This window comes from Clostridium sp. AWRP, from assembly GCF_004006395.2.
Lineage (GTDB): Bacteria > Bacillota > Clostridia > Clostridiales > Clostridiaceae > Clostridium_B.
The window spans coordinates 3,806,317-3,863,987 of record NZ_CP029758.2 but is presented as its reverse complement, the minus strand read 5'-3'; the positions used below and the strand labels follow the sequence as shown (position 1 = coordinate 3,863,987).

Sequence of the window (57,671 nt, the reverse complement as noted above, 5' to 3'; positions counted from 1 at the left end):
TAATCCGAGAAAACCTACGATAGAGCAGTTAGTAGAAATATATGAAAAGATATATTAAGGAGGAGTTCAAATGGCAGTTTTAGAAGACACTGAGTTAGATTTAGAGGTTGATCAAATTAGAGAATATGATAAAAAGTACAACCTGCATTCCTGGAGTGCACAGAAAAATCTAAAGCCCATTGTAATTACCAAAGCTGAAGGAATTTATTTTTGGGACAGTGATGGAAAAAAGTATTTTGATATGTCTTCTCAATTAGTTAATGTAAATGTAGGACATGGAAATAAGAAGATAATAGAAGCTATAAAAAGACAGGCAGAAAAAATGCCATTTATGGGACCTTCCTATGCTGTAGATGTAAGGGCAAAATTGGCTGCTAGGGTAATAGAAAAGGCACCAGATAATATGTCCAAAGTATTCTTTACATTAGGAGGATCAGATTCTAATGAAAATGCTATAAAAATAGCCAAGATGGTTACTGGAAGATTTAAGATATTTTCGAGATATCGTTCCTACCATGGAGCAAGTTTTGGAGCTGCAAATTTAAGTGGAGAGCCTAGAAGATATACTTGTGAACCTGGAATACCTGGATTTGTAAAGTTTTTTGATCCTTATATTTATAGAGAAAAAATAAGATTTGAAAGTGAAAAAGAAGCTGCAAAATTTTATTTAAGCAAACTTAGAGAGCAGCTTATATACGAGGGTACGGATAAAGTAGCAGCTGTTGTTGTTGAAAGTGTAACTGGCAGCAATGGTGTAATCATACCACCTGAAGGTTATCTCCAAGGCATAAGAAAGCTATGTGATGAATTTGGAATAATTATGGTTTGTGATGAAGTTATGGCCGGATGGGGAAGAACTGGAGAATGGTTTGCCTGCAATAACTGGAATGTAAAACCAGATATTATCACATTTGCAAAAGGAATTACTTGTGGATATGTGCCTCTTGGAGGAGTAATTGTAAGTGAGAAAATAGCAAAATTTTTTGATGATAATGTACTTATGTGTGGACTAACATACAATGCACACCCGCTAGCCTGTGCCGCAGGATGCGCAACATTAGATGTGTATGATGAAGAAAATCTAATAGAAAATTCTAAGAAGATGGGGGTTATTTTAGGACAAAAATTAGAGCAAATAAAGAAAAAACATTCAAGTGTAGGAGACGTTAGATATATAGGATTGTTTTCTGCAGTAGAACTGGTAAAAGATAGAGAAACTAGAGAGGCTCTAGTACCTTATGGAAAAGATCCAGATGGAATAATGTCAAAGATAGTTGGAATGTTGAAAGAGAAAGGATTTTCAACTTATTCTCATGAGAGCTGCTTAATGATAGCACCTCCACTTATTATAAATAAAGAAGAGATGGAAGAAGCTATGAATATTTTTGATAAGGTTATGTATTCTATAGATGAATTTGTAAAAACATTAAAAAAATAAGCGTCCCTTTTGTGGAAGAATAGGACACTTAAAATTAATTAACCAATTATATTATAAACCAATTTAAAAAAATGTAAAGGAGATATTTATTATGGAAGTAAAAGATATGAAAAAAGTTAGTTGTGATAAAGAAAGAATGGAAGATAAAATCACTACTTTTAGTAAATTTGGTGCTACAGGACACGGTGGAATAACAAGGTTATCTTTATCAGAAGCAGCTCTTCAGGCAAGAGCGGAGTTTACGAAGAGAATGAAATCACTAGGTGCAGATATTGTAACAGATGATATGGGAAATATGTATGCTACTTTCAAGGGATTGGAAAACCTGCCTCATATTGCAATGGGATCTCATTGTGATTCAGTAGTACAAGGCGGAAATTATGATGGAATTTTAGGAGTAATGACTGCAATGGAAGCAGCTGAAACTATAGCTAGGGAAAATATTCCTCATCGCCATCCGATTACAGTTATGATATGGACTAACGAAGAAGGAGCACGTTTTGATCCTGCTATGATGTCATCTGGTGTTGTTACTGGCAAATTTGATAAATCAAAGATGCTGGCATCAAAGGACCCAGAAGGCGTAACTTTTGGTGAAGCTTTGGACGCAAGTGGATATAAGGGTGATGAAAAAAATAGAATAAACCCTAAAGACTATATGGCTCTTTTAGAATTGCATATTGAACAGGGACCAGTACTTGAAGCTGCCCAAAAGGATATTGGAGTTGTAGAGGGTGTTGTTGGAATGGTTAACTATGAATTCGAATTTATAGGTCAAGCTGGACATGCAGGAACTGTTCCACAAAAATTAAGAAAAGATGCTCTTTTGGCAGCATCTGAAGCCATTTTATATCTTCACAAGGAACTGGATAAACTTGATGGCAAGTTAGTTTATACTACTGGAAGAATTAACTGCTCACCAAATGTTCATACAATTATACCAGATGACGTTAAATTTACTTTGGATGCAAGACATCAAGATCCAAAAGTAATACAACAGGTAGTTGATATAATTAAGAACATTCCATCCGAACTTGCAGGCTGCAAAGTTAGCTACGAGGAATTGTGGGCACGTAAAACTGTCAGTTTCAATAAAGAATTAGTAAATCTGGTTGAAAAAAATGCAAATCTTTATGGATATTCCAATATGAGAATGTACAGCGGTCCTGGACATGATTCTCAATTTGCAGCTGATATGCTTCCTGTAACTATGATATTTGTTCCAAGCATTGGAGGACACAGCCACTGTGAAATAGAAAAAACTCCTCTTGATAATTGTGTAAAAGGTGCTAATGTACTGCTTCAAACTATACTAGACATCGATAAGATGTAAAAATATCTATTTAGGTATTAATTTATTAAAAGAAAGAGGGGGATCTATATGGAACAGCCAGTAGAAAAAGAAATATATGAATTGGATCAATCCGATACACATGTTACGGAAAGCAAATTATACAATGATGATAACGCACCAGTTCCAGTTAAGGAAAGAACCTGGAATACCTATAATTTCACTGCTCTCTGGATTGGAATGGCTCACTGTATACCTACCTATATGTTAGCAGGAAGCTTGATATCACTGGGAATGAACTGGAAGCAAGCACTATTTACAATTACCCTTGGGAACCTAATAGTTTTAGTACCAATTTTATTGAATGCCCATCCGGGCACTAAATATGGAATTAACTTTCCGGTATTTTCAAGGTTATCCTTTGGGGTATTTGGTGCAAATATACCTGCAATTTTAAGGGCAGTTGTTGCCTGCGGGTGGTTTGGAATAAATACCTATATAGGTGGAAGTGCATTAAATGTATTGTTTTCAGCTGTAATTCCAGGATGGAAAACTCTTGGGGGAAGTTTTCAAATAGCAGGACTTAGTTTGCCGTCTGGTATAACATTTATGATATTCTGGGGCCTTGAGATGTTTGTTATATTCAAAGGCATGGAGCAGCTGAAAAAATTTGAAAACTGGGCAGCTCCACTAGTTATGGTTTTAGCTCTTATTTTGATGGTTTGGGCAGTTAAATTTGCTCACGGCTTTGGACCACTTTTAAGTTCACCAGGCAAATTGCATACCATGAGTGATTTTATGAAAGTATTTCCTGCTTCACTTACCAGTATGGTAGGATTTTGGGCAACACTGTCCCTTAATATACCAGATTTCACAAGATATGCAAAAGGTCAGAAAGAGCAGTTAATAGGACAATCTTTAGGACTTCCTATAACTATGACAGTATTTTCTGCTATGGGTATAATAATAACTTCTGCTACTGCAGTAATATTTGGCAAAAGTATGTGGAGCCCGGTAGATATAATATCGAAATTTTCAAATCCATTTGCGATGTTAGTAGGTTTCTTTGGTATAGTAGTTGCCTCTCTTTCTGTTAATATTGCTGCAAACATTGTTTCACCAGCAAATGATTTTTCAAATGTAGCACCGAAACATATAAGTTTTAAAATGGGAGGGCTTATTACAGGTATTATAGGAATACTCATAATGCCATGGAAGCTTTTAGCAGATCCTAGTGGATATGTGTATACATGGCTTGACACTTATTCTGGAATACTTGGACCTGTAGCTGCAATAATCATATGTGACTACTGGCTTATAAAAAAGACCAAGGTAAATCTTAAAGATCTGTATCTTAAAGAAGGATTGTACACCTATAAGAAAGGGTTTAATCCAAAGGCAATTATTGCACTTGTTTTAGGAATTTTTGCAGCTCTTATAGGCAAAATAGTTCCTAGCTTAAGTGGAATAGTAAATTATGCTTGGTTTGTAGGCTTTGGAGTTTCATTTGCTGTTTATTATTTATTAAGTGCAGGATCTAAAGATTCAGGTAAAATTAATAGCCAGCCTGAAGAATTTGAAGAACAAAGCTTTTAGATTATTTTATGAGGTGATAAATTATGGATTTGATTATAAAAAACGGAATTATAATAACGTCTAAAGACACTTATAAAGCAGACATAGGTATAAAGAATGGAAAAATTGCAGCTATAGGAAAAGAAATTGAGGTCAGTGGAGAAGAGATAATAAATGCGGAAGGAAAATATGTATTACCAGGGGCAATAGATGCACATACACATCTTGAAATGCCCTTTGGGGGCACCATATCTGCAGATAGCTATGAGGCAGGAACGAGAGCTGCTGCCTGTGGAGGTACAACGACAGTTTTTGATTTTGCACTTCAGCAGAAAGGGCACGGCATAATTCAAACAGCTAGGGAACGAGATGAACTCTGTGCACCACAAGCTTGTGTAGATTACGCTTTTCACGTAGTTATATCTGATTTAAGACCAGAAATTTTAGATGAATTTCAAGCCGCAGTAGATTACGGGCTGCCAAGCTTTAAAGTATATATGGTATATAAAAAGGAAGGACTTATGGCAGATGACGGAGTACTTTGCCAGGTACTTGAAAAATCCAAAGAAACAGGAGCACTTATTTCAGTACATGCAGAAAATCCTGATTTAATAGACATAAGAACGGAGAAATATCTGAAAGAAGGTAGAACTTCTGCCTGGTATCACTATATGTCAAGACCTGAATTTGTAGAGGCAGAAGCAGATAAGAGGGCAATACACTGGGCAAAGTCATTAAATGCTCCCCTTTATATAGTACATCTTGCAAACAAGGAAGGTATGGAAGAAGTAAAGAAGGCGAAAGATGAAGGTTATGAAATATATGCAGAAACTTGTCCTCAATATTTATATTTTACAAGTGAAGTTTACAAGAGAGAAGACGGTAGAAATTTTGTATGCTCCCCACCAATGAAAGGAAAAGAAAGTTTAGATGCCCTATGGAAAGGTATAAAAACAGGTGACATTTCTACTATAGCCACAGATCATTGCCCATTTCAAAGCTCTGAAAAAGATTGGGGAAAAGATAATTTTACAAAAATACCCAATGGGTGTATGGGCATAGAAAATATGTATCCATATATGTTGAGCGAAGCAAATAAAGGAAGAATTTCATTTAATAAAGCAGTAGAAGTTTGTAGTGCAAACCCTGCAAAGATATTTGGGTGTGATAATCAAAAGGGTAGTATTGTAATAGGAAAAGATGCTGATATTGTAATCTATGATCCTAAAAAGGAATTTACAATTTCTAAGGATAATATGCATTCTGATGTAGATTATACCATATGGGAAGGAGTTAAATTGAAAGGATATCCAGTTATGACTTTATCAAGAGGAAAGGTTGTATTTAAAGATGGAGAATTTGTAGGAAAACCTGGTTGGGGAAAATTCTTAAAGAGAAAGATAAAGAGATAATTAATAGGAGGACTTAATATGGACAAGAAAAATGATATGAGATTTAGTCAGATAATAGAAGAAGTTTCTAGATGTCTTTTATGTTATGATCCACCTTGCAGCAAAGCATGCCCGGGAGGAAAAAATGCAGCAGACATTATAATGTCTCTAAGATTTAAGAATTATAAAGGAGCCTGTCATAAGTTTATGGATGACTTAGATAAATCTGGTGAATGTGGTCTTGCATGCAATAATAATATGTATTGTCAGAGAAATTGTATAAGGGGAAAAATAGATAGACCCATAAAAATAAGGATGATACACAAATTTCTTCATGAAGAGAGCTTAAAAGTTGAGGAGGTAATTTAAAATGAGAGACCTTTCTATAGAGTTTTGCGGCGTAAAGTGCCAAAATCCATTTTTCTTGTCTTCTTCCGTAATTAGCAATAACTTTGAAATGTGCGCTAAAGCCCTAGATATGGGCTGGGCTGGTGTGGTATTTAAGACTATAGGCTTTTATGTTGCAGATGAGGTATCTCCTAGATTTGATGCAATAGGCAAAGAGAATACTCCTTTTATAGGATTTAAAAATTTGGAGCAGATATCAGAGCATCCTTTAGAATATAATCTAGAATGTATAAGTAAATTGAAGAGAGAATTTAAAGATAAAGTTATTGTTGCATCCATTATGGGAGAAAATGAGAAGCAGTGGACTAAGCTGGCAGAGTTAGTTACAAAAGCAGGTGCAGATATAATTGAATGTAACTTTTCATGCCCTCAGATGGTGGAAGAATCCATGGGCTCAGATGTGGGTCAAAATCCTGAGCTTGTAGAGAAATACTGCAGAGCTGTAAGAAGAGGAACTTCACTTCCTGTACTTGCCAAGATGACTCCTAATATAGGGAATATGGTAATACCTGCAGAAGCTTCAATATATGGCGGCGCAGATGGAATAGCTGCAATAAACACTGTAAAAAGTATAACCAGGGTTGATTTGGATAAGTTCTCACCTTATCCAATAATAAATGGAAAGTCAGCTGTGTCTGGATATTCAGGAAAGGCAATCAAGCCTATAGCTCTTAGATTTATAAGTGACTTGGCTAAGAGTGAAAAGCTAAAGGGAATCCCTATAAGTGGAATAGGTGGAATAGAAACTTGGGAAGATGCAGTAGAATTTTTACTGCTAGGAGCATCTAATATTCAAATTACCACAGCTGTTATGCAATATGGATATAGAATAATAAAAGATTTGATAAGTGGATTATCCTATTATATGGAAGAGAAAAAATTTGAAAAAGTAGAAGACTTAGTGGGATTGGCAGTTAAAAATGTAGTAAATGCAGATAAACTTGAAAGGGAGTATATAATTTATCCTGAATTTAGAGATCACAATTGTGTTGGATGTGGAAGATGTTATATATCTTGTTTTGATGGGGGACATCAAGCTATAAAATGGAACTATGAATCTAGGAAACCACAGCTTATTGAAGATAAATGCGAGGGATGCCATTTATGTGCAAAGGTATGTCCTACTGGAGATATAGTAAGCGGCAGGAAAGTATTTAAAGCTGCAAAAAAAGTTGAGCAGTTAGCTTAGAAATTTAAATAAGTAAGACTATGAGAATTTTAGCTTATAGCCTTATTTTATTTGCAAGAGTTACAGGGCAATTTATATAGTATCATATATTTTTATTATTTTTTCATTCAACATTTTATCAACTAAATCAATGTAATCTCCATCATATTTTATACTATTATTTAATAGCAATACAGAAATACCGTGTACCACACTCCACATGGTTAATATGTCTAAAGATAGATCCTTTTCTTCTGTAGTGTTTTTATATACAGATTTTAGGTAATTAATGGCACTTCTTTTAAATACCTGAAAGGCTCCACCTTCATAGAATGAATTATTATCTTTGCTTATATTTACAGGTTTACTAAAATCACTTAAGAAAATAAATTTAAAATAGTCTGGATTTTCAATCATAAATTTTACATATTGTTTTCCGAGTTCAACAAGTTGTTTTTTTGGATCGGAAGGATATTTATTTACAATTTCACTTAGAGAGTTTTCAAAGCTTTTTGATACTTCCATAATGATTGCAGAAATGAGTTCATCCTTATTTTTAAAATGTTTATAAGGTGCGGTATGGCTCACGCTGCACATTCTAGCTACTTTTCTTAAAGAAAAATCTTCATATCCACTATTGTTTAGAAGCTCAATTCCCTTTTTTATCATTTCTTCTTTTAAGTTGCCATGATGATATTTTCCTTTATCCAATGTTATCTTCCTTTCAAATCAAATTGATATATTTAAGGTAATTATAACCTTTGCCGATCATATAGGCAATGTTGTATTAAACATTGCAGGTGTCAAGTTATTTTTTAACTGATAATTAGAGAATATTTAACTTATGTTTAACTCATATTTAACTTATAAAATGTATACTTTTTTTAAAGTTAAATTAATGGGGTGCTGTAAATGAGTATAGATAATGAACTTAATAAAATATTAGCGGAAGAGAGTATAAGTACAGTTTTTCAACCTATTATTTCTTTAAAAAATGGTTTTGTTATAGGATACGAAGCACTTAGTCGCGGACCTAAAGGTTCACCTTTATATTTTCCAGATAAACTTTTTTCAGCTGCGGAAAAGTATAATAAAACATGGGAACTTGAATTTTTGTGTAGGGTAAAAGCCATTGAAAAGGCAAATTCAATTGATAAAAATAAGCTGCTGTTTATAAACGTAGATCCTAAAATATTTAGAGATGAGAGATTTAAAAGTGGATTTACAAAAGAATTTTTAAAAAAACACAATATGTCTCCGGACTCAATTATCTTTGAAATTACAGAGAAAACTGCTATAGAAGATTATAAAAGTTTCAAAAGTGCTCTTGAAAATTATATTAATCAAGGATATAAAATTGCAATTGATGACACAGGGGCAGGTTATTCAGGGCTTAAAACCCTAATGGAAACAAAACCTAATTATATTAAAATTGATATATCTTTTGTAAAAGATATAGATAAAGATTCATTTAAGCAGGAATTAATGAAAACATTTGTAAACTTAGCTAGAGCTACTCATATGAGACTTATTGCAGAAGGAATCGAAACGAAAGAAGAACTTTTAGCCTTAATTAAAATAGGTGTTTGTGCTGGTCAGGGATATTTCCTTCAAAGACCAGCAGGAACATTTTTAGATATTCCTCAAAATGTAAGAGAAAAAATAATTGATTATAATAAAATACCTGATAACAAAGCTAAATTTGAGAAAAGTTATATTGGAGATATTGCCCGAGAAAACAAAACATTTTCGGTATCAACTAAAAGTGAAAATATAAAAAAATTTTTTGAACAATCAGGTGTTACAGGAGTATGTATAGTAAATGAAAATTTTCCTACAGGTTTAATTATGAAACATAACCTTGATTCTATGCTTGCTACAAAATATGGGATCTCGGTGTTCTTAAAAAGACCTATATCTTTAATTATGGATTGTTCACCACTCATAGTAGATTATTATGATTCAATAAGTGAAGTATCAAAAACTGCAATGGCAAGAGAAAATAGTAAGATTTATGATTATGTAATAGTTACAAAGAATAGCAAATATTGTGGAATTGTAACAGTTAAATGCTTACTTGAATATACAGTGGAATTTGAAAAAAATTATGCAAAAAATCTCAATCCTTTGACTGGACTACCAGGTAATGCTATTATAAATAAAACTCTTAAAGATATGATTGGATATAAAAATAATTTTTTACTTCTTTATGCTGATTTAAATAATTTTAAAGTATATAATGATACCTATGGTTTTGAAAATGGAGATAAGGTATTAAAATTTACTTCAATTTTTTTAGAAAATAAAATCAAGAAGTCTTTCCCATATAATAGCTTTATAGGACACTTAGGAGGAGATGATTTTGTGTGCATAATAGAAGATACTGCTGCTAAATGTTATAAATTATGTGAAGAGATGATCCGGGAATTTGATTTGAAAATACTTAATTTTTTCAATGAAAAAGATAAAGAAAATAATTACATAGAATCTTTTGATCGAAAAGGTAATAAAGATATTTTTCCACTTACATCAATTGCATTTGGAGGAATGTATGGAAATATCAATAGATTTAAAGATGTAGATGAAATTGGTGAATATATGAGCACTTTAAAAAAACAGGCCAAAGGAAATAGGGATAGGAGCAGCTATATAATTGATGAAGTTTATTAAAATGAGGTCAATTATATTGCAAATTAAATACTAGTATGATACACTGAATAAGTATTAGTAATAACTAATGCTTAGATTTGATTAGATGAACAACATATCTCTTTTAGAAATATATTTGTGAATCGTTTTAGATCTTGATTTTTGGAAAAGGAGGTATGTTTAAATGGCAGATAAAACTATAGTTTGCAAAGATTGTGGAGAAGAATTCGTATTCACTGAAGGCGAACAAGAATTTTATAAAGAAAAAGGTTTTGAAAATGAACCTCAGAGATGTCCTGATTGTAGAAGAAAAAGAAAACAACAGAACAACAGAGGATTTAGAAGATAATACGGTGTTTACTAAAGCCCTATAGTTTTATGCTATAGGGCTTTTAAGAGTTATAATAGTTTTTTCCTATTATAAGATGTGATTGTTGATAAAAAGGGGATTTGGCAGTGGTCCAGAGCAATTTTTTTAGTAGAAAAAATACTACATATTATTATATAAAGCAGTATTTTGAAATGATGTTAGGATGTATAATAACAGCTCTTGGGTTTAATTTGTTCTTAAAACCTAATCAAATAGCTTCAGGTGGATAGGAAAACAGTATACATTAATGACCATATATGGTTCTTTAGCTCTGCCTTTATTTATACTTTTTACAACCAATCCTCATGCAGTTACATTAAATCCACTATTAGGCTGTATATATGGAGGGTTACTATCTGGCATAGGACTTGGCTTGGTAAATAGATGTGATATAAATTTATAGTGAATTATTGTTAAAGTTTATAATATAAAACTGTAGAAAATATGTGAACTGTAGTATATAATAATTAATAATTGACAACGGTTTTTTGTAGATTAATATGGTAAAATAGAAATAGGTATGGATAAATTTTAAGATAGAGGCGAGAAATTTGATAGATATAAAAACTGAAAAAGAAATAGGATATATGGCTGCAGCAGGGAAAATACTAGCATCGTGTCACAAAGAAATTAGAAAAATGATTAAGCCAGGTATAACTACTATGGAAATAGATGCTTTTACGGAGAAATATTTAAAAGAAAATGGGGCAACCCCTGAGCAAAAAGGTTATATGGGTTTTCCGTATGCTACCTGTGCTTCAGTAAATGATGAGATCTGTCATGGATTTCCAAGCAATAAACCTTTAAAAGAAGGAGATATTGTAACTATAGACATGGTTGTAAATTTAAATGGATGGTTGGCTGATTCTGCATGGTCCTATGCAGTAGGAAATATATCTAAGGAAGCTGAGGACCTTATGAAGGTTACAAAAGAATGTCTTTACAGAGGTATAAAAAAAGCTGTTGTTGGAAATAGAATAGGCGACATAGGGCACGAAATACAAAGCTATGCAGAGCCACTAGGATATTCAGTAGTAAGAGATTATACAGGACATGGCATAGGGAAAGTAATGCATGATGATGTATGTGTACCTCATTATGGTAAGCCGGGAAGAGGACTTAAACTTAGAGAGGGTATGGTAATTACTATAGAACCTATGATAGATATAGGTACTTATTCAACTGTAGTAGATAGTAATAATTGGACAGCGCGTACTGCGGATGGAAGTCTTTCAGCACAGTATGAGCATACCCTTGCTATAACTAAAAATGGACCTATCATTTTAACTGATCAAGACAGCATTTAAAAAGTAGAAATTAAGCAGCCGTGGATGAGTATCAGCAGTACATGACATTATTCACGGCTGTATATTTTTAATGATTGGAAAATAGTGAAATCTGAATTAATTCACAAATTATAATTGATTATTTCATATTATAAATTATGTTATGATTTGCTATATATGATAAATGACATATATAGATTGACATAATAGCCCGTAGGGCTTATTTTTATACGCTAATATATAAATCTGAAAGGAAGGTATTTATGGTAAAAAGTGATATGTCAAAATTATCTCAAAATGATGAAGTAAAACAAAAATATCTAGGAAATAAAGGTCTTATAATTCTTATCTCTTTATTAAGTGCTTTTGTGCCTTTATCTACGGATCTTTATCTTCCAGCTCTACCTATGATGTCTGAATATTTCCACGTATCACAGGCTGTTACTAATCTTACGCTTATAATGTTTTTTGTATTTTTTAGCATAGGCATGCTTGTTTTTGGCCCTTTAAGTGATAAATACGGGCGTAAACCAGTACTTATTATGGGCCTTATATTTTATTTAATAGGAAGTATAATGTGTGTATTTTCTGCCAATATGACCCTTTTAATATTTTCTAGAATTATTCAAGCTGTTGGAGGAAGTGCAGCTAGTGCAGTGGCTACAGCTATTGTTAAAGATGTTTACAGCGGCAAAAAACGAGAATCAGTTTTATCTATTGTTCAATCTATGACAGTAATTTCTCCAGCTGTAGCACCAGTTTTAGGTTCATGGACTTTAAAAGTAACTTCATGGAGAGGAATATTTGTAGGTCTTGCCCTTATAGGAGTAGCATCTCTAGTAGGATCTATATTGCTAAATGAAACCTTAACAAGTTACAATAAAGGTACAGTAATGCAGACATTGGGAAGGTTAGGCGTAGTACTTAAGAATCCAGGATTTTTTTCTATGTTACTTATATTTTCCGTAGTAAATATAGCATGTATGGCCTTTATATCTGCCTCATCTTATATATATCAAGATGGTTTTAAGCTTACAAGTGAAGTATACAGTTACTATTTTACTTTAAATGCAGTGGGAATGTTATTTGGTCCATTCCTCTATCTTAAGCTTGCAGGCCATCTTAAACGTGAATTTATTATTGATGCTTGTTTTATTGTAATGATAGCCAGCGGTATATTAGTTTGTATATTTGATAACAGCAAACCTTGGGTATTTGCGTTAGCTCTCTTGCCTTCTACTATAGCATCATGCTGTATGCGTCCGCCAAGTACTAATTTGATGCTTGAGCAGCAGCAGAACGATACAGGTTCAGCATCCTCGCTTATAGGTGGATTTGCAATGATTATGGGAAGCGTAGGCATGGTTATTGTTTCATTTAATTGGACCAATCAAGTTTTTGTAATAGGAGCTCTAAATGTAGTAATAGGACTAATTTGTGGAGTTGGATGGAAATTGGCTTATAAAAAACCATATGTAAGACATTTTTCTGAAATAGATATGGAACAGTATGATGTAGCAAAATAGGGAGAGTTTCTAAATAAAAATGAGCATATACTCCGAATATTTTTTGCAACCTTCAGCTTGGTTAAATATTTTGATAAGTCTAAGCAACTAATTTACAATTCACGATGCACAATTCACAATTAATGATGATTTTCTGTTGTTGCAGAAAATCTAAAGATTTAAAGTTGGTAGTATTTAATTTTTAGATTTTTAATAACACTTGCGGAAAAAAATGTACTGAAATTGTGAACTGTGAATTGTGAACTGTGAATTGTGAACTGACAATTAAGACTTATATACAAAATATTTAAAAGAGCTTCATTATTGTAAACATGTTTATTTTTCAAAGTAACACCTTAGAGATTTCAATTAAAACTTGTTATTATGTGATTTGGTATAAGACAACTTTCAATCTAGGAAGAATGTATAAAAATATATTATAGTTGCTGCTATAACTATTTGTAAATCAAATCAACGGATAGAGTTAAATGTGATATTATAAAATTAAATGTTATAATATCTAGAGTTAAGGGGGAATATGTAGTGGCAGATTATAGAGAATTGTGGAGTAAATTAGGAATAGATTTAGAAAAGCATGATAAATTATGCGCGGTACTTCCAGAATTATATAGTGGTGTTTATTTAAACCAAAAAAATAGGCCAGAGGGAATGAATTATTTTAATCTTGTAGTAGCTGAAGTCCATGGATTAAGGATACAGGAACTGGACGACTATAAAGCACAAGGTGGAAAGGTAGTAGGAACATTTTGTGTGTTTGTTCCTGATGAAGTTATACTTGCAGCAAAAGCAATAGGGGTAGGTCTTTGCTCAGGCTCCCAATTTTGGGTTGAAGATGGTGAAAAGGTTTTACCAAGGAACCTATGTCCTTTAATTAAGGCACTTATGGGTGCAAAAGTTGGAGGGACGTGTCCATATTTTCAATCGTGTGATATGCTAATTGGAGAAACAACCTGTGATGGAAAGAAAAAAGCCTGGGAAATATTAAATGACTATGTTCCAGTTCATGTTATGGAATTACCACAGATGAAAAGAGAAAAAAATTGTAAGGCTTGGGAAGAAGAAATAAAGGAATTTATAAGCAAGATGGAAGAACTTACTGGCAATAAGATAACAGTAGAAAGTTTAAGACAGGGCATAAAGACTGCAAATGCGAAGAGAAGGGCACTTAAAAGATTATATAATTTGAGAAAATATAAGCCGTCTCCAATAAGTGGATTAGATGTTTTATTGATATCACAAATTGCTTTCTATGATGATCCAGATAGATTTGTAGAAAAATTAAATGAACTATGCGACGAATTGGATAAAAGAGTTAAAAAAGGTGTAGACGAGGGCAAAAAAAGAATCATGATAACAGGGACCCCAATGGCACTGCCTAACTGGAAACTTCATTCGATTATAGAAGGGTTAAATGCACAGGTAGTAGTTGAAGAAACATGTACAGGAACTAGATATTTTGAAAATGAAGTTTGTGAAGAGGGAAAAACTATAGACGATTTAGTAAAAAATTTGGCTGACAGATATATGAAGATAAACTGTGCCTGCTTTACTCCAAATACAGGAAGAATTGATGATATAATAAAATATGTAGATGAATATCATGTAGATGGAGTAATTGATTTTAATCTTTCATTTTGCCATACTTATGCAGTAGAACATAAGGATGTAGAAAAAGTGTTAAAAGAAAAAGGTATACCTTTAATCCAGATAGAAACGGATTATTCTACAGAGGATTCAGGACAGATAAAAACAAGAGTAGAGGCATTTTTAGAGATGATATAATGTAGGAGATTTATAGTATGGGCAATAAAAGATACTATATACTTTTTCCATCTCATACTGAAGGGATGAAGATGGAAAAAGTATTAAAAGGGAGTAAATTAGAATATACAATTGTGCCTACACCTAGGGAAATTTCATCCTGCTGCGGCATATCTATAATGTATAACAAGAAGGATGAAGAAGAAATAAAGCTTATGGCACAACAGCATAATGTGAAAACTTTAGGTTTTCACTGTGTAGATAAAAAAATTGTAAATCCCTATTTATAGTTAACTCAACTTTTTTAGTTAATAGTTAAGAATGAAGAATTAATAGTTATTGTGGATTTTTTTCCTTACACTACAAAAAATCTTTAATTAAATCTTTGGTGGCTCGTTTCGCTAAAGCGAAACATGGCTGGTTTATGACTGGTTCTTATAAATTAAAAGATTTTTTGTGATAGCTAAAAATCATCATTCACTATAAACTTTTAATTATTAATTATTAATTTATCTTAATATAAAAGGTGGAATTTTGTGATTTACGTAGGTATAGACATAGGTTCTACTGCTTCAAAAGTTTGTATATATGACAGTGGAATTAAGGAAACATTTGCACTTCCAACAGGTTGGAGCAGTGTAAAAACTGCTGGTGTTATAAAAGATAGACTAAAAAAAATGGGAATAGGGAAAGATAATTGCAAAATAGTAGCTACGGGGTATGGAAGAGTATCTGTTCCCTATGCTAATAAAACTATAACTGAGATTACTTGCCATGGAAAAGGTGCTTATTACCTTTTAAAAGATGACTGTACGATAATCGATATAGGTGGTCAAGACACCAAGATAATTACTATAAAAGGTGGTAAGGTTACTAATTTCACTATGAATGACAAATGTGCAGCAGGTACAGGAAGATTCCTAGAGCTAATGGCTGGTACTTTAGGGTTTACCATAGATGAATTGTGTGAAAAAGCTAAAAGTGGAAATGGAGTTACTATAAGTTCTATGTGTACTGTATTTGCTGAATCTGAAATAACAAGTTTAATTGGAAATGGTACTAGGAGAGAAGATATAGCTTTTGGAGTAGTTGATTCTATTACAAGTAAAGTAAAATCTTTATGTCAAAAGCATGGAGAAGGATTTAATTATTTTTTAACTGGTGGTTTAAGTCAAAATGAGTATATAATAAACATTCTTTCTGAAAAGTTAAGATCACCTGTTAAAAGCAATAAATTTGGAAGATATGCAGGTGCTATTGGAGCAGCTATTTCAGCTTCAAAATTAAAATAGTATGTTGACTTTGATTTGAAACTGTGATATTCTAAATACAGTAAAAATTAAACAGTGAAAGACCTTTAAAACTAGTCCTGTGAGACTAGGAAGGCATATGTAGAATATAAAAATTATTATATTATGGTATAATAATGCCTTCCTTAAAGGAAGGCATTTTTTTACACCTTTAAATTTAGCACGGAGAGGCTGAGAAGGAGGAATTATTAATGTTAAAAGGAAGACATCTAATAGATATAATGGATTTTTCAATAGAAGAATTAGATGAGATATTCAAGCTTGCAAATGAAATAATTTTAAAGGAGAAGGATTTTTCAAAGGTATGTGATGGAAAGCTTCTAGCAACCTTGTTTTATGAACCAAGTACTAGAACTAGGCTTAGTTTTGAATCTGCTATGATTAGGTTAGGTGGAAAGGTAGTAGGTTTTTCAGAACCTAATTCAAGCTCTGTTTCAAAAGGTGAAAGTATAGCAGATACAATAAGGGTAATTGGATGTTATGCAGATATTATAGCTATGAGGCATCCTAAAGAAGGTGCACCTAAGATTGCATCTATGTATTCTACAGTACCTGTTATAAATGCAGGAGACGGTGGTCACCAACACCCAACACAAACACTTACAGATCTTTTAACCATTAAATCTATAAAAGGAACGTTATCCAATCTAAAAATAGGCTGCTGCGGTGATTTGAAGTTTGGAAGAACAGTACACTCACTCATAAACGCCATGTCTAGATATGAAAACAATAGTTTTACTCTTATATCCCCAGAAGAATTGAAAGTACCTGATTATGTTAAGAAGGAATTAAATAGAAAAGGTGTTAACTACAGCGAAACTAAAAATTTGGAAGATGCTATAGGTTCTCTTGACATACTTTATATGACCAGAGTACAGAAAGAAAGATTTTTTAATGAAGAAGATTATATAAGACTTAAAGATATATATATATTAAGCAAAGATAAAATGTCTAAAGCGGGTAAAGATATGATAGTACTTCACCCACTTCCAAGAGTAAATGAAATTCCATATGAAATAGATAGTGATCCGAGAGCTTGTTACTTTAAACAAGTTAAATATGGTATGTATGTGAGAATGGCATTAATGCTGAAATTACTTGGAATTAGGTAGGGGAGGAAGATAAATATGCTTACAATAAATAGTGTAAAGAATGGTATCGTAATTGACCATATAAGAGCAGGATACGGAATGAAAATATTTAATTACCTGGAACTAAACAAGGCAAAGTATTCTGTGGCACTTATAATGAATGCGGTAAGTGAAAAATTAGGAAGAAAAGATATAATCAAAATAGAAAATAATTTGGAACTGGATTTTACAGTACTTGGATTTATAGATCCTAATATTACAATTGATATAATAAAAGATGAAAAAATATATAAAAAGATAAAATTAAAACTTCCAGATAAAATTGAAAATATAATAGAATGCAAAAACCCAAGATGTGTTACTTCTGTAGAAAAAAATATACCTCATATATTTAATCTGGTGGACGAAAAAACAGGGTCCTATAGATGTGAATACTGTGACCAGATATATGAGAATTTATCGAAATATCTTTAAAACAAAGAAAAGTTATATATTTAAAGAGGGGGCTCTTTATGATTATAGATAAATTGTACGAGGATGTTTTAAAAAAGGGAAATGTATGTGTGGGACTAGATACTGCCTTAGAATATATACCAAAACATGTGCTAAATTCAAATAAAAATATAGAAGATGCTGTATTTGAATTTAATAAAACTATAATAGACAGTACTTGCGATGTAGCAGCCTGTTATAAAGTACAAATTGCATACTATGAAGCCTTGGGTATGGAAGGACTCAGGGCCTATAGTAAAACCTTGAAGTATATAAGAAATAAGAAGGTTTTAACGATTGCAGATATCAAAAGAGGAGATATAGCAAAAACAGCAGAAATGTATGCAAAGGCACATTTTAAAGGTGAATTTGAAAGTGATTTCATAACTTTAAATCCTTATATGGGATTTGATACATTAGAACCCTATTTACCTTATATTGAAAATGACAATAAGGGAATGTTTGTGCTTATACGTACGTCAAATAGAGGAGCAGAAGATATTCAATATATAGATACTAAAGAAGATAAAAAACTTTACAATATAGTAGGAGAAAAAGTAAATTTTCTTGGAAAGAAATATTTAGGAGACTGTGGCTATAGTTCCATAGGTGGGGTAATAGGGTGTACTCATCAAGAAGAGGGAGTACAGCTTAGGAGGAATTTAGACAGTGTATTTTTCTTAATACCTGGATATGGAGCCCAAGGGGGAACAGCACAAGACATTGCTGCTTATCTTAAAGAGGGCAACGGCGGTGTAGTGAATTCTTCAAGAGGAATACTTCTAGCATATAGAAAAAGGGAAAATGGTGAAAAGAATTATGGAGAATGTGCTAGAGAAGAGTGTATTAGGATTAGAGATGATATATTTAAGGTATTTTCAAAGAAATAACCAGTCAGTATGCTAGTGTATTTTTGACTTGCTGTTTTCTTTCAAATGCCTTAAGGTATCAAAAAATATTTAGAAATGGAGAAGAAATGCATTGAAAAATGAGTTAAGCTATACCACTGAAAAAGTATATAAAAATGAAAAAACAGCTGAAGGTATTTATAAACTTGAAATTCACGGAAAACTTAAGGGCAAACCAGGTCAGTTTTATATGCTGAGATGTTGGGAACTAGAACCGCTGCTTTCAAGGCCTATAAGCATACATTATTTAGATACAAATAAAATAGTTTTCTTATATCAAGTAGTAGGGGAAGGTACTGAAAAGTTAAGCAAATTGAAAGCTGGCGATGAAATAAAACTTCTAGGGCCTTTGGGAAATGGATTTGATATAGAGGATTTGAAGACAAAAACTGCTATTATTGCAGGAGGTATAGGAATTGCCCCAATGTTTTATCTTGCTCAAAGTATAAGAAAACAACATGAGAATTGTAAATTAGATCTTTATGCTGGTTTTAGAGATAGTGTGTATTCTATAGATAAATTTAAACCTTTTGTAGATGACATACACATTTCTACAGAAACGGGAAGTCAGGGTACAAAGGGCTATGTAACTGATGAATTTAGGCCTGAACTCTATGATACTGTATTATGCTGTGGACCGGAAGTCATGATGAAAAAAGTAATAAGTATGTGTAGAAAAAAGCAGGTAACCGTATATGTTTCAATGGAAAATCGTATGGCCTGTGGAGTGGGAGCATGTCTTGTATGTACTTGCAGTACTATTAAAGGTAATAAACGAGCATGCAAAGATGGACCAGTTTTCTTAGGAAGCGATATAGTATTGTAATGCTTTAAGGCATTTTTAAAGGAATAAGTAGTCAGTATACTGGACTATTTTCTTTCAAGTGCCTAAATATATAAGGGGAAAGGAAGTTTAACCAATTGATAGATATATGCGGTGTGAATTTAAAAAATCCTGTAATCGGAGCATCTGGAACCTTTGGATTTGGTGAAGAATATAATCAAATTTATAATGTATCAAAATTGGGAGGAATATGTTCTAAGGGTCTTACATTAAAAAGAAAAGAAGGAAATGACGGCATAAGAAGCTATGAAACTAAAGCAGGTATATTAAATAGTGTGGGACTTCAAAATCCAGGAGTAGAACATTTTATAAATTTTGAACTTCCTAAAATGAAAAAATTTAATACAGTTGTTATAGCTAACATAGGCGGAAGTACTATAAATGATTATGTTGAATCCGTGGAGAAGCTAAGTAGCTCGGATGTAGACATTATAGAATTGAACATATCTTGCCCTAATGTAAAAAGTGGGGGTATGGCTTTTGGAATAAAATCGAAGGTAGCTTATGAAATAGTAAGTGCTGTAAGGAAAGTCTGCAAAAAACCACTTATGGTGAAGTTATCTCCTAATGCTGAAGATATAGTAGATATGGCTTATAAGTGCTGCGATGCAGGAGCGGATAGCTTATCCCTTGTAAATACATTTAAGGCTATGGCTGTAGATATTAAAAATAGGAAGGCAGTATTTAATAATATAACTGCCGGATTGTCAGGTCCGGCAATAAAACCTATTGCATTAAGAATGGTATATGAAGTTTCAAAAGCTGTAAAAGTTCCTGTAGTTGGAATAGGTGGAATAGTAAGCTTTCAAGATGCGATAGAATTTATAATGGCAGGAGCTTCTGCCATTCAGGTAGGTACTGCAAACTTTATAAAACCAGATATATGTTTAGATATAATAGATGGTATAGATAAATACATGAAAGATGAAAATATAAAAGATTTAAGTGAAATCAGAGGAATAATTTAGGAGGATAGCTATGGATAATTTAGTTGTAAATACATTGAAAGAAGTGGGAGCACTTTTGGAAGGACATTTTTTACTTTCTTCAGGAAAACACAGTAATAGGTATTGTCAGTGTGCAAAACTTTTACAGTATCCTGACAAGGCAAAAGATGTAATAGCAGTTATTGCAGACAAATTAGAGAATGTTGACTATGATAAAATAGTTGGACCTGCAATGGGAGGAATATTAGTTTCCTATGAACTTGCAAGGCAAACGGGTAAGCCAGGAATATTTGCTGAAAGGCAAAATGGAAATATGACTATAAGAAGAGGCTTTGAAATAAAAGAGGGAGAAAAAATTATAATTTCCGAAGATGTAGTAACTACAGGAAAATCCTCTGTAGAGGTTGCTAAAGTAATCCAGAAGTTAGGTGGAGAGGTTGTAGGTATATGCTGCATAGTAGACAGAAGAGCGGAAGGTGTTAAAATAGAATACCCAATTTATAGTGCAGTAAAACTTAATATAAATACTTATGATAAGGAAAATTGTCCTATGTGTAAGCAAGGACAAGAATATGTAAAGCCTGGAAGTAGAGTATTCAAATAAATATGAAATAATCAATTTACAATGCGCGATGCACAATTCACAATTAAGGATAGATTTTTTGTTGCACAGAAAATCTAAGAATTTAATATTTATATTACTTAGTTTTTAGATTTTTCATAACACTCACGGAGAAAAATCCACAGAAATTGTGAACTGTGAATTGATTACTTAAAAATAAGCCTATTTCTATAGCACATTAACTGTGTTTTTAGGAATAGGCTTATTTAAGTAAATGGCTTAAATTTGCCTTTCACAATTTTATGGAGTTTTACAAAAAATTATTACTATTTATAAGATTTTTGAGGTATAATAAGTAATGAATTCCTACAATATTATTTATTATATACATGAAGGATTATAATGATTTTTCACTGCGTATAATTTTATATAATGGATAATCCTTTGGGAATATTAATCAGGGAATCACCGCTTTTTATAATGGGTGATTTAACTTCCCATAGTTATTAATACTAAGTATAGGAGGAGTTTTTTAGTGGGTAAACCAAGTATTTTTAGCAAAGAATATGAAAAGAAAATGCAGCGGCATAAGAGAAATAAAGTTATACTTGTTGTAGCATGTCTGATGGTAGCAGTGTTAGTTGTAGTTTACATAAGGGGAGCATTTAGAGATGTAGTAAAGGAAACAAGTAAAGTAAAGAACAATATTGTTTCTGAAAACAAACAGACAAAGAATAATGCGGATAGCCAAAAATCATCTCAACCAAATACTCAAACTAAGTCTAAGGATTTAGCAAGTCAGAATTCATATAAAATAAAATTGAGTAGTGGAAAAGATGTAAGTTTAATATATCAAGGTAAGGGTAATGATAAAGTATTTAAGGCAGATAGCAGCGGTACATATGATGTAAGTCCATCAGGTAAGAATGCACTTTTGTTTGATGATAAATCTCAGAGTATATTGTTAGTGGATGCAAGTGGAAATAAGCAGGATATAACAAATCCTCAATATGTATCTACTACAGGAACTGTAATAGCAAAAGATTCTCAATTAACTAATAATCCAGGATATGTATGGTGTTCTTCACCTAAATTTATAGATGACAATAATATTGCATATGTAAGCCAACTTCCATGGATTGGGAAAACTACGAAATACGTGTGGATAGAAAGCTTGCAGAATAAAAATCATGTTATGGTTCAGAATATAGAAGGTGAAGATATAAAATTTCAGGGAATAAATGAAAAGGGACTTACGGCTATTGTAGATGGTAAAACTGTTTACTTAACGGCATCAGGTTCCGTTACCCAGTAGAAGGTGCAGCCTTCTACTGGTTATTTTTGCAATGGAAGTATATGATAATTTTGGAGGGATTATGGATATAGGATTGTCATCAGCTAGCTTTTACCCAAATGTAAATACGGAAAATAGTATAGCTTTGATGAAAAATTTAGGATTTAATTTAGGAGAAATATTTTTAAACAGTATTAGTGAATATAGTGAAAATTTCGGAGACATACTTTTGGAACAGAAATTAAAGAACAATTTTAATATAAATTCTGTTCATGCTTTTTCTTCTTCTTTTGAACCTAATTTATTTGATGAATATAAGAGAAGAAGAAATGACGCATTTTTGCAGTTTAAACAAGTATGTAAACTAGCCAGAAAAGTTGGAGCTAAGTGCTACACGTTTCACGGAATGAAGCATAAAAAACTCTATAATGTAATTAACTATGATCTGGTTTTTGATGTTTATGATAAATTATTATATACAGCAGGAGAAGAAGGTATAAAACTGTGTCAGGAAAATGTATTTTGGTGTATGTCAGGAAATATTGATTTTCTATATACACTTAGAGAAAAATATGAGGATTCTCTATACTTTACACTGGATATAAAGCAAGCCTATAGAGCAGGAAGATTACCTGAAGAATATATAGATATTATGTCAGGAGCTATAGAAAATTTGCATATAAACGATAGAAATTCAATAAGTTCATGTTTGCTTCCAGGTAAAGGTGAGACAAATTATAAGAAGTTATTTTGTAAGCTGCGGGAAGCGAATTATAATAAGGTTGGTATAATTGAAGTGTATAGTGACAATTATAAAGACTATGATGAATTAAAAGTCTCTAAGGATTATATTGAAAAGTGTTTGTAAAAATTAAAAAAAACTATAAACTTTGAGATTTTTGGTATATAATTATAATACCAATTTTAATTCCCAATAATAAGAAATATATATTGTAAAACTATGAATTTAACTTTTACAATATAATTGTTGTATATATACTAAAATATTAGTTGAATTTTATGATGCAATTATATAAAATATCACTATTGAGTTTTATAATTTAAGCAGTAAAGAAAGGCAATACTCACATCATATAGGAATGTTTATAAATATATGGTATAATAGCATAGTTGATATAAGCATGTATAGTAATTAGTAGGAGGAATTTTATAAATGAATGTTAAGAAGGAAAAGATAGAAGAAAATGTTGTAAAATTAGAAATAACTGTAGAAGCAGAGAAATTTAATGAATCCATGAAAAAAGCATTTGCTAAAAATGCGAAAAAGTTTAATATACCTGGATTTAGAAAAGGTAAAGCCCCTATGAATATAATAAAGAAGTATTATGGTGAAGGCGTATTTTATGAAGATGCAATAAATTTTTGCTGTGATGATACATATCCACAAGCCATTAAGGAAAATGATATAAAACCAGTAGATTATCCTGAAATTGATATAGTACAAATAGGAGAAGGAAAGGAATTCATATATACTGCAAAAATAGTTGTACTTCCTGAAGTTAAACTTGGAGAGTATAAGGGATTAGAAGTTAAAAAGAATACATATGACGTAAAAGATGAAGAAGTAGAAGCAGAATTAAAGACAATGCAGCAAAAGAATGCTAGAATAGAAACCAAAGAAAGTGGAAGTATAGAAAAGGGAAATATAGCAGTAATAGATTTTAATGGATTTGTAGATGACAAAGAGTTTGAAGGTGGAGCAGGAAAGGATTATCAGTTAGAAATCGGATCTGGTACTTTCATAGATAACTTTGAAGATCAGCTAATTGGACTTAAGGCTGGTGATTCAAAAGATGTTCATGTTACATTCCCTAAGGAATATGGAAGAGAAGAGCTAAATGGTAAAGAAGCTGTATTTAAAGTTACTGTTAAAGAAATAAAAATTAAAGAACTACCTGAATTAGATGATGAATTTGCTAAAGATATATCAGAATTTGATACTTTAGATAAAGTTAAAGAAGATATAAAGAATAAGAAAAAAGAAGCAAATGAACTTAGAACTAAAAGAGAATTTGAAGAAGCTGTTTTAGATAAAGTTTGCTCAAATGCAGAAATCAACATACCAGAAGTTATGATAAAAAAAGAAGTAGACACTATGCTTAAAGATTTAGAGTTGAGATTAAAATATCAGGGATTAGATCTTAAGACATATTATCAATATACAAATAATACTGAAGAAAAAGTAAGAGAATATATGAAAGAATCAGCAGAAAAAAGAGTAAGAACAGATTTAGTAATTGGTGAAATAGCAAAAGTAGAAAAGATAGAAGCAACTGATGATGAACTTATGGAAAGAGCAAAAGAAATGGCTGCACAATATGGCAATAAAGAAGCAGAAAAAACTGCAAAAATAATTTTTAATAATCAAAAATCATATTTAGAAACAGATGTAGTTAATGAAAAAGTTGTAAAAATGTTAGTAGATAGTAGTAAAGCAACAGCATAAATTGTCTTTAAATTAATTGCCAGGAGCTTTTCTGGCAATTAATTTAAAATAAAAAAGTTCAAAGGGTTCATCCTTATAAATTGATATAAATTAATTTTAATATATATTAATTGCCTTAAATGGTTATATAAGAGGAGGAGAGTTTATGAGTTTAGTACCAGTAGTTGTAGAACAAACAAGTAGAGGGGAAAGGTCTTATGATATTTATTCTAGGCTTTTAAAAGATAGAATAGTAATGCTGAGTGAAGAGGTTAATGATGTTTCAGCTAGTCTGGTAGTAGCACAGCTGTTATTTCTAGAAGCTGAAGACCCTGACAAAGATATATATCTTTATATAAACAGTCCAGGTGGATCAATAACCTCAGGAATGGCAATTTATGATACAATGCAGTATATAAAGTCAGATGTGTCCACTATATGCATAGGTATGGGAGCTTCCATGGGTGCATTTTTGCTTACAGCTGGTGCAAAGGGAAAAAGATTTGCACTTCCAAATGCGGAGATAATGATACACCAACCACTTGGAGGATTCCAGGGTCAGGCAACTGATATTGGAATTCATGCAAAAAGAATATTAGACATAAAGAAAAAGTTAAATACTATAATAAGTGAAAGAACAGGGCAGCCCCTTGAAAAAGTTGAAAAAGACACTGAGAGAGATAACTTTATGACAGCAGAAGAAGCAAAAGAATACGGATTGATAGATGAAGTTATTACCAAAAAGAAATAACCTTTAGTGAGGTGTGGAAATGGCCAAAAATGATGATAAAAAACAACTTAAATGCTCATTCTGCGGTAAAACACAAGATCAAGTTAGAAGATTAATTGCAGGACCAGGTGTATATATCTGTGATGAATGTATAGAATTATGTTCTGAGATAATAAGTGATGAATTTGAAGAAGATGTTCAAATAGATATGACTTCTATACCTAAACCTGTAGAAATAAAAAATTACCTTGATCAATATGTAATAGGTCAGGAAGATGCAAAAAAATCACTGTCTGTAGCAGTGTATAATCATTATAAGAGAATAAATTCAAATAATCAAAATGATGATGTGGAACTTCAAAAAAGTAATATATTATTACTTGGTCCTACAGGATCAGGAAAAACATTGTTAGCTCAAACTTTAGCAAAATTCTTAAATGTACCTTTTGCTATAGCAGATGCTACTACTTTAACAGAAGCTGGCTACGTAGGTGAAGATGTAGAAAATATATTGTTAAAGCTTATACAAAATGCAGACTACGATATAGAAAGAGCTGAACATGGAATAGTATATATAGATGAGATAGATAAAATAGCAAGAAAATCAGAAAATCCATCTATAACAAGGGATGTCTCAGGAGAAGGAGTACAACAGGCACTGTTAAAGATATTAGAAGGTACAGTAGCTTCAGTACCACCTCAGGGTGGTAGAAAGCATCCGCATCAAGAATTTATTCAAATAAATACTACAAATATATTATTTATATGCGGTGGAGCTTTTGATGGTATAGACAATATAATAGAACGTAGAACTAGAGTAAGCACTTTAGGATTTGGTGCAGAAATACAATCTAAAAAGGAAAAAGACATAGGAAAACTTTTAAAAGATATAATGCCTGGAGATCTTCTAAAGTTTGGACTTATACCAGAATTTGTAGGTAGAATTCCTATTATAGTAACACTAGAGGCACTAGACAGGAGTGCTCTTGTAAGAATATTGAAGGAACCTAAAAATGCACTAGTTAAACAGTATAAAAAGCTCTTTGAATTTGATGATGTAGAACTTGAATTTAAGGAAGATGCACTGGAAGCTATATCAGATGAAGCATTAAAGAGAAATACAGGAGCTAGAGGTCTTAGAGCTATTATAGAGGAAACTATGAAGGATGTAATGTTTGATATACCTTCAAAAGAGGAAATAGCTAAAGTAATAATTGATAAGAATGCAGTGGAGACAAAGAATCCAGAACTTATAGAGGCAGAGGATGGAAAGAGGACGCCTATTAAATTAAAAAAGTCAAGAACACGAAAGGGTCCTGAAACTGCATAGGTTATTAAAAAGAGAGTACTGGTTTCGGTACTCTCTTTTAAGCAATAGTTAAGTATATAAAACGCTGATATATGAATTTAAACTATTTAAAGTGAGGAGAGAAAGATGGATAAAAACTTAAAAGTTCTTCCTCTAATTCCATTGAGGGGTATTACTGTATTTCCATACATGGTTTTACATTTTGATGTAGGTAGGAAAAAGTCTGTACTTGCACTAGAAGAAGCTATGCTTGCAGATCAAAAAATATTTTTAACCGCTCAAAAAGAAGCTAAAATTGAAGAACCAGAAGAAGAAGATATATTTGAAACAGGTACTATTTGTAATATAAAACAAATATTGAAACTACCAGGAGATACAGTTAGAGTACTTGTAGAAGGTGAAACAAGGGCAATATTAAAAGAGTTTATGAGTAAAGATCCTTTTTTTAAAGTAGAAGTGGAGATTTTGGAAGATGAAGAAGAAGATGACGACAATAAAAATTGTGAAGCCTTAGCACGTACTATTAAAGATAAATTTGATGAATACATAAAATTATCTGGAAATATACCAGTAGAAACTATAATAACCCTAGATGAATTAAATAATTGGGGAAGATTAGCTGATACTGTAAGTTCATATTTAATGCTAAAACAAGAAAAGAGACAGGAAATTCTGGAATGCTATGATATAGAAGAAAGGCTTAAAAAACTTTTAGGTGTACTTGTAAATGAAATAGAAATTTTAAAATTAGAAAGAAAAATAGGAGTAAAAGTAAAAAATAAGATAGATAAAGTTCAAAAGGAATATTATTTAAAGGAACAACTAAAGGCAATACAAGAAGAACTTGGGGAAGATGACGAAGATAAAAAAGAAATGAAAAGGTATAAAAATAAAATAAGTAAGGCAAAACTTCCTAAAGATGTTAAAGATAAGGCATTGTATGAATTAGATAGATTGAAAAATACAGGAACCTATTCTGCAGAAGGAGGAGTAATAAGGACTTATTTGGATTGGATACTTGATTTACCTTGGAATGTCCAAACTAAAGATAATTTAGAGATAAAGTCTGTTAGAGAAATACTTGAAAAAGAGCATTATGGATTAAAAGATGTTAAAGATAGAATAATTGAATATCTAGCAGCCAAAAAAATGAGTAAATCACTTAAAGGTCCAATACTATGTCTTGTAGGACCTCCTGGAGTTGGAAAAACTTCTATTGCAAAGTCTATAGCTCATGCCTTAAATAGAAATTTTGTAAGGATGTCCCTTGGAGGAGTAAGGGATGAAGCTGAGATAAGAGGACATAGGAAGACCTATGTAGGGGCTATTCCAGGAAGAATAATATATGGAATGAAACAGGCTAAATCTAAAAATCCACTATTTTTATTGGATGAAATAGATAAGATGAGTGGAGACTTTAGAGGAGATCCTGCAGATGCTCTTCTGGAAGTGTTGGATAGTGAGCAAAACAGTACATTTAGAGATCATTACCTTGAGTTAGATTTTGATTTGTCAAATGTAATGTTCATAACTACTGCAAATACACTTGAAACTGTTCCAAGACCACTTTTTGATAGAATGGAAGTAATCGAGGTATCTGGGTATACTAGTGAAGAAAAACTCCATATATGTAAAGAACATCTTATACCTAAAGAGCTGGAACAAAATGGAGTAGTGGATAATAAAATTATTTTTTCAGATTCAGCTATATACAAGTTAATAGACAATTATACTAGAGAATCAGGAGTTAGGAGTCTTGAGAGGAGAGTTGCATCCATTATAAGAAAGGCAATAGCAGAAATTATGGAAAAGGGCAAAAAAAATATAAATGTTACTGTAACTAAAGTAAAATCTTACCTTGGACCTGAAATATTTACTTATGATAAGGTAGATAAGGAAGATAAAGTGGGAGTAGTTACAGGAATGGCATGGACAGGATACGGAGGAGATACCCTTCCTATAGAAGTAAGCGTAATGCCTGGAAATGGTAAGCTGCAATTAACAGGCCAGCTTGGTGATGTGATGAAAGAATCAGCTAAAACCGGGTACAGTTATATAAGGGCCAATTCCCATAAGTACGGAATAGAAAGTGGCTTTTATAAAAACTATGATTTGCATATACACGTTCCAGAAGGTGCAGTACCAAAAGATGGACCTTCTGCGGGAGTTACTATGGTTACTGCAATGATATCTGCACTTAACAAAAATAAGGTAAAACACAATGTAGCTATGACTGGTGAGATAACATTAACGGGAAGGGTTCTTCCTATAGGTGGATTAAAGGAAAAGAGTCTTGCAGCGTATAGGGCAGGTATAGATACGGTTATAATACCTATGGAAAATGAAAAAGACCTTTTGAAAATTCCTAGGACAGTTAAAAGCAAATTGAAATATGTACTTGCAGATAATATAGATACTGTACTTGAAAATGCAATCTTAAGAGATAATTAAGAGGGGTATCATTTATGGAAATAAAACAGTCAGAATTTATAATTTCAGCAGTAAACCCTAGGCAATATCCTGTGGATAACAGAGTAGAAGTAGCTTTTGTGGGTAGATCTAATGTAGGAAAGTCTTCACTTATAAATACGTTAACAAATAGAAAAAAGCTAGTTAAGGTTAGTGCTACACCTGGGAAGACCAGGCAAATAAATTTTTTCTTAATAAATAATGACTTTTATCTTGTAGATTTGCCTGGATATGGTTATGCAAAAGTTTCAAAGAAAGAAAAGGAAAGTTGGGGAAACATAATAGAAAAGTATTTAAATGCTAGACAGCAATTAAAAAAGATAGTGCTTATTTTAGATTGCAGGCATAAACCAACAGCTGATGACATAACTATGTATAAGTGGATTAAGCACTATAATTATGATATTGCTATTGTAGCTACTAAAATTGATAAAGTGTCTAAGAACCAACTGTCTAAGAATTTAAAAATTATAAGAGATACTTTAGAAATGAGTGGGGAAGATGCAATCTTAACTTTCTCTGCATTAAATAAACAAGGAAAAGAGAAAATTTTAGAGGTTTTGGAGTCTACAGTAAATTCCTATTAAAGGGTAAAACATTAGTGCAGGATTCATAGGATGAATTTTAAGTTAAGGCAAGCAAATAATAGCAAGGAGAAATTAGTCATGTTTAAATTGGATATTATAAAGGATGTCCTTGTATTTTCAATTGTATATGTACCACCATTTTTAGTGTTTTCAAAGTTTTGGAGGGATAAAAAGAAGAGTAATTTACTATTAGTGTTAATTGGAATAGCTTATATGGTTACTTGTATATTTACGGAAAATTTTATACCTTTTATATTTGTACTTTTAAATATAAGATATTTAAGACATAGGGATGGACCATATGAATTTGATATAAGAAAATTTAGATTTTTTAAAGCTTTAGCAGCAGTGGTGGTATTTTATGTGATAACTATAGGTATATCTATAACTGAAACTATTATACTTTCTAATTTTAGAGTTGAATTAAAACAGCAAGATATAGTTACACATATGGCTAATATGTCCTTAAATAAGTTTTTGATAATGATACCTGTAGTCATAATATTTGCACCTATACTTGAGGAATTTGTATTTAGATGGCTTTTATTTAAAAAAATATTTACTAAGAGAATGGGAGTATATCTGGCTGCAATTTTAAGTAGCTTAATATTTGCAGTAATTCATTTTAGTTTAAATGCATTCCCTATAATATTATGGATTGGAATTTATAATTGCTATTTAATAAATAAAAAGGGATATTGGTATGCAGTGTTTAATCATTGTGCATTTAATTCAGTAACAGTGGCAGCACTTTTACTGCAAAAACTTAATATGATGTAATAATTAAAAAGGGAGTGTTCAAAGCAATTTAAAAAATTGCTATTGTAACACTTCCTTTTTGAAGGCGATAATTAAAAAAATGTAATTTAATTATTTTTTGTTATTATTGGAATTCATAAAACTATTTAATATTTTAGCTGCATCTGGAGAATTTTGAAGTTGTCTTACTGCATCTAATATCTCGTTTTTTCCACTGCTATTGTCTTCAGTTTGTGATAATCTCTTTTCTAATTCTGCAAGTTGAGAGTTTATATTGGATTGATTAAACTCAGGCACATTATTTTTCTTGGAAATATCCCCTAAATTTAGATTGCTCAACATTGCTCCCAATTGGTCATTGGAAGAGTTTCTGGAGTTACCACCTAGAGCAGATATTATTGAGACAAGTTGAGTTATATCTATATTATTTAGAATATCACCTAAATTGAAACCAGTATTGTAATTTTTGCGATGGTGTTTTGACATCATATTCACCCCTTATTTTTAAGTAAATAGATTTGTATTTATTTAAATTAAACATAATTAATTTATAATATATATTATTCAAAGGCAAAAAATTTGATACTAAAATTAAAGTTTATACCTAAAATTCTAGATTAAACTAGAACAAGTTTAATTTAGAATAAAGTTTTACTAAAAAGTTTATAAAAAGTAACGATATAAATTATTATAAATACTAAATATATTGGGGGTAAGGACTATGTCTAAAATTTCTAATTTATTAGAAATTATAATAATGCTGCAATATAAAGGGTTAACTACTGCATCAGAATTGTCTGAAATTTTGGAAGTGGATAAGAAAACTATATATAGATATATAAGAAATTTAAATGAAGCAAGTGTACCTATATATACAAGAAAAGGAAGAAATGGTGGATTTTATATAGACCAAAATTTTTATATAAAACCTTCCAACTTAAGTGAAAATGAACTGGAAGCTCTTCTTATGGCGGAGGAAATACTTACATCAAAAAATGGTTTTGTGTATGAGAAGGATTTAAAAAATGCCATTTTTAAAATAAAAAGCGTAAATGTAAATAAAAATGAGGATTTAAGTAAAATAAATAGTAATAAGAATTTTTCGATAAATTATGTGGGAAATATGGAAAATCTAGAAGATAAGATATCTAAGATAAATTATTCTATGAGTAGGGGGAGAAGTTTAAGCATAAATTATTTTTCAGTAAATAAAAATAATTTAACTATGAGAAAAATAGATCCATACGATTTGATATTTAAAGAAGGGGATTGGTATATAATAGGCTATTGCCACATGAAAGGTGATATACGCAGCTTTAAACTAAATAGAGTAAAAAATTTGAAAATTAGTAAAGATATATATATGAAACCTCATACATTTTCACTAAAAGAATATTTGGACAAGAACTGGGGTATATTTAGGGGAGATAAAATAAAGGTAGTAATAAAATTTAGCGAGCAGGAAGCTGCTTTTATAAAAGATACTACATGGCATATACATCAGCATATAGACCAGTTTGAAGATGGAAGTATACTTTTTACTATATACTTGAATGAATTGGAGGATGTTAAAAAATGGGTACTGAGTTTTGGAAAAGATGCGGAGGTAATTGAACCTGTAGAACTTAGAAAGGATATAAAGAGAGAATTAGAAGAATTGTATAAAAGATATTAGAAATTTCAATTTTTATGAATAATTTGTTTAGAATGGGACATTATAATAAATGTAATTAGGAGATTTAAATCTCCTAGCATCAAGTAATAAAAATGTTATTTGATGTAATAACCCCCCATCCCCCTTGGGACCGCGTGAACGGTCCCTTTTTTATTTAGACCTATACATAGATGCAATTTTAAAGTGATATTTTTTTTCACTACTTTTATCAGGTAGGAGAGCTAAATTTAGAGTATAGTTTTTTACTATGTTGGTATCTGTGTTAGAGATGGCTTTAAAATTTAATGTCCAGGATAACTCAGAAGTATTTCCATTTGCATCACATTTATTTTCCATGAACAGTGCATCCTGAAATACATAGGAATTGTTTTCACCGGACATGTTACCTATTAGAGACATATTTTCACTGGATATATTAGAATAAAATATATCTTTAGGTTTGTAGGATTCACTTTGAGGAAGTCCCTGGATTAATTTAATAAATGTGCATATAGTATCGTTTCCCATAAAAGTATTGTCATTCTCATAATTATAATTTTTAAATTTATAGTTTAAAAAAATGTAATTTGAAAGTGTCATGTTGTCTTCTTGAAATTTACCAGATATTACTTTTGGTGTCTTGTTGTTTTTACAGTCTATAAATCCTAATATGTTGTTATAATTTGAAAATATATTATCAAATTTGTTATTATTGAATGTAAAAACACGTTGAACTGGTTTATTTGCAATGGAACCTTGTACAAATATTTCAGGAATCTTATTTCTGGATACATCCATAAGAATTACTCTAATGGGCCAATAAGGAGAATAATTTTCAATTATAGGGGAATTTCTATCTGTTTGAAAATTAAAGGACTTATCTCCAATTATTACTTTCATTGAATATTTACTTTTATTACGCACAATAGATAATATGTCTTCTTTTCCATCACCATTAAAATCTGCTTTTATCTTTTTATTATTTGAAATAGTGTTAAATGAAGGAGAAGAACCTCTAGATACCATAAAAATTATGACTGCTAATATAAATATCAATGATAATATAGAAAAGTAGATGTATTTTTTCTTTAGAAATATTATCCTAAATTTCATAAATTTCACCTCCACTTAATTATATGAATGTATTATATATTTAATTATTATGTACAAAATAAATTTATAGAAAAGGGGCTTAAATTATATTTAAAGGAGATGATAGAATTTATGCTCAAAAATAAGACAATTACATTTTTATTAATGATAATATTGTTATTTAATTTATCTGCATGTGGGAAAAATACAGAAACACTCAAAAAAAATAGACAGATAAATATATATGTAGGTGTAAAGGATAAAGAATCTTTAAATATAATAAAATTTTTAACAGACGAATATAAAAAGAAAAATCCTAAAGTAAAGGTAAACATAAATAATGCTATAGGAGAAAAAGTGGATGAAAATGTAAGCGAATCCAGTGATATAGATATCGTAATTGCTTCAAGAAATGACATGTTAAAGTTAGTTAGAAAAGGACTTTTAGCGGATATGGGAAATACGTATGAACAAAATAAATTAGCTGATAAATATTATACTTCAGTAAAATCTTACGGTAGATTTAATGATAGATATTATGGAATTACTGTAATGCCTTATACTATAGAGATACTCTGTAATAAAAGTGCCTTCGATAAGTTAGGACTAAAAATACCAAATAATATAGATGAATTTAATGCTTCTTTGAAGACAATGAACGCTACATCAATAAGAGTACCTGTAGTTCTTAATGAAGGAATGGATATTAATAATACTTTATTTTCTATCATATCAAGCAATACAATTACTATGAAGAAACTTGAAAATATATATGACAGCGGACCTTCTGCATACAAAAAGTTAACTGAGGTTCAAAAAAGTTTCGATTTGTTAAATGATCTCGTAAAAAATGGATCTATAAACAAGGATACTTTTGAAATAGGAAATGAATCAAGTTTAAAAAAGTTTGATAAAGGAGACATTCCAGTAATAATAGCATCTTCATATTATGTGAACAATCTAAAAAGCAAAAATATAAAATGCTTTGAGTATTATAGTCCAAATTCTAAAAGTCAGTTAAAAGTTCCAATTATGGCAGATGCTATAATGAGTGTTCTTATAAGTAGTAAGAACACAGAAGAGACAAACGAATTTATAAGGTTTGCGTTTGGAAAAGATGCTCAAAAAAAGTTAAGTGACAAAGGTTTTGTAACAGGATTTAAAAACTCAGACATTTCGAAAGATGGTATAAAGAAGTGCGTGATAACTCATTTAGAAAACATGACGGAAGATAATATAGCATTTATATATAATGTACCCGAAAGCTTTAAAAATAATATATCAAGCAAGGTTGACAGTATACTTTCTGGAAAATACACTAAAAATGAATGGAATGAAGTAGTAGATGAATCCTCTTAAAAATAGGCAGTTATCTTAATTATAATAGATAACTGCCTTAGTTTTTGCTGCATACAAGCATTATTCTTTAGAGTTTTTTTGACAGTCTTTACATATGCCGTAAAAATAAACCTGATTACTCAATACTTGGTAGTCAACACAATCTTTAATTTTATCATTTAAATTAGAAAAACAAATTCCTTCTACGTCATCTACTTTCTCACAAACTATACACTGTATATGAGAATGAGGATTAACATTTCCATCATATCTAAAGTTACCTTCCCCTATATTGATTTCCTGTACTAAATTTACGTCAACTAAAGTTTTTAAAGCTTTATAAACAGTTGCTAGGCTCATAGTAGGGTATTCTGGCTGAAGGGCTTTATATATGGTTTCAGCCGAAGGATGTTTCTTGGTAGATTGTAAATATTTATATACAGCAATACGCTGTGGGGTAAGTTTTAGCTTTTTTTCTCTAAAAATAGAAGTTAAATTATCCATATGCACCATCCTTATTTTATAATCAATTCTACTATATAATAAAAGTTATTAGTTGTCAAAATTAAATTTAAGGTAATTATTGTTATGAATGCTATATACTTATATTTATTAAAATAACATGTATATACTTGTTAATAAATATACAATATGTAACTGTAAGAAATGGATTATAAATTAATAAAAAGTTATAAAATATATATTATTTTATTATGAAAAACTTGATTATTAGAAAAATTGTGGTATTATTAACTTGTAAAAGTTAATAAATTAACATACTTTATACCTAATTCTCATTTAAAATAAGAGCGGAAATTTTCGCCCTTATTTTTTTACATTTATCTTTAGAATTTGTATATTTTATTCAAATATTATATAATAACTAAAGTAAGTTAGCATGTATTGTTAGCTTATGCAGGAGGATAAAAGTTATGAATATTTACTTTGTAAGACATGGACAAACAAACGAAAATAATAATAAATATTATTACGGAAGGCTTGACGTATCTTTAAATGAAAAGGGTTTAAGTCAAGCAGAACAGACAAAAAAACTTTTAAGCAATATAGAATTTGATGATGTTTATGTAAGTGACAGAAAACGAGCATCTCAGACGGCTAAGATAATTTTAGAAGGTAATTCTAAGGAGATTGTTATAGATGAAAGATTGAATGAGATGAATCTTGGAAAGTTTGAAGGTAAAAATTACAAAGAAATAATGAAACTTTACCCTGAAGAATGGAAAAAGTGGAGTGACGATTGGAAAAGTGTGTCACCACCTGAAGGAGAAAGTTACATTGAATTTTATTCTAGAGTAAAAAGCTTTATGGATGATATTTTAAAGTTAAACAGGGATAACGTTTTAATAGTTACTCACAGTGGTGTTATAAGATCAGTTTATTGTTATGTCTTAAATGGTATACTGGATTTTTTCTGGAAATTTGCTTCAAAAAATGGAGATGTTACTCTAGTTAAGTATGAATATAGTAATTTATTTATAGATAGTATTACCCATGTTAATACATAATATTGATTACAATTTTATTTAAATATACTATAGATTATACTAGGGGGAATTACTTTGAAGAATTTAATAAATGACTTTTTTTTAATGGTTCAATTTATGACTAGAATTCCAATTAATAAAAGCTTCTCTTGTGAACAAGAAAATTTTAGGAGAGGCACTGTCTTTATGCCAGTCATAGGATTATTGGTGGGGGGGATTCAATGGATAGTGTACAAACTATGTATAATGGTACTCCCTGTAAATGTAAGTGTAGCTATTATACTTTTACTTGGCATAATGCTTACGGGTGCACTACATTTAGATGGACTAGGAGATATGAGTGATGGTTTTTTTGCATTTAAAGGTAATGACAAAATTATAGAGATAATGAAAGACAGCAGAATAGGAAGTTATGCTTGTGCTACTATAGTTATGGATATAATATTAAAATACAGTCTTCTTTGTTCTATAGTGCCTAGGTTTTCTTTTATAATAGTAGCTGCACCTGTTATAGGTAGATTTTCAATAGTATTTATAGCTTTTATAGGCAAAACGGCTAAGAAAACAGGAACAGGAAATTTCTTTATAGGCAACATAGGAAAGTTACAGATGTTTTTAGCACTTGTTGTAACTATCGCTATTTTACTTTGTGGTATGAATCCCAAATATGTTGCTATAATGATACCTGCTGCTTTGATTATGGCACTTTTAATAAATGTATTTTGCAACAAAAAAATTGGAGGCCTTACGGGAGACTTATTTGGGGCAGATAATGAAATGGTAGAAATACTTACTATGCTTATAGCTGCAGTTATACTTACTAAGCTATTATAAACAGAGTTATTATCATATGATGGAGGATAAAATATGGGAAAGATAACTTTAATAACAGGTGGCAGTAGAAGTGGAAAAAGTACCTTTGCAGAAAAAATTCTTGAAAGGAGAGATGACGTACTTTATATAGCAACTGCTGTAGTTACGGACAGTGAAATGGAAAAGAGGATCGAAAAGCATAAACTGAGAAGAAATCAGAAATGGAAAACTTATGAGGGCTTCACTAAATTAGACAAGGCTATAGAAAAATCCAGCAGTAAGTACATAATGTTAGAATGTATAGGAACGATGGTAACTAATATAATTTTTGAAAAAAACTATGACTTTGACAATATTACATCTGAAGACATAGAAAATTTAGAAAAGGATATAATTAAGGAAGTAGATAATATAATATCTTCTGTAAAACATAGTGACAAGCATATTTTAATTGTTACTAATGAAGTGGGATATAGTGTGGTATCTGAGTATAAGCTCAGTAGAATATTTGTAGATATTTTGGGAAGAGTGAATCAGTTTATAGCTCGCTTTAGTGATGAGGTATATATGGTAGCTTGTGGTTTACCTATAAAGCTAAAGTAAATAATTTTTTATTTAGAAAGGTTAAATGATATGAAATATAATAGAAAACTAAATCTATTTCTAATTATCATAATTATAGTTTCTATAATTCCTTTAACTTCTTGTGTAAAAGACAATGTGCAACCTGTTTCAAAAACTGAATATATGCTTGGTACTATATGTACTATAACTGTATATGACAGTAAGCCTGAATCAGTTATAGACAAAGCTTTTGCCAGAATTAAAGAAATTGAAAATAAGATGAGTGTAAATAAACCTGGTACAGAATTAGATGCAGTGGCAGATGCTGCAGGCAAGAATTTTGTAAAAGTATCGAAGGATACATTTTATGTTTTAAAAAAGGGAAAATACTATTCGGAGCAGTCCTCAGGGGCTTTTGATATAACAGTTGGACCTTTAGTTAAACTATGGGGAATAGGAACAGATAACGCTAGACTTCCTTCTCAAAGCGAAATAAATGAAAAAAAATCACTTATCAATTATAAAGATCTACTATTAGATGAAAAGAATAGTAAGGTAATGCTAAAAAGGCAGGGTATGTCTTTGGACCTAGGTGGAATTGCAAAGGGATATTCTGCAGATGAGGCTGCAAGAATACTAAAGGAAAATGGGGTTAAACACGCTATTGTAAATCTGGGAGGAAATATTTTAGCTATAAATACTAATACTAATGGAAAACCATGGAATATAGGAGTACAAGATCCTTTTAAAACAAGAGGAGATCCTGCTGGAGGCTTAAATGTTACAAATAAAACTGTAGTAACTTCAGGCATATATGAAAGGTACTTCGAAAAAAATGGGAAAAAATATCACCATATATTAAATCCCTTTACAGGATATCCTATGGATAATAATTTAGCTAGTGTTACTTTGGTCACAGATGTTTCCATAGATGCCGATGCCATGACTAAAAATATATTTTATCTAGGAGTGGATAAGGGAATGGATTATGTGAACAAAAAAAATGGATTGCAGGCTATATTTATTACAAAGGACAAAAAAGTTTATATCACAGATGGATTAAAAGGTAATTTCCAAATTACTAATTCGAGTTTTAAGCTTATGGATAAAAAGTAACTTTATACATGAATGACATGAAAAGGGTAGAAGTAGTATATAATTGATGCACATTATGATATGAAACTGGTAATTTACAATTTGCGAAATGTGAAACAATAAATAGCAGATAATTATATATAAAACTTGATATATGACAAGTTTAGTAGTATTATGATGGTGACAATGTCTATTAGGTAATAATGTACTTAAATAATAAGTACAGACTTGAATTTTATATTGATAAAGATTTTAGTATAAGGTAGTTTGCTGTATAAAATATATTTAATGTAATTATAATAATGTAGGTGGAGGTATTTAATATGTCTGAAATAACTAAGAGTATGACTATAGCTGAAATTATTAAAATGAATCCCAAAAATGCAGAAAGATTGATGACTTTTGGAATGGAATGTGTGACTTGTGGTGAATCTCAAGGAGAGACATTAGAAGAAGCTGCAAAAGTACATGGATTAAATGCAGATAATTTAGTAAGAGCATTAAATGCACTATCTTAGAATTAGAATTTGTTAACAAAAAGTATATTAAAAATTAAATGAATATATAAATTAAAAAGTGAGGTTGAAAATTATGGCAAAGATATCTAAAGATACAACTATAGGTGAAATAGTAAAAATGAAGCCAGCATATGCTGAAACATTGATGAATTTCGGAATGGGATGCATAGGCTGTCCTGCATCTTTAGCAGAAACAGTTGAAGAAGCTGCTGCAGTACATGGTATTGATATTAACAGTTTGGTTAAAGCTTTAAATGAAGTAGAAGATAAATAATCAATGAATCTTACTTAGTGGGAGTTTTTTATCCCACTAAGTTTAGATGAATTATCTAGGGGCGTAGCTACTGTTATCTCCCACTTTGATAGAAGTGGGAGTGTTACAGTAGGTAGCCATCAGATAAAAAACATTAAAATAGATAGGATGAAAATCCTATCTATTTTTGCATTTTGTTGTATCAGCAAATCTACAGCTAGTACATTTGTCGTCACAGGATTCCAGATGAATCATTACTTCCGTATTCTGAAGTGAGTGACTCATTTCATTTTCTATGTCATCACACAATTTATGGGCAACCTTTATATGCATATCTTCAGGAAATACTAAATGAACATCTACATATCTTTTATTTCCAGATTTCCTGGTTCTTAATCGGTGAAAACTGCAATATCCGGCACTGTATTTAGATATACAATCTTTTACAATGCTGATTTCCTTATCAGATAATTTTACATCTACTAATGGATTAAAAGCTTTTTTTAACAGACATAGGGCTTCCTTTAAAATAAATAAAGCTACAACTACGGCTATTACAGGATCTAGAAAATTCAGTTTTGTAATCCATATTAGAAAAAGCCCTACGCCAACGCCAAGGGAAGTATATACATCTGTTTTAAGATGAAGGGCATCTGCTTCTAAAGCAATAGAGTCAGTTTTTTTAGCTACTTTATATAATCTTTTGGATACTAAAAAGTTTATTGCAGCAGAAAAAAACATAACAAAGAATCCCAGACTGGATGAGGATACTTCTCCTCCACTTACTATCTTTTTTATAGCTTCTACTATTATCCATATAGATGCAGCAAATATAAGCAGTGCTTCGATTACACCAGATACATTTTCGAATTTACCGTGCCCGTAAGGATGCTCTGCATCTGCAGGCTTGGATGATATTTTAACAGAAAAAAACGATATTATAGCTGCAATTAAATCCATAGTTGAATGTATGGCTTCTGATAGGATACTAACTGATCCCGTAATTATGCCAACTATTAATTTCATAGTTATTAAACATGCATTAGAAATTATAGAAAGTCTTGCTGTCTTTACTTTTTCATCCATTTAAAAAACATCTCCCCTAAAATTTAGTAGTTATCAAGTGATAAGAACTAATACATATTATAATAGGACAAAAATCATTATAAGTCAATAAAAAATCACCTTCGATATGTATTCTCAATTGATAAAGAAAATTCACTTCAATACAAACTAAATGATAGGAAAATAAACGCACAATTTATTATATGTAAATTAAATAAATATGATTATAGGTATTCTAATTTAAATTTAAACTTATACATAAAATGTAATGACAAAATTGAAAGCACCTTTAAAAGCTTTAGACTTGTCAAAAGTTTTTATGGTGCTAAAATTTGTCATTATATGCTTTGTATAAAGTAACTTTCAATCTAGAAACTTTATATTTAAATTAGGAGAAAATTATCCACCTAAAGTTATATCCTGGTCATTATACCATTTTAGAGCATTCATCAAATGTTCCATTTTAAAATCAGGCCAATAGTCATCTATTATGTAAAAATCTGAATATACAGATTGAACTGGTAAAAATCCACTGAGCCTTCTTCTACCACCCCATCTTATTATTAAATCTACTCTTGATATATCATGGGAATTTATACTGGATATAATGGAATGTCTATTTGTAGTTGATAAATTTTTAGTTTTACCTAAGTCCCATTCCCATCCATAATTTACTAAAAAATTAACCTTTATTCCCCCTTTACCGAAGTCTTTTCTAACCGTGTAAGGGAGAAGTTCTTTTGGAAACATAGGAGAGTTAGAATTTCCAACTACCAAAAGAGAAGCATTTTCTTTTGAAAGTATTTTTACAGCTTCTACACAAGCTTTGGTAAAGGCTTTAGCTTGAATTGCTGGTCTTTTAGTATTATCTGTAGTGAATCCATAATAGGTTAATTCATTTATCCCTAATTTTTCACATAATTTAAATAATTCTATTCCAGGTTTTAGACCAAAACTATATCCTTTTTCTTTACTTAACCCTCTTTTAACTGCCCAGCGCCTGTTTCCATCTGGAATTATACCTATGTGATTTGGCAGTGCCATTTTTACATCCTCCTCTAGTTTTAGTACTAATTTAAATTATTACCAGGAGTTGAATTATTATTCTATAAATTAAATATAAAAAACTGAACAGTTTTTTATATTATACGAGTAAATCCTTCTCCTAGTACTTCATTTATATCATTTACAGTAATAAAGGCTTTGTCATCTAAAACTTTTATATAATTTTTTAACTTCAAAAATTGTTTTCTATCTAAAATGGTGGTTATAACTTCTTTATTGCTATTTTTATAGGCTCCTTTGGCATAATATATAGTTGCACTTCTAGATAGTTCATTTACAATATATTTTTTTATATTTTCACCATTGTTACTTATTATAGCCACTTGCTTATAGGAGTTCAAACTTAATATAACTTTATCAATTATAGTAGAATTCAATATTACTCCAAGAATTGCATACATTCCCTTATTTACTCCAAGTATTAGGGTTGCTGCTATAGTTATTGCGATGTCTGCCATTAAAACAGATTTGCCTATACTTATTTGAGTGTATTTGTTTATTATTTTTGCAATTATATCTGTTCCACCAGTAGAGGCGTTTAAGTTAAATACAATTCCCATACCTAATCCACATATGAGTATGCCTAATATGAGTTGAATTAAAATATCATTGCTGAAAGGCTTTATATTAGGGTACATTTTTCCCATTAAAAGTACAAGAGCAGATATAGAAAAGCTACAAAATATGGTTTTACCACCAAACACAGGTCCTATTACAATTATACCAATGGTAAAAAGTATAACTTCCATGCCCATCATTAAAAGACCTATTGGAATACTTGGAAATATACTATTTATAATTATGGCTATACCGCTTGTTCCTCCAGCTGCTATATGATTTGGAGCTAGGAAAAAATAAGTGCCAAAAGCTACAAAAAGTGAACCTACTAGTATAAGAAAAATATCTTTCAAATTTATTTTCATAAGTTAAAGCCTCCTATATATAATTTCTATTTAATTTCGTAGTTTATTCATCAAAAAAAGCACATAAAACCCAAGTAAGAAAGTCTTAGATTTATATGCTCTCATTACACACAAATTTATTGTGAGAATGTCTTTTTAAATTTACTTCCAATAATATTATATAATGATAAATATTTTAATGTCAATATGATCTTAACGTCACATTATTTGCAAAATATGGGCTTAAATAGTATGAATAATAAGTGATTTTATCATTTAACTTGTATTATTTAATTAGTAATATTATAATAAAATAGTAAAGTAAATAAATGTATAAAAGCTATTAAACTTATACAAAATTTATCAAGTTTCGCAGCAAAGCCTTATCAATGAATCTTACTTAGTGGAAGTGTTACAGTAGGTAGCCATCAGATAAAATTTAGAATAGTGGGTGATTTTTTTATGCAGGATGTGATTCTTACAGAATCAGGTAAAAAAAAGTTAGAAGATGAATTAGAATACTTAAAAACAGTTAAAAGGGTAGAAATCAAGTTAGCGTTGAAAGCAGCACGTGCACAAGGTGATTTAAGTGAAAATGCAGATTATGATGCTGCAAAAGATGATCAATCTATGACTGAGACTAGAATACAGGAACTCGAAGCTCAGCTCAAAAATGCAGTAATAATAGAAAGTTCTTCGGAAGCAGACGTATTCGATATAAATAAAACTGCATTAGTAAAATTTTGTGACGTAGATGAAACTGAAGAAGTTACTTTAGTTAGTACAGTAGAAGCAGATGTTAAAAATATGAAGATAAGTATAGAGTCTCCTTTAGGAAAGGCACTTTATAAACTAAAAGTAGGTCAAAAGGCAACTGTGGCATCTCCTGATGGAAGTTATGATGTGCAAGTTGAAAAATTATTGTAAAATAAATTTGTTGAATGTTTTATTTTTATAAGTTAAATTGCTTAAAATATGTTGACAAATAATTAGCAGTTTGCTACATTTTATTAAATTAAATAATAAGTTCTTATCAAGAGCGGCAGAGGGACTGGCCATATGAAGCCCGGCAACCTGTATGTGATTCAATTGTGTCAATTCCAGCAGGTATTGCCTTAAAGATAAGAAGTGGAAGAATATTAATCTTCCTGTAGGGATACCTACAGGAAGATTTTTTTGAGCATCAAAAGTTTTTAGTGTAATAAAGTTTGTTGGTATGTGATTGTTATAAGTAAACTTTCTACTTAGAAACTCTGTAGTCTAATTTGAAACTATCTTTTCTTTTTAACAGAAAATCCGAATTTACCTAGAGGCTTTGAATTTAAAGGAAAGTATTCTCCGTGAGAATAGCATATGAGATCGGCTTTTTCTAAATGTATTTTACCCTTATTATCTATTAGATTTTCATCTACGTGAACCGATAAAATTTCAGCTATAAATAAATGATGGCTTCCAAGAGGAATTATACTTTTAACCTTGCATTCCATGTTAACAGCACATTCTTTAATACAAGGAACGAATATTTTTTCACTTTTTTCTAATTCTAATTTGCATTCTTTTATTTTATTAAAGTCTCTGCCAGATTTTACACCGCATAAATCTACAATTCTGGTTAAATTTCTAGAAGGAAGATTTACTGCAAATTCCATTGTCTCCTTTATGTATTTATAGGATAATCTCTCTGGTTTTATGGCTATAGTAATCATAGGGGGTTTAGTACATGCATTGCCTACCCAGGCAGCAGTGAACACATTTATATCACTATTTTTACTTTTTGAAGTTATAAGTACTGAAGGTACAGGATTCAGCATACAACTGCCTTTAAAAAATATTTTAGACATTGTAAATCTCCTTTTCTATTAAATTATTCTTTTAAAATCTATTTAATATGAGGTATCATGGTAAATATTATTATGATAAAAATTTGTAATTATAATTTAGAAACAATATTTTTAAATTACAAAAAGCCCCAAAACCCTTAAATTGAGACGTATTCCTTGGGACATAGGGCTTAATTGTTTTATTATAAGACGTGTAAACAGTATACTAAAAGTAAACTAATGAGATTTTTTACTTTTAGCCACTTCAACGGAAACTCTTCTTCCCTGAAGTTTTTTACCATTAGTTTTTTTCAATATAATAGAAGATACTCTTTCTGGAACATTTATAAATGTAAATTTATTTAGTATATCTATATCACCTATTTCATAGGCTTCAACTGAAGAAGTTTCACTTATAAATTTTAAAAGTTTTCTAGGAGTTAAATTATCCATTCTACCTATGGAGAGGAATAATCTAACATCTTTTTCATCTACAGTTAAGGAATTTTCCTTATAATCAAAGCTTAATTCTTTGTCAAAAATTATTTTCATAAGGGCAGCTGCTACGTCTACTAGATTGTACTCTTCATCTAATTCAGTTGCTATAGGAATAAAATTTTTATAATTGTCTTCAGATATAATGTTTCTAACTTGCTCTTCTATATTTTTATACTTGGCTTCATAGATATCATCTACTGTAGGAATTTCTTTCCTTCTTATCTTACTCTTGGTAAACTTCTCTATTTGCTTTAAAAGTATGTATTCTCTAGGTGTTACTAAGGAATAGGCAATACCTTCTTTGTTTGCCCTTCCGGTTCTTCCAATTCTATGGACATAAGATTCTGTGTCCTGTGGGAGGTCATAATTTATAACGTGGGAAACATTTTCTACGTCTATACCTCTTGCAGCTACATCTGTGGCAACTAGGAATTCAAGGGAACCTTCTTTAAACTTTCTAAGGGTATTTAATCTCTGGTTTTGTCCCATATCACCGTGCATACCTTCTACATTGTATCCTCTAGCCTGCAAACCCTCTACTAATTCATCTACTCCACGTTTAGTTTTGCAAAATATTATAGCACTTGAAGGTTCATCTACATCTAGAATTCTACATAAAGATTCAAATCTATCTTTTTGCTTTATCTCATAGTAATATTGTTTTGTTTTTTCTACAGTCAATGTGTTTTTAGCTATTTTTATGCACTTAATATTTGACTTCATATATCTGGAAGATAACTTCCTTATTTGATCTGGCATAGTAGCAGAGAACAGCAATGTCTGTCTGTCAGAATTTGCGGCTTTTATTATGTTTTCTATATCTTCTATAAAACCCATATCCAACATTTCATCTGCTTCATCTAATATTAAAAATTCTATATTGCTAAGATCTAAAGTTTTTCTCTTTATATGATCAAGTATTCTTCCAGGGGTGCCTACTACTACATCTACACCTCTTTTTAAAGATCTAATTTGTCTGTCTATAGGTTGACCACCGTATATAGGTAATAGGGCTACTTTTTTGAATTTAGCAATTCTGGACAACTCATCATTTACTTGAATTGCAAGTTCTCGGGTGGGAGTAACTATAAGAGCTGAGATGTGTTTACTTTTGGTAGTTATTTTGCTTAACATAGGTGCTCCAAAAGCTAAAGTCTTTCCTGTACCTGTCTGTGCCTGACCGATTACATCATTCCCATCTAGTATTACAGGGATTGATTCAGCTTGAATTTGAGATGGTTCTTCAAATCCCATATTATCAATTGCTTGAAGAACCTTAGGATCTAAATTTAAATCACTAAAATTAATATTTTCCATTAAAACTCCTCTTTCTTTTTTATATTACAAAACAAAGTTTATCATATCATAGTATATACATATTATCAAATTTTAATTTAGTTTTCTGTAATTAGCAATTAGTCTAATTTTATGCTCTTTCTATTTGACTGTATATAAATTATAATATAATGTACGATAGTTTTTATTTTAAAGGAGAATTTATATGTTTGATGCTAGACAAAAAGTTTTACCTAATGGTATAAAACTTATTACTATAAAAAGAGATACTTATATAGCGGCTTTTCATGCTGGAATTAAAATAGGAGCTATATATGAAAGTGTTCAGGAGAAGGGTATATCACATTTTATTGAACATATGCTTTTTAAAGGTACTAAGTCTAGAGACAATAAGAAATTAAACAATGATTTAGAAATTTTGGGTGGAGAATATAATGCATATACAGACAATAATTCTACAGTGTATAGTATTACCTCATTAAGGGAAGAATTAGAAAAGTCTATGGAAATTATTTCCGATATGTTTATAAATTCTATATTTCCGGATGAAGAAATTGAAAAGGAAAGAGAAGTTATATTATCAGAAATAAAAAGCAGTAAAGATGATATAGAAACGTATAGTTTTGAAAAAGTAAATAAGTTAGCTTTTAAAAAAGGTCCATTAAGATTTGATACTGCAGGAGATGAAGAGGGAGTAACTAAATTTACAAGGAAAGATTTAGTAGAATTTTATAATAATTATTATGTTCCTAATAATTGTTTCATAACAGTAGTTTCTTCTTACGAACACGAAGAAATTTATGATTTGGTATGGAAATATTTTAAAGACTGGAAGTACAGAAAATTTACTAGAAACGACATAATAATTGAACAAAATATACCCTGTAGGGAAGTTTCTTATAAAAAAGATATAGAGCAGAGTACTATTGTGTATCTTTTTACTTTTTATGGATTAAGTAAAAAAGAGGAATTGGCACTTAAAATATTGAATCATAGATTTGGTGAAAGCAGCAATTCTATTTTATTTAGAAAACTAAGAGAGGAAAAAGGACTTGCTTATGACGTATATACGGATTTGGATTTGACTACGGGAGTAAAGACTTTATATATATATACTTCAGTCAGTGAAAAGAATATAAAATCTGCTATGGATACTATAGAAAAATGTATATATAAAGTAAAGAATGAGGAAATAAAATTTGATGATAATACTATAAGCTTAATGAAGAAGATATTAAAAACTGCAGTAGTATTTACCCTTGAAGATGCCACGGATATAGGAAATTATGTTTTACATCAGGCTATAGAAGGTGAAAGTATATATAAATGTGTCGATGATATAGATGAAATTGAAAGTATAACTAGAGAAAATATATACGAAGTGGCTAGGACTGTCTTAAAAGATCCAACGGTTCATGTTTTAAAAAGAGAATCTAAACGCAGCAGTTTTCACTAATGAAATTACATATAATATAGGGGAGGGTTAGGTTGAGTAATTATACAGTAACTAAAATTGAATTACAAAAGAAAAATAAAGGTAGAGTAAATGTATATATAAATGAAGAATTTGCATTTGCCTGCAGTGTAGAACTTGTGTATAGTTATGGCATATCAAAGGGAACGTCTGTTGATATGAATTATTTAAAAAGTATAATCGAAGAAGATAATTTTATAAAATGTAAAAGTTGTGCATTGAAAATTATAGAGAAAGTTTATAAAACAGAAAAACAGATGAAGGATAAATTAGCTCAAAAACAATATGATGAAAATGCTATTTCAAGAACTATAAAGTTTTTAAAAGAATACAAATTCATAGATGATGATAAGTTTACAGAACTTTATATAAAAGAAAAAATTTATTCTCAAGGTAAAAATAAAATAAGATATTCCCTCATTAGAAAAGGAATAAGTGAGGATATTATAAGTAAAAAATTGGACCTTATAGATGAAGAGCAGGAGGAAAAAGCTGCTTTTAACATAGCACAAAAAAAGTGTATTATGCTTATAAAAAGCGAAGACAACTTAAGAAAAGTATATGAAAAATTGGGAAACTACTTGGCAAGAAGCGGATATAGTTTTGAAAAAGCAAGGACAGTATCGGATAAAGTCATAAAAAAGTATGCCAAGCTAGAAGATGAGAAAAAGGAAAGTTTTCAAGAAAATATGCAGGAAAAAAGAAAGGATGAATTATATAATCTGGCAAGCAAAAGGTATAGGATAATAACTAAATCAGAAACAGATAGAAACAAAATATATAGGCGGCTTGGAGAATATCTTTTAAGAAGGGGGTATTTATGGACAGATATAAAGAATACGATAAATGAATTATTAAAGGATTAGAATGCTTGTATATGAAGTGATGTACAACCACTATCAATAAATTTTTTGCCATTTAGAGGTGATTATTATTATGAAAGTAAACCCTATAACTTTAATGATAGGGGTAATATTTTTATATCCCATCATAAAGGGATTTCTATTTAAGTTTTCTTCTAATGATTTAAAGTTGGATATTGATGATGTAAGCAGAAGTATTTCATTTATAATATCTCTGATAATAGGGATATATTTTGGTAAAAAGATATTTATACAGCATGATCGGGGTATATATGAAAAAATATATAATTTAATACCTCAAAATCTTACACAATACTTTGATAACAATAACTTTATAGTATATGCAGTTCTGCTTCCTATTCTAATATTTATATGTTATAGAATAATAAAATTACTTTTGAATTTAGTAAATCGTATTATTTTCTATCCAGTGTTAGATAGTATAGATAGGTTTTTGAGACCAAAGGGAAATATGTTTAAGAGAGCAGCAGGAATGGTATTTCAGCTGCCTAAGGCAATATGTTATGCTCTTTTAGTTGTATTTGTATTAAATATAATGTCTATATTAAATGTAAGTCCTAAATTGAGCACATACTTAGAGGGATCAAAGCCTTATAAGAGCATTTGCAAAGAAGTAGTTATTCCTGTTACCAATTCTACTATTGCAAAACAACTGCCAAATGTAATAAATAATTCTTTTAAAATAGTAATAAGAAATGCAAATTCGAATGAAACAAAGAGTGTAGATCAATTAGATAGGGTTAAAAATGAAGCCAATACAGTAGTTTATTATAATGGAGTTACTTTAGATGAAGGAGTAAAATCTAATAGTGAAATAAATAGTTTAGCTAAAGCACTTGCTTCAGAAGGTGGTAATACCGATGAAAGAGCAGAGATGTTATATAATTGGATAGGTACTAATATAGGCTATGACCATGAAAAAGCCAATAAAGTGTTAAACAATGAGTTCAATGTAAAATCAGGTGCAATCCCAACTTTTTATTCTAGAAAGGGAATTTGTTTTGACTATTCTTGTTTGTACGTAGCTATGGCTAGAGCTAATAACATGAAGGTAAGGCTTATAACTGGAGAGGGATTTAATGGAATAAGCTGGGTAAGCCATGCGTGGAATCAAGTATATATTCCTGAAAAAAGTAGATGGATAAATGTGGATACTACCTTTTACAAAGGGGGAAATTATTTTGACAGCAGGAGATTTCAACTTGATCATAAAGATGCACAGATAGCAGGAGAATGGTAGCATAATTAAGTTCCACTCATATTTTGTTAGAGTGGAACTTAATTATTTTGATTTTGTCATATAGTTTTTCAATATGGAATTTATTGCTTTTTCACAATCAGAGTCATCATTATTCAGGCACCATGCATTGTTAAAATATATAAGGGCTTTTTTGTTATCTTTTAGCATAGTGTAGCAATATCCAAGGTTAAAAAAGTATTTACTTTCTCTTTTTATATTTAGGGCAGAATTTAATAAATTAATTGCTTTTTTATAATCTTTAAGTTTTATGAAACATACTGCTGAATTATACAGTGAGGATGCTTCATTATCTTTTATTTGTATTGCCTTTTCATACATATCAATAGCTTTTTTGTAATCTCTGTCATTGTAGTATTCGTTAGCTTCTTGAAAGTAGCTCATTTTAATCCTCCTCGGTTCCTATGGAATTTCATAGTTCTCTAGTAAATTTATATCCACATTTTCTAAAAATATTCCATTTATATTTTAAAAATATACTAAGAGGTAATTCTAAGCAAGAGATATAGTAAGATGTAATTGATTGTAAATAATTATGGTATGAGGTAAAATTTAAATATAATTACATATATATAAAATTAAATATTTATTGAAAGGTGGTTTATTAAATGAAAGTTAGAAATAAATATACATTATTAATAATAGTATTAATAGTCATTATAGGATTTGTATTAATGAAAACTGTCTATAACAACTACGTTAACAATGCTAAGCAACAAGTTTCTGATATAGATTTGAAAAATTTTGATTTAAAAAATCAATGGGCTTACTATACGTGGAATTCTTTTGATGATTCTCCCAAATTACCAAAAAAATTTAAAAGTTTCACTGGAACACAAGTACTTGATTCTGTGAACTTAAAAAATGGAAATTCTATAAATTTAAACTTTGAGTCTGATGTTAAAAAAGGTAAATTTAACATAGTAGTTATAGATGACAAATATAATATTTTGAAAGTAATAAAAGCAAATTCAAATGGGAAAGAAAAAATAAGTGTCACACAAGATGGAAAATATAAAGTTGAAATGCTAGGTAAAAATGCTAGAGGAAAAGCGTTTGCATATTGGAGTAAATAAATCGTATAGATTAAACATCCTGAGAAGTGGGGGACGAGGTAAAAGTGAAAAAATGTTTTAAAAGTCTTATTTTGATAATTTTTACTTTAATACTTATTATTAGCGTTGGGTGCAGCAATTCAAAAGTAACTGATAATAAAAATATTGAACCTGGATCTAAAAGAGTAATAAATGAAGTAACATCAAATTATATTATGGAGTACTATTCTCATATATTAACCAACGCTGACAAGGTCTTTGAAGCACACAAATTATATGCAATTGAACAGAAAGATGGATTAATAAATGTTTATATTTATACATTATTTGAAGGGTACGCATTTGCTAATGGAAAATGCTAATGGAAAATTTGGATCTTCATGCGGCGGATCAAATCCAGCACTCGTTGTGTTGAGAAAAGATAAGGATAAATTTACTGTTGTCAAATTTCAACAGCCAGAAGATGGAGATGAATGTGGACCATCTATAAAAAGAATGTTTCCACGTAAATATGCAGAGGAAGCTATGAGTGATTCAGGTGGTGATTTAGGATTAGAAAAACAAATAAAATTAAATGCTAAAAAGTGGTTAAAGGCACAGAGGGAAGGAGCGAATCACTTTTAGAAGAATAAAACCTACCGTTTGCACATAAAGAAAAAACTTATACTATGATATCAAGTAGTAAAGGTGGAGTAGCTGAGAATAAATGTGAAGTGATAGATGTAATTTTTATTAGCTTTACAATAGCAGAAAGAAACGAGGTAGTAAACATATGTTAGGAATATATTTTAGCGGAACAGGTAACACAAAGCATTGTATTGAACTATTTGTAAAAGAACTTGACTCAGAAGCAAAGTGTATTTCCATTGAAGATGCTACAGTTTTAGATGAAATCAATAAAAGTGATTTTATCGTTTTGGCGTATCCGATTTATTTTAGCAATTTGCCTAAAATAGTGAGGAATTTTATTTTAAAGAATAAATCTAAATTCACTGGAAAAAAAGTTTTTATCATTGCAACCATGGGTTTGTTTAGTGGTGATGGTGCTGGCTGCAGCGCAAGGCTACTTGCAAAATGTGGTGCCGAGGTTGTTGGTGGACTTCATTTAAAAATGCCTGATTGTATAGGCGATGAAAAAGCATTAAAGAAAACAATAGAGCAAAATAAGGTTATTGTAAAGCAAGCGTATATAAAAATAAAAAGGTCCGCGAATAGTCTAAAAAACAGGCATGTCACACAAGAGGGAATTGGTATTCTCTATCACATTGCGGGTCTTTTTGGTCAAAGACTTTGGTTTTATGGTAAAACTAAAAATTATTCAGATAAGTTAAAAATCAACACTGAAAAATGTGTTGGTTGTGGGGTATGTACGAAGCTATGTCCCATGAAAAACTTGTCTATTGTAAATCAGACAGCGGTGCAAAACGGAAAATGCACTATGTGCTATCGATGTATCAGCAATTGTCCTCAACAAGCAATTACTTTGTTAGGGAAAAATCTATATGAGCAATGCAAAATAGAGAAATATCTCTGATGAAAAAAATGAGCATAATACTAAGATGACAAACTTCAACTTATATGAATGCATAAAAAAATAATGCGAAGCAAAGCTTCGCAAGTTAAGAATTAATAATGAAAAGTTAATAGTGAAGGATGATTTTTAGCTGTCACAAAAAATTTTTGAATTTATATAAATCAGCAATGCTTTGCTTTAGCGAAACGAGTGGTGAAAATCTACATTAACTATTAATTTTTCATTCTTAACTATTAATTATTTGCAATCCCTCAATTTAATGAAGCATTATTTTTGTCAGTTTTTTCTCTGCAAGTTCTACTGCTCTGTACATTAGATAAGCTAAAATTGAAAGTATGATTATGCTAACCATTACTGTATCTAACTGTGATATTTGGCCTCCGTATATGATTAAGAAACCAAGGCCTTCTTTTGCTACCAGGAATTCTCCCATTATTACGCCAACCCAGGACAGGCCTACGTTTATTTTCAAAGCAGATATTAAAGTAGGTACTGAAGAAGGTATTATAAGATAAGTGAGAATTTGTAGCTTTGAAGCTCCAAAAGTTTTTAGAAGCCTGATTTTATCTCTATCTACAGTTTTAAACCCATGAAATACATTTATTATGGTCACAACTACAGAAATTAATATGGTTATTACAATGATAGTTGACATACCATTCCCTGCCCAAAATATTATTATAGGTGCTAAGGCAATTTTAGGAAGAGCATTTAATACAACTATATAAGGGTCAAGTACATCTGAAATGAAGTCAGACCACCAGAGAAGTATGGCAATTATAGTTCCAAGAACTGTGCTAAGTAAAAATCCCAGTATAGTTTCATAACAAGTTATGCCAATATGTCTAAATAGAGTTCCTTCTGCATAGAGCTTTATAAGGTTTTTCCACATTCTAGAAGGAGTACTGGTTAGAAAAGGATCTATCCATCCGAGGTCGCCTGCTATTTCCCATAATGCAAAAAAAGCTATTAAAATTATAATTCTGCTTAATATGACTTTCTTTTTTCTAGTTACTATATTGTTTATATATATTTGGTGTTCCTTGTTGTAATCCAACATTAATAATTCAACTCCTTCCATATGCTGTTAAAGTAAATCCTGAATTCTGGATCTTCCCTGCATTTTAAAGGAGAATTATAAGATTCACTGAAAGTTATATCAAATATTTTTTTGATTTTAGCAGGTCTTTTTGAAAGTACTACTATTCTATTTGACATAGATATAGCCTCTGATATATCGTGGGTTACCATTATGACTGTTTTTCCTTCCCTCTTCAATATTTTAAATATTTCATCACTTATATTTAATCTAGTCTGATAATCTAGTGCTGAGAAAGGCTCGTCTAAAAGTAGAACTTCAGGATTTAGGGCAAGAGTTCTTATTAAGGCAACCTTTTGGCGCATGCCCCCCGATAGTTCATCTGGATAATAATTTACAAAGTCCATGAGACCATAATTTTTAAGTAGAGAAGTTAACTTATCTTTGTATAAGTCTGGTGATTTATGTTGTATCCTTATACCAAGAGTTATATTGTTCCACACGCTGGACCATTCAAATAGGTGATCTCTTTGAAACATATATCCAAGTTTTGAGGAAGCAGAAGCTAAGGGTTCATTGTCTATAAATATTTCACCACAAGAAGGTTTTATAAGACCTGCTATTATATTTAAAAGTGTAGTTTTTCCACAACCTGATGGACCTACTATGCTTAAAAATTCTCCTTCTTCTACGGAAAAGTTTATATTAGTCAAAGCTTTAGTAAATCCTTTAAGTGAATGGTAGTTCATAAATACATCTTTTACTGTTAATTTACTCAAAATATCATCTCCCGCCAGTTTACAGTTATTAATTGGCATTTATTGGGCTTAGGCATTTTCTTTGAGATGCCCTATTACAAACTATGATTTATTATATGAAAGCTCATAATTTATTGTTCCTGACAGAAAAAACTATAATAGCACAAAAATTCAATGCATGACAATGAGAATACTCACATAAAATCAAAGATTTGGAATATCTGCTTGCACACAGCGAAAGCGACTATGCCAAATTAAAGATTTGGAATATCTGCTTTTCTAACTAAGTAAGATTTATTGATATTATGGTAATATTTTAAACTTAAAATTAATTAAGGGGTAACATGTGTTATAATATAGTTACTGAATTAGATTTAAACACAGTTTAAATCCAAGTTGTATTGTAACTATGCGGCGTATTCATAGAATTATTTTCTAAATATGGGTTGTAATGGTATATACTATAAAGCATATGGATAAAAGCTATTATTTCCTGTTTATTGTTAGGTGAAAATATATTACAATATCAATGTATTATTTTAAATTATTATTTTATTAAAAGGTGATTGCTTATGAAAAATTTATTTCACGTAGGTCTTGATGTAGGTTCAACTACAGTAAAAATAGTTATATCAGATATTAAAGATAGTATAGTATATCATAAATATCAAAGGCATTTTTCTGATATAAAAAGTACTATAGCTAAAGTTATTAAAGATGCCTATGAAAAATTAAAGGATTCAAATATCACTGTAATGGTTACGGGTTCAGGTGGGTTATCTGTATCTAAGTGGCTTGACATACCATTTATTCAAGAAGTAGTAGCTTGTACTAATACTATAGAACAATTTATACCGGAGACGGATGTGGCAATAGAATTAGGTGGTGAAGATGCCAAGATAACATTTTTTGATGGTGGAATTGATCAAAGAATGAATGGAACTTGTGCAGGTGGAACAGGTGCATTTATAGACCAAATGGCATCTCTTCTTCAAACAGATGCACAGGGGCTAAATGAATTAGCTAAAAATTACAAAGTGATTTATCCTATAGCAGCAAGATGCGGGGTATTTGCTAAAACTGATATACAACCTCTTTTAAATGAGGGAGCTGCAAAAGAAGATATTGCAGTATCTGTATTTCAATCAGTTGTAAATCAGACAATAAGTGGACTTGCTTGTGGAAAAGTTATAAAAGGTAATGTGGCATTTCTAGGTGGACCACTATATTTTTTATCAGAACTTAGAAAAAGATTTATAGAAACTTTAAAGCTTACGGATAGTCAGGTGATTTTCCCTGAAAATCCTCAGCTGTTTGTGGCACTTGGAGCAGCTATTTCTTCTAAAAATGGGAAAGTTATTTCTGCTGAAAATTTAGTAGACAGGCTTCCTAATTTAAGCAATTCATTAGCAGATGAAATACAAACCATAAGGCCATTATTTAAAGATGAGAACGAATTAAATGAATTTAAGAAAAGACACAGTACCAGCGTGGTAAAAAGAGCAGAATTGAATACATTTAGAGGAAACTGCTATCTTGGAATAGATGCAGGCTCAACTACAACTAAGGCGGCACTTATAGATGAAGAAGGAAATTTACTTTATTCCTTTTATAAGGGTAATGAAGGCAGCCCTTTAAAGTCGTCTGTAAGAATATTGAAAGATTTATATAAAAAGATGCCTGAAGGTGCACATATAGTAAGTTCAGCAGTTACAGGTTATGGAGAAAATCTTATAAAAGCAGCACTGCATATAGATGTAGGTGAAGTTGAAACTATTGCACACTATAAGGCAGCAGAATTTTTCCAGCCTGGAGTAGATTTTATACTGGATATTGGTGGACAGGATATGAAGTGCTTGAAGGTTAAGGACAAGGTAATTGACAGTGTAATTTTAAATGAAGCCTGCTCATCTGGATGTGGATCTTTCTTAGAGACTTTTGCTAAATCACTTAATATGAGTGTAGAAGACTTTGCAAAAGCTGCGGAAACTTCTCAAAAACCTGTGGATTTAGGTTCCAGGTGTACTGTATTTATGAACTCGAGAGTTAAACAAGCTCAAAAGGAAGGAGCTTCAGTAGGGGATATATCTGCAGGACTTTCTTATTCAATTATAAAAAATGCTTTATTTAAAGTAATAAAGATGAGAAATTCAAAAGAATTTGGAGAAAAGGTAATAGTACAAGGAGGAACTTTTTATAATGATGCTGTACTTAGGGCCTTTGAAATCATATCTGACAGGGAAGTAGTAAGACCTGATATAGCGGGGCTTATGGGAGCATTTGGATCTGCAATTATTGCAAAGGAAAGACATCAGGCTGGGTGTGAAAGTACACTTTTAAGTGAAAATGAACTAGGCAATTTTACATCAGAAGTATCTATGAGAAGATGCGGAAAGTGTGCTAACAACTGTCTTTTAACTATAAACAAATTTTCTGACGGAAAAGAATTTATATCTGGAAACAGGTGCGAAAGAGGTGCAGGATTAGAGCGTAAAAGTCAAGATGTGCCTGATATTTTTGCCTATAAGTATAAAAGAATATTTAATTACATTCCTCTTAAAAAGAGTGAGGCAAAAAGAGGGATAGTAGGGATACCTCGAGTGTTAAATTTATACGAAAATTATCCATTTTGGTTTACATTTTTCACTGAGTTGGGATTTAGAGTAGAAATATCTTCCCGTTCATCAAAGAGAATTTACGAACTTGGAATAGAAACAATACCTTCTGAGTCAGTTTGCTATCCAGGAAAGATGGTTCACGGACATATAATGGATCTTATAAATAAAGGAGTAAATTTTATATTCTATCCATGTATACCTTATGAGAAAAAAGAACAAGAAAAGGCAGATAATAACTATAACTGTCCTATAGTAACGTCTTATCCTGAAGTTATAAAAAATAATATGGATATATTAAAGGAGAAAGATATCAATTTTAAAAATCCATTTTTGTCTTTGAATAATGAACCAAAGCTTGCAGATAGACTAGGGGAAGAACTTAAAGAGTTTAATATACCTCAAAAGGAAATATCCTCTGCAGTGGCAAAAGCTTTTGAAGAGAGTAGAAAGGTAAAAAATGATATAAGGTCAAAAGGTGAAGAAGTAATAAAATATCTTAAAGATACAGGTAAAAAGGGCATAGTACTTGCAGGAAGACCTTACCATATTGATCCGGAAATAAATCATGGTATACCTAACATAATAACATCTTATGGCATGGCAGTACTCACTGAGGATTCTGTGGCACACCTTGGAGTAGTAGAAAGACCTTTAAGGGTAGTAGATCAATGGGTATATCATTCTAGATTATATGCTGCGGCAAGTTTTGTGGCTAAACAGAACAATATAGAGCTTGTACAATTAAATTCCTTTGGCTGTGGATTAGATGCAGTAACTACAGATCAAACTCAGGAAATATTAAATAAATACGGAAAGATATATACAGTACTTAAAATTGATGAGGGTAGTAATTTGGGGGCTGTTAAAATAAGAATGCGTTCCCTTAAGGCAGCTATTGAAGAAAGAGATAAATCTGGTTTTAGACCTCATAAAGTTGGAACTGATTATAAAAAAGTACTGTT

At 30.7% G+C, this 57,671-nt stretch carries 59 protein-coding genes and 1 riboswitch (2 of these 60 only partly in view); of the genes, 47 read left to right on the top strand and 12 right to left on the bottom strand.

Translation table 11 applies throughout. From position 1 onward, the window contains the following. From DMR38_RS18000 to preA, 7 genes are all read left to right on the top strand, one after another. Nucleotides 1-58: the final stretch of an iron-containing alcohol dehydrogenase gene (locus tag DMR38_RS18000; protein ID WP_127722653.1), read on the top strand. 1,088 nt of this gene lie to the left of the window's left edge; only the last 58 of its 1,146 coding nucleotides appear in the window; its start codon lies off the left edge, out of view; the stop codon is at nucleotides 56-58. A 12-nt stretch (nucleotides 59-70) separates the two neighbouring features. Then, nucleotides 71-1,438, top strand: coding sequence for an aminotransferase class III-fold pyridoxal phosphate-dependent enzyme (locus tag DMR38_RS17995; RefSeq protein WP_127722651.1), 1,368 nt, complete (start codon nucleotides 71-73; stop codon nucleotides 1,436-1,438). Between the two features lie 106 nt (nucleotides 1,439-1,544). Beyond that, nucleotides 1,545-2,771, top strand: a complete 1,227-nt coding sequence (locus DMR38_RS17990) for a Zn-dependent hydrolase (protein ID WP_127724157.1) — start codon at nucleotides 1,545-1,547, stop codon at nucleotides 2,769-2,771. Nucleotides 2,772-2,819: 48 nt separating this feature from the next. Continuing rightward, nucleotides 2,820-4,325 carry an NCS1 family nucleobase:cation symporter-1 gene (locus tag DMR38_RS17985; protein ID WP_127722649.1) on the top strand — a complete coding sequence of 502 codons (1,506 nt, stop codon included), beginning with the start codon at nucleotides 2,820-2,822 and terminating at the stop codon, nucleotides 4,323-4,325. 23 nt (nucleotides 4,326-4,348) lie between these two features. After that, a complete protein-coding gene (hydA, locus tag DMR38_RS17980) occupies nucleotides 4,349-5,716 on the top strand; it encodes a dihydropyrimidinase (protein ID WP_127722647.1) in 1,368 nt (455 codons plus the stop codon). Between the two features lie 18 nt (nucleotides 5,717-5,734). Further along, complete coding sequence (locus tag DMR38_RS17975; protein WP_127722645.1) at nucleotides 5,735-6,064, top strand: hypothetical protein; 330 nt, start codon at nucleotides 5,735-5,737, stop codon at nucleotides 6,062-6,064. Between the two features lies 1 nt (nucleotide 6,065). After that, the gene (gene preA / locus DMR38_RS17970) at nucleotides 6,066-7,292 is read left to right on the top strand and encodes an NAD-dependent dihydropyrimidine dehydrogenase subunit PreA (protein WP_127722643.1); all 1,227 of its coding nucleotides are present in this window, start codon (nucleotides 6,066-6,068) and stop codon (nucleotides 7,290-7,292) included. 72 nt (nucleotides 7,293-7,364) lie between these two features. Here preA and DMR38_RS17965 read toward each other — a convergent pair whose 3' ends face one another. Next, the gene (locus DMR38_RS17965) at nucleotides 7,365-7,982 is read right to left on the bottom strand and encodes a TetR/AcrR family transcriptional regulator (RefSeq protein ID WP_127722641.1); all 618 of its coding nucleotides are present in this window, start codon (nucleotides 7,980-7,982) and stop codon (nucleotides 7,365-7,367) included. 201 nt (nucleotides 7,983-8,183) lie between these two features. Here DMR38_RS17965 and DMR38_RS17960 point away from each other — a divergent pair, with 201 nt between their 5' ends. The 23 genes from DMR38_RS17960 (at nucleotide 8,184) to DMR38_RS17855 (ending at nucleotide 30,632) form a co-directional block, all read left to right on the top strand. Next, nucleotides 8,184-9,941 (top strand): GGDEF domain-containing protein, encoded by a 1,758-nt coding sequence (locus DMR38_RS17960; protein WP_127722639.1) that lies wholly within the window; start codon nucleotides 8,184-8,186, stop codon nucleotides 9,939-9,941. A gap of 163 nt (nucleotides 9,942-10,104) precedes the next feature. After that, nucleotides 10,105-10,269, top strand: a complete 165-nt coding sequence (locus DMR38_RS17955) for a zinc-ribbon domain-containing protein (RefSeq protein ID WP_013240204.1) — start codon at nucleotides 10,105-10,107, stop codon at nucleotides 10,267-10,269. Between the two features lie 107 nt (nucleotides 10,270-10,376). Beyond that, the gene (locus DMR38_RS22415) at nucleotides 10,377-10,520 is read left to right on the top strand and encodes a YitT family protein (RefSeq protein WP_243124353.1); all 144 of its coding nucleotides are present in this window, start codon (nucleotides 10,377-10,379) and stop codon (nucleotides 10,518-10,520) included. 17 nt (nucleotides 10,521-10,537) lie between these two features. Continuing rightward, nucleotides 10,538-10,693 carry a YitT family protein gene (locus DMR38_RS22410; protein WP_243124351.1) on the top strand — a complete coding sequence of 52 codons (156 nt, stop codon included), beginning with the start codon at nucleotides 10,538-10,540 and terminating at the stop codon, nucleotides 10,691-10,693. Nucleotides 10,694-10,841: 148 nt separating this feature from the next. Next, a complete protein-coding gene (gene map / locus DMR38_RS17945) occupies nucleotides 10,842-11,597 on the top strand; it encodes a type I methionyl aminopeptidase (RefSeq protein ID WP_127722637.1) in 756 nt (251 codons plus the stop codon). 242 nt (nucleotides 11,598-11,839) lie between these two features. Beyond that, nucleotides 11,840-13,102 (top strand): multidrug effflux MFS transporter, encoded by a 1,263-nt coding sequence (locus DMR38_RS17940; protein WP_127722635.1) that lies wholly within the window; start codon nucleotides 11,840-11,842, stop codon nucleotides 13,100-13,102. A 522-nt stretch (nucleotides 13,103-13,624) separates the two neighbouring features. Next, complete coding sequence (locus DMR38_RS17935) at nucleotides 13,625-14,884, top strand: double-cubane-cluster-containing anaerobic reductase (RefSeq protein WP_127722633.1); 1,260 nt, start codon at nucleotides 13,625-13,627, stop codon at nucleotides 14,882-14,884. Nucleotides 14,885-14,901: 17 nt separating this feature from the next. Further along, the gene (locus DMR38_RS17930) at nucleotides 14,902-15,153 is read left to right on the top strand and encodes a DUF3343 domain-containing protein (protein ID WP_127722631.1); all 252 of its coding nucleotides are present in this window, start codon (nucleotides 14,902-14,904) and stop codon (nucleotides 15,151-15,153) included. A gap of 246 nt (nucleotides 15,154-15,399) precedes the next feature. Then, complete coding sequence (locus DMR38_RS17925) at nucleotides 15,400-16,155, top strand: acyl-CoA dehydratase activase (RefSeq protein WP_127722629.1); 756 nt, start codon at nucleotides 15,400-15,402, stop codon at nucleotides 16,153-16,155. 209 nt (nucleotides 16,156-16,364) lie between these two features. Next, nucleotides 16,365-17,285: an aspartate carbamoyltransferase gene (gene pyrB, locus DMR38_RS17920; RefSeq protein WP_127722627.1), complete on the top strand. Its 921-nt coding sequence runs from the start codon at nucleotides 16,365-16,367 to the stop codon at nucleotides 17,283-17,285. Between the two features lie 15 nt (nucleotides 17,286-17,300). Beyond that, nucleotides 17,301-17,738, top strand: coding sequence for an aspartate carbamoyltransferase regulatory subunit (locus DMR38_RS17915; protein ID WP_063556175.1), 438 nt, complete (start codon nucleotides 17,301-17,303; stop codon nucleotides 17,736-17,738). 38 nt (nucleotides 17,739-17,776) lie between these two features. Continuing rightward, entirely contained in the window at nucleotides 17,777-18,646 is an 870-nt protein-coding gene (gene pyrF / locus DMR38_RS17910; RefSeq protein ID WP_127722625.1) for an orotidine-5'-phosphate decarboxylase, read from the top strand. A gap of 91 nt (nucleotides 18,647-18,737) precedes the next feature. After that, nucleotides 18,738-19,490 carry a dihydroorotate dehydrogenase electron transfer subunit gene (locus DMR38_RS17905; protein ID WP_127722623.1) on the top strand — a complete coding sequence of 251 codons (753 nt, stop codon included), beginning with the start codon at nucleotides 18,738-18,740 and terminating at the stop codon, nucleotides 19,488-19,490. A 95-nt stretch (nucleotides 19,491-19,585) separates the two neighbouring features. After that, nucleotides 19,586-20,476, top strand: a complete 891-nt coding sequence (locus tag DMR38_RS17900) for a dihydroorotate dehydrogenase (RefSeq protein WP_127722621.1) — start codon at nucleotides 19,586-19,588, stop codon at nucleotides 20,474-20,476. A gap of 10 nt (nucleotides 20,477-20,486) precedes the next feature. Next, complete coding sequence (pyrE, locus tag DMR38_RS17895) at nucleotides 20,487-21,059, top strand: orotate phosphoribosyltransferase (RefSeq protein ID WP_127722619.1); 573 nt, start codon at nucleotides 20,487-20,489, stop codon at nucleotides 21,057-21,059. Between the two features lie 493 nt (nucleotides 21,060-21,552). Continuing rightward, on the top strand, nucleotides 21,553-22,332 hold the full coding sequence (locus DMR38_RS17890; RefSeq protein WP_127722617.1) for a hypothetical protein: 780 nt from the start codon (nucleotides 21,553-21,555) through the stop codon (nucleotides 22,330-22,332). A 61-nt stretch (nucleotides 22,333-22,393) separates the two neighbouring features. Next, nucleotides 22,394-23,179, top strand: coding sequence for a sugar phosphate isomerase/epimerase (locus DMR38_RS17885; RefSeq protein WP_127724155.1), 786 nt, complete (start codon nucleotides 22,394-22,396; stop codon nucleotides 23,177-23,179). A 306-nt stretch (nucleotides 23,180-23,485) separates the two neighbouring features. Further along, nucleotides 23,486-24,778 (top strand): trigger factor, encoded by a 1,293-nt coding sequence (gene tig / locus DMR38_RS17880; RefSeq protein WP_127722615.1) that lies wholly within the window; start codon nucleotides 23,486-23,488, stop codon nucleotides 24,776-24,778. Nucleotides 24,779-24,923: 145 nt separating this feature from the next. After that, nucleotides 24,924-25,508, top strand: a complete 585-nt coding sequence (gene clpP, locus DMR38_RS17875; RefSeq protein ID WP_013240188.1) for an ATP-dependent Clp endopeptidase proteolytic subunit ClpP — start codon at nucleotides 24,924-24,926, stop codon at nucleotides 25,506-25,508. Between the two features lie 19 nt (nucleotides 25,509-25,527). Next, nucleotides 25,528-26,817, top strand: a complete 1,290-nt coding sequence (gene clpX / locus DMR38_RS17870; protein ID WP_127722613.1) for an ATP-dependent Clp protease ATP-binding subunit ClpX — start codon at nucleotides 25,528-25,530, stop codon at nucleotides 26,815-26,817. A 105-nt stretch (nucleotides 26,818-26,922) separates the two neighbouring features. Continuing rightward, nucleotides 26,923-29,247 carry an endopeptidase La gene (gene lon, locus DMR38_RS17865; RefSeq protein WP_127722611.1) on the top strand — a complete coding sequence of 775 codons (2,325 nt, stop codon included), beginning with the start codon at nucleotides 26,923-26,925 and terminating at the stop codon, nucleotides 29,245-29,247. Nucleotides 29,248-29,261: 14 nt separating this feature from the next. Continuing rightward, nucleotides 29,262-29,852 (top strand): ribosome biogenesis GTP-binding protein YihA/YsxC, encoded by a 591-nt coding sequence (gene yihA / locus DMR38_RS17860; protein ID WP_127722609.1) that lies wholly within the window; start codon nucleotides 29,262-29,264, stop codon nucleotides 29,850-29,852. Between the two features lie 78 nt (nucleotides 29,853-29,930). Continuing rightward, complete coding sequence (locus DMR38_RS17855; RefSeq protein ID WP_127722607.1) at nucleotides 29,931-30,632, top strand: CPBP family intramembrane glutamic endopeptidase; 702 nt, start codon at nucleotides 29,931-29,933, stop codon at nucleotides 30,630-30,632. 90 nt (nucleotides 30,633-30,722) lie between these two features. Here the strand turns inward: DMR38_RS17855 and DMR38_RS17850 are convergent, their stop codons facing one another. Further along, nucleotides 30,723-31,100: a hypothetical protein gene (locus tag DMR38_RS17850; protein ID WP_243124349.1), complete on the bottom strand. Its 378-nt coding sequence runs from the start codon at nucleotides 31,098-31,100 to the stop codon at nucleotides 30,723-30,725. Nucleotides 31,101-31,332: 232 nt separating this feature from the next. Here DMR38_RS17850 and DMR38_RS17845 point away from each other — a divergent pair, with 232 nt between their 5' ends. Then, entirely contained in the window at nucleotides 31,333-32,286 is a 954-nt protein-coding gene (locus DMR38_RS17845; RefSeq protein ID WP_127722605.1) for a YafY family protein, read from the top strand. Nucleotides 32,287-32,436: 150 nt separating this feature from the next. Here DMR38_RS17845 and DMR38_RS17840 read toward each other — a convergent pair whose 3' ends face one another. Further along, complete coding sequence (locus DMR38_RS17840; RefSeq protein ID WP_127722603.1) at nucleotides 32,437-33,378, bottom strand: VCBS repeat-containing protein; 942 nt, start codon at nucleotides 33,376-33,378, stop codon at nucleotides 32,437-32,439. 99 nt (nucleotides 33,379-33,477) lie between these two features. On the opposite strand from DMR38_RS17840, the gene DMR38_RS17835 reads away from it, so the two are divergent. Then, nucleotides 33,478-34,716 (top strand): extracellular solute-binding protein, encoded by a 1,239-nt coding sequence (locus tag DMR38_RS17835; RefSeq protein WP_243124347.1) that lies wholly within the window; start codon nucleotides 33,478-33,480, stop codon nucleotides 34,714-34,716. Nucleotides 34,717-34,776: 60 nt separating this feature from the next. On the opposite strand, the gene DMR38_RS17830 is transcribed toward DMR38_RS17835, so the two are convergent. Beyond that, nucleotides 34,777-35,199, bottom strand: coding sequence for a Fur family transcriptional regulator (locus tag DMR38_RS17830; protein WP_127722601.1), 423 nt, complete (start codon nucleotides 35,197-35,199; stop codon nucleotides 34,777-34,779). Nucleotides 35,200-35,627: 428 nt separating this feature from the next. Here DMR38_RS17830 and cobC point away from each other — a divergent pair, with 428 nt between their 5' ends. The 6 genes from cobC (at nucleotide 35,628) to DMR38_RS17800 (ending at nucleotide 39,464) form a co-directional block, all read left to right on the top strand. Continuing rightward, nucleotides 35,628-36,221, top strand: coding sequence for an alpha-ribazole phosphatase (gene cobC / locus DMR38_RS17825; RefSeq protein WP_127722599.1), 594 nt, complete (start codon nucleotides 35,628-35,630; stop codon nucleotides 36,219-36,221). Between the two features lie 54 nt (nucleotides 36,222-36,275). After that, the gene (cobS, locus tag DMR38_RS17820; protein WP_127722597.1) at nucleotides 36,276-37,034 is read left to right on the top strand and encodes an adenosylcobinamide-GDP ribazoletransferase; all 759 of its coding nucleotides are present in this window, start codon (nucleotides 36,276-36,278) and stop codon (nucleotides 37,032-37,034) included. Between the two features lie 33 nt (nucleotides 37,035-37,067). Then, nucleotides 37,068-37,616, top strand: a complete 549-nt coding sequence (cobU, locus tag DMR38_RS17815; protein WP_127722595.1) for a bifunctional adenosylcobinamide kinase/adenosylcobinamide-phosphate guanylyltransferase — start codon at nucleotides 37,068-37,070, stop codon at nucleotides 37,614-37,616. Nucleotides 37,617-37,646: 30 nt separating this feature from the next. Further along, entirely contained in the window at nucleotides 37,647-38,693 is a 1,047-nt protein-coding gene (locus tag DMR38_RS17810) for an FAD:protein FMN transferase (RefSeq protein WP_127722593.1), read from the top strand. A 302-nt stretch (nucleotides 38,694-38,995) separates the two neighbouring features. Next, nucleotides 38,996-39,190: a DUF1858 domain-containing protein gene (locus DMR38_RS17805; protein WP_127722591.1), complete on the top strand. Its 195-nt coding sequence runs from the start codon at nucleotides 38,996-38,998 to the stop codon at nucleotides 39,188-39,190. A 73-nt stretch (nucleotides 39,191-39,263) separates the two neighbouring features. Then, nucleotides 39,264-39,464: a DUF1858 domain-containing protein gene (locus DMR38_RS17800; RefSeq protein ID WP_127722589.1), complete on the top strand. Its 201-nt coding sequence runs from the start codon at nucleotides 39,264-39,266 to the stop codon at nucleotides 39,462-39,464. 156 nt (nucleotides 39,465-39,620) lie between these two features. On the opposite strand, the gene DMR38_RS17790 is transcribed toward DMR38_RS17800, so the two are convergent. The 3 genes from DMR38_RS17790 to DMR38_RS17780 form a co-directional block, all read right to left on the bottom strand. After that, on the bottom strand, nucleotides 39,621-40,529 hold the full coding sequence (locus DMR38_RS17790) for a cation diffusion facilitator family transporter (protein ID WP_127722587.1): 909 nt from the start codon (nucleotides 40,527-40,529) through the stop codon (nucleotides 39,621-39,623). Nucleotides 40,530-40,907: 378 nt separating this feature from the next. Continuing rightward, nucleotides 40,908-41,552, bottom strand: a complete 645-nt coding sequence (locus DMR38_RS17785) for an undecaprenyl diphosphate synthase family protein (protein ID WP_127722585.1) — start codon at nucleotides 41,550-41,552, stop codon at nucleotides 40,908-40,910. Nucleotides 41,553-41,647: 95 nt separating this feature from the next. Then, entirely contained in the window at nucleotides 41,648-42,496 is an 849-nt protein-coding gene (locus DMR38_RS17780; RefSeq protein ID WP_127722584.1) for a YitT family protein, read from the bottom strand. Nucleotides 42,497-42,937: 441 nt separating this feature from the next. Here DMR38_RS17780 and greA point away from each other — a divergent pair, with 441 nt between their 5' ends. Next, nucleotides 42,938-43,402: a transcription elongation factor GreA gene (gene greA / locus DMR38_RS17775; protein WP_013240169.1), complete on the top strand. Its 465-nt coding sequence runs from the start codon at nucleotides 42,938-42,940 to the stop codon at nucleotides 43,400-43,402. 100 nt (nucleotides 43,403-43,502) lie between these two features. Then, a riboswitch (SAM riboswitch) is annotated at nucleotides 43,503-43,603 on the top strand. Nucleotides 43,604-43,746: 143 nt separating this feature from the next. On the opposite strand, the gene DMR38_RS17770 is transcribed toward greA, so the two are convergent. Both DMR38_RS17770 and DMR38_RS17765 read right to left on the bottom strand, forming a co-directional pair. Then, entirely contained in the window at nucleotides 43,747-44,316 is a 570-nt protein-coding gene (locus DMR38_RS17770) for a flavin reductase family protein (RefSeq protein WP_127722582.1), read from the bottom strand. Between the two features lie 216 nt (nucleotides 44,317-44,532). Continuing rightward, entirely contained in the window at nucleotides 44,533-46,110 is a 1,578-nt protein-coding gene (locus DMR38_RS17765; RefSeq protein ID WP_127722580.1) for a DEAD/DEAH box helicase, read from the bottom strand. 184 nt (nucleotides 46,111-46,294) lie between these two features. Between DMR38_RS17765 and DMR38_RS17760 the strand changes: the two genes are divergently transcribed. From DMR38_RS17760 to DMR38_RS17750, 3 genes are all read left to right on the top strand, one after another. After that, nucleotides 46,295-47,545, top strand: coding sequence for a pitrilysin family protein (locus DMR38_RS17760; protein ID WP_127722578.1), 1,251 nt, complete (start codon nucleotides 46,295-46,297; stop codon nucleotides 47,543-47,545). Between the two features lie 32 nt (nucleotides 47,546-47,577). Next, nucleotides 47,578-48,429: a recombination regulator RecX gene (recX, locus tag DMR38_RS17755; RefSeq protein ID WP_127722576.1), complete on the top strand. Its 852-nt coding sequence runs from the start codon at nucleotides 47,578-47,580 to the stop codon at nucleotides 48,427-48,429. 70 nt (nucleotides 48,430-48,499) lie between these two features. After that, complete coding sequence (locus tag DMR38_RS17750; protein ID WP_127722574.1) at nucleotides 48,500-49,687, top strand: transglutaminase-like domain-containing protein; 1,188 nt, start codon at nucleotides 48,500-48,502, stop codon at nucleotides 49,685-49,687. Between the two features lie 42 nt (nucleotides 49,688-49,729). Here the strand turns inward: DMR38_RS17750 and DMR38_RS17745 are convergent, their stop codons facing one another. Continuing rightward, nucleotides 49,730-50,089 carry a tetratricopeptide repeat protein gene (locus DMR38_RS17745; protein ID WP_127722572.1) on the bottom strand — a complete coding sequence of 120 codons (360 nt, stop codon included), beginning with the start codon at nucleotides 50,087-50,089 and terminating at the stop codon, nucleotides 49,730-49,732. A 224-nt stretch (nucleotides 50,090-50,313) separates the two neighbouring features. Between DMR38_RS17745 and DMR38_RS17740 the strand changes: the two genes are divergently transcribed. From DMR38_RS17740 to DMR38_RS17730, 4 genes are all read left to right on the top strand, one after another. Then, the gene (locus tag DMR38_RS17740) at nucleotides 50,314-50,781 is read left to right on the top strand and encodes a hypothetical protein (RefSeq protein WP_127722570.1); all 468 of its coding nucleotides are present in this window, start codon (nucleotides 50,314-50,316) and stop codon (nucleotides 50,779-50,781) included. A gap of 44 nt (nucleotides 50,782-50,825) precedes the next feature. Further along, nucleotides 50,826-51,122 carry a hypothetical protein gene (locus DMR38_RS22405; protein WP_243124345.1) on the top strand — a complete coding sequence of 99 codons (297 nt, stop codon included), beginning with the start codon at nucleotides 50,826-50,828 and terminating at the stop codon, nucleotides 51,120-51,122. Further along, nucleotides 51,109-51,384, top strand: coding sequence for a hypothetical protein (locus DMR38_RS22400; protein ID WP_243124343.1), 276 nt, complete (start codon nucleotides 51,109-51,111; stop codon nucleotides 51,382-51,384). Before DMR38_RS22405 ends, DMR38_RS22400 begins: the two co-directional genes overlap by 14 nt. A 148-nt stretch (nucleotides 51,385-51,532) precedes the next feature. Further along, the gene (locus tag DMR38_RS17730; RefSeq protein ID WP_127722568.1) at nucleotides 51,533-52,294 is read left to right on the top strand and encodes an EFR1 family ferrodoxin; all 762 of its coding nucleotides are present in this window, start codon (nucleotides 51,533-51,535) and stop codon (nucleotides 52,292-52,294) included. A 256-nt stretch (nucleotides 52,295-52,550) separates the two neighbouring features. Here the strand turns inward: DMR38_RS17730 and DMR38_RS17725 are convergent, their stop codons facing one another. Beyond that, nucleotides 52,551-53,354: an ABC transporter permease gene (locus tag DMR38_RS17725; RefSeq protein ID WP_127724149.1), complete on the bottom strand. Its 804-nt coding sequence runs from the start codon at nucleotides 53,352-53,354 to the stop codon at nucleotides 52,551-52,553. After that, nucleotides 53,354-54,112, bottom strand: a complete 759-nt coding sequence (locus tag DMR38_RS17720; RefSeq protein ID WP_127722566.1) for an ABC transporter ATP-binding protein — start codon at nucleotides 54,110-54,112, stop codon at nucleotides 53,354-53,356. Before DMR38_RS17720 ends, DMR38_RS17725 begins: the two co-directional genes overlap by 1 nt. 551 nt (nucleotides 54,113-54,663) lie before the next feature. On the opposite strand from DMR38_RS17720, the gene DMR38_RS17715 reads away from it, so the two are divergent. Next, nucleotides 54,664-57,671 carry the 5' portion of a 2-hydroxyacyl-CoA dehydratase gene (locus tag DMR38_RS17715; RefSeq protein WP_127722564.1) on the top strand. Its footprint extends 1,288 nt past the window's final position, so 3,008 of the gene's 4,296 nt are visible here — the first part of the coding sequence; the start codon lies at nucleotides 54,664-54,666; the stop codon falls past the right edge of the window.

Excerpts from the sequence above, each read along its gene's own strand:
- DMR38_RS17995 (WP_127722651.1), top strand. The coding sequence starts at position 71 with ATGGCAGTTTTAGAAGACACTGAGTTAGATTTAGAGGTTGATCAAATT.
- DMR38_RS17990 (WP_127724157.1), top strand. The coding sequence starts at position 1,545 with ATGAAAAAAGTTAGTTGTGATAAAGAAAGAATGGAAGATAAAATCACT.
- DMR38_RS17985 (WP_127722649.1), top strand. The coding sequence starts at position 2,820 with ATGGAACAGCCAGTAGAAAAAGAAATATATGAATTGGATCAATCCGAT.
- hydA (WP_127722647.1), top strand. The coding sequence starts at position 4,349 with ATGGATTTGATTATAAAAAACGGAATTATAATAACGTCTAAAGACACT.
- DMR38_RS17975 (WP_127722645.1), top strand. The coding sequence starts at position 5,735 with ATGGACAAGAAAAATGATATGAGATTTAGTCAGATAATAGAAGAAGTT.
- preA (WP_127722643.1), top strand. The coding sequence starts at position 6,066 with ATGAGAGACCTTTCTATAGAGTTTTGCGGCGTAAAGTGCCAAAATCCA.
- DMR38_RS17960 (WP_127722639.1), top strand. The coding sequence starts at position 8,184 with ATGAGTATAGATAATGAACTTAATAAAATATTAGCGGAAGAGAGTATA.
- DMR38_RS17955 (WP_013240204.1), top strand. The coding sequence starts at position 10,105 with ATGGCAGATAAAACTATAGTTTGCAAAGATTGTGGAGAAGAATTCGTA.
- DMR38_RS22410 (WP_243124351.1), top strand. The coding sequence starts at position 10,538 with ATGACCATATATGGTTCTTTAGCTCTGCCTTTATTTATACTTTTTACA.
- DMR38_RS17940 (WP_127722635.1), top strand. The coding sequence starts at position 11,840 with ATGGTAAAAAGTGATATGTCAAAATTATCTCAAAATGATGAAGTAAAA.
- DMR38_RS17930 (WP_127722631.1), top strand. The coding sequence starts at position 14,902 with ATGGGCAATAAAAGATACTATATACTTTTTCCATCTCATACTGAAGGG.
- pyrB (WP_127722627.1), top strand. The coding sequence starts at position 16,365 with ATGTTAAAAGGAAGACATCTAATAGATATAATGGATTTTTCAATAGAA.
- DMR38_RS17915 (WP_063556175.1), top strand. The coding sequence starts at position 17,301 with ATGCTTACAATAAATAGTGTAAAGAATGGTATCGTAATTGACCATATA.
- pyrF (WP_127722625.1), top strand. The coding sequence starts at position 17,777 with ATGATTATAGATAAATTGTACGAGGATGTTTTAAAAAAGGGAAATGTA.
- pyrE (WP_127722619.1), top strand. The coding sequence starts at position 20,487 with ATGGATAATTTAGTTGTAAATACATTGAAAGAAGTGGGAGCACTTTTG.
- DMR38_RS17885 (WP_127724155.1), top strand. The coding sequence starts at position 22,394 with ATGGATATAGGATTGTCATCAGCTAGCTTTTACCCAAATGTAAATACG.
- tig (WP_127722615.1), top strand. The coding sequence starts at position 23,486 with ATGAATGTTAAGAAGGAAAAGATAGAAGAAAATGTTGTAAAATTAGAA.
- clpP (WP_013240188.1), top strand. The coding sequence starts at position 24,924 with ATGAGTTTAGTACCAGTAGTTGTAGAACAAACAAGTAGAGGGGAAAGG.
- clpX (WP_127722613.1), top strand. The coding sequence starts at position 25,528 with ATGGCCAAAAATGATGATAAAAAACAACTTAAATGCTCATTCTGCGGT.
- lon (WP_127722611.1), top strand. The coding sequence starts at position 26,923 with ATGGATAAAAACTTAAAAGTTCTTCCTCTAATTCCATTGAGGGGTATT.
- yihA (WP_127722609.1), top strand. The coding sequence starts at position 29,262 with ATGGAAATAAAACAGTCAGAATTTATAATTTCAGCAGTAAACCCTAGG.
- DMR38_RS17855 (WP_127722607.1), top strand. The coding sequence starts at position 29,931 with ATGTTTAAATTGGATATTATAAAGGATGTCCTTGTATTTTCAATTGTA.
- DMR38_RS17850 (WP_243124349.1), bottom strand. The coding sequence starts at position 31,100 with ATGATGTCAAAACACCATCGCAAAAATTACAATACTGGTTTCAATTTA.
- DMR38_RS17845 (WP_127722605.1), top strand. The coding sequence starts at position 31,333 with ATGTCTAAAATTTCTAATTTATTAGAAATTATAATAATGCTGCAATAT.
- DMR38_RS17840 (WP_127722603.1), bottom strand. The coding sequence starts at position 33,378 with ATGAAATTTAGGATAATATTTCTAAAGAAAAAATACATCTACTTTTCT.
- DMR38_RS17835 (WP_243124347.1), top strand. The coding sequence starts at position 33,478 with ATGATAGAATTTATGCTCAAAAATAAGACAATTACATTTTTATTAATG.
- DMR38_RS17830 (WP_127722601.1), bottom strand. The coding sequence starts at position 35,199 with ATGGATAATTTAACTTCTATTTTTAGAGAAAAAAAGCTAAAACTTACC.
- cobC (WP_127722599.1), top strand. The coding sequence starts at position 35,628 with ATGAATATTTACTTTGTAAGACATGGACAAACAAACGAAAATAATAAT.
- cobU (WP_127722595.1), top strand. The coding sequence starts at position 37,068 with ATGGGAAAGATAACTTTAATAACAGGTGGCAGTAGAAGTGGAAAAAGT.
- DMR38_RS17810 (WP_127722593.1), top strand. The coding sequence starts at position 37,647 with ATGAAATATAATAGAAAACTAAATCTATTTCTAATTATCATAATTATA.
- DMR38_RS17805 (WP_127722591.1), top strand. The coding sequence starts at position 38,996 with ATGTCTGAAATAACTAAGAGTATGACTATAGCTGAAATTATTAAAATG.
- DMR38_RS17800 (WP_127722589.1), top strand. The coding sequence starts at position 39,264 with ATGGCAAAGATATCTAAAGATACAACTATAGGTGAAATAGTAAAAATG.
- DMR38_RS17790 (WP_127722587.1), bottom strand. The coding sequence starts at position 40,529 with ATGGATGAAAAAGTAAAGACAGCAAGACTTTCTATAATTTCTAATGCA.
- DMR38_RS17785 (WP_127722585.1), bottom strand. The coding sequence starts at position 41,552 with ATGGCACTGCCAAATCACATAGGTATAATTCCAGATGGAAACAGGCGC.
- DMR38_RS17780 (WP_127722584.1), bottom strand. The coding sequence starts at position 42,496 with ATGAAAATAAATTTGAAAGATATTTTTCTTATACTAGTAGGTTCACTT.
- greA (WP_013240169.1), top strand. The coding sequence starts at position 42,938 with ATGCAGGATGTGATTCTTACAGAATCAGGTAAAAAAAAGTTAGAAGAT.
- DMR38_RS17770 (WP_127722582.1), bottom strand. The coding sequence starts at position 44,316 with ATGTCTAAAATATTTTTTAAAGGCAGTTGTATGCTGAATCCTGTACCT.
- DMR38_RS17765 (WP_127722580.1), bottom strand. The coding sequence starts at position 46,110 with ATGGAAAATATTAATTTTAGTGATTTAAATTTAGATCCTAAGGTTCTT.
- DMR38_RS17760 (WP_127722578.1), top strand. The coding sequence starts at position 46,295 with ATGTTTGATGCTAGACAAAAAGTTTTACCTAATGGTATAAAACTTATT.
- DMR38_RS17750 (WP_127722574.1), top strand. The coding sequence starts at position 48,500 with ATGAAAGTAAACCCTATAACTTTAATGATAGGGGTAATATTTTTATAT.
- DMR38_RS17745 (WP_127722572.1), bottom strand. The coding sequence starts at position 50,089 with ATGAGCTACTTTCAAGAAGCTAACGAATACTACAATGACAGAGATTAC.
- DMR38_RS17740 (WP_127722570.1), top strand. The coding sequence starts at position 50,314 with ATGAAAGTTAGAAATAAATATACATTATTAATAATAGTATTAATAGTC.
- DMR38_RS22400 (WP_243124343.1), top strand. The coding sequence starts at position 51,109 with ATGGAAAATGCTAATGGAAAATTTGGATCTTCATGCGGCGGATCAAAT.
- DMR38_RS17730 (WP_127722568.1), top strand. The coding sequence starts at position 51,533 with ATGTTAGGAATATATTTTAGCGGAACAGGTAACACAAAGCATTGTATT.
- DMR38_RS17725 (WP_127724149.1), bottom strand. The coding sequence starts at position 53,354 with ATGTTGGATTACAACAAGGAACACCAAATATATATAAACAATATAGTA.